This window comes from Amycolatopsis sp. NBC_01488 (assembly GCF_036227105.1).
Lineage (GTDB): Bacteria > Actinomycetota > Actinomycetes > Mycobacteriales > Pseudonocardiaceae > Amycolatopsis.
Window position 1 is genome coordinate 3089281 of record NZ_CP109434.1, and the last position, 55419, is coordinate 3144699.

Annotated in this window: 60 protein-coding genes (2 of these 60 cut by a window edge); 42 read left to right on the forward strand and 18 right to left on the reverse strand. The window is 71.3% G+C overall.

The window, feature by feature from the left end:
- The 6 genes from OG738_RS14950 to OG738_RS14975 all read left to right on the forward strand — a co-directional run.
- Window positions 1-1126 carry the 3' portion of a S8 family serine peptidase gene (locus OG738_RS14950; RefSeq protein ID WP_329054481.1) on the forward strand. Its footprint begins 512 nt before the window's first position, so 1126 of the gene's 1638 nt are visible here — the last part of the coding sequence; the start codon falls outside the window, past its left edge; the stop codon is at window positions 1124-1126.
- Window positions 1123-1698 (forward strand): RNA polymerase sigma factor, encoded by a 576-nt coding sequence (locus OG738_RS14955; protein WP_329054482.1) that lies wholly within the window; start codon window positions 1123-1125, stop codon window positions 1696-1698. Before OG738_RS14950 ends, OG738_RS14955 begins: the two co-directional genes overlap by 4 nt.
- Complete coding sequence (locus OG738_RS14960) at window positions 1695-2180, forward strand: hypothetical protein (RefSeq protein ID WP_329054483.1); 486 nt, start codon at window positions 1695-1697, stop codon at window positions 2178-2180. The genes OG738_RS14955 and OG738_RS14960 overlap by 4 nt, the downstream gene beginning before the upstream one ends.
- 328 nt (window positions 2181-2508) lie before the next feature.
- Window positions 2509-5025 (forward strand): CHAT domain-containing protein, encoded by a 2517-nt coding sequence (locus OG738_RS14965; protein WP_329054484.1) that lies wholly within the window; start codon window positions 2509-2511, stop codon window positions 5023-5025.
- 131 nt (window positions 5026-5156) lie between these two features.
- Window positions 5157-5648 (forward strand): DUF4232 domain-containing protein, encoded by a 492-nt coding sequence (locus OG738_RS14970; protein ID WP_329054485.1) that lies wholly within the window; start codon window positions 5157-5159, stop codon window positions 5646-5648.
- A 20-nt stretch (window positions 5649-5668) separates the two neighbouring features.
- Window positions 5669-6295 carry a DUF4232 domain-containing protein gene (locus OG738_RS14975; RefSeq protein ID WP_329054487.1) on the forward strand — a complete coding sequence of 209 codons (627 nt, stop codon included), beginning with the start codon at window positions 5669-5671 and terminating at the stop codon, window positions 6293-6295.
- A gap of 207 nt (window positions 6296-6502) precedes the next feature.
- Here the strand turns inward: OG738_RS14975 and OG738_RS14980 are convergent, their stop codons facing one another.
- Window positions 6503-7075, reverse strand: a complete 573-nt coding sequence (locus OG738_RS14980) for a dihydrofolate reductase family protein (protein ID WP_329054489.1) — start codon at window positions 7073-7075, stop codon at window positions 6503-6505.
- Window positions 7072-8046, reverse strand: a complete 975-nt coding sequence (locus OG738_RS14985) for a small ribosomal subunit Rsm22 family protein (protein ID WP_329054491.1) — start codon at window positions 8044-8046, stop codon at window positions 7072-7074. The genes OG738_RS14980 and OG738_RS14985 overlap by 4 nt, the downstream gene beginning before the upstream one ends.
- A 158-nt stretch (window positions 8047-8204) precedes the next feature.
- Here OG738_RS14985 and OG738_RS14990 point away from each other — a divergent pair, with 158 nt between their 5' ends.
- The 3 genes from OG738_RS14990 to OG738_RS15000 are packed head-to-tail and all read left to right on the forward strand — an operon-like array spanning window position 8205 to window position 10283.
- A complete protein-coding gene (locus OG738_RS14990; protein WP_329054492.1) occupies window positions 8205-8630 on the forward strand; it encodes a YciI family protein in 426 nt (141 codons plus the stop codon).
- Entirely contained in the window at window positions 8630-8977 is a 348-nt protein-coding gene (locus OG738_RS14995; protein ID WP_329054493.1) for a YciI family protein, read from the forward strand. Before OG738_RS14990 ends, OG738_RS14995 begins: the two co-directional genes overlap by 1 nt.
- 40 nt (window positions 8978-9017) lie before the next feature.
- Window positions 9018-10283, forward strand: a complete 1266-nt coding sequence (locus OG738_RS15000) for an RNA polymerase sigma factor (RefSeq protein ID WP_329054495.1) — start codon at window positions 9018-9020, stop codon at window positions 10281-10283.
- Here OG738_RS15000 and OG738_RS15005 read toward each other — a convergent pair.
- From OG738_RS15005 to OG738_RS15015, 3 genes are read right to left on the reverse strand one after another with little or no spacing between them, the layout of a single operon-like run.
- Entirely contained in the window at window positions 10280-10834 is a 555-nt protein-coding gene (locus tag OG738_RS15005; protein WP_329054496.1) for an HD domain-containing protein, read from the reverse strand. The genes OG738_RS15000 and OG738_RS15005 overlap by 4 nt on opposite strands.
- Window positions 10835-10844: 10 nt before the next feature.
- A complete protein-coding gene (locus OG738_RS15010) occupies window positions 10845-12530 on the reverse strand; it encodes an L-lactate permease (protein WP_329054498.1) in 1686 nt (561 codons plus the stop codon).
- Window positions 12527-13309 carry an IclR family transcriptional regulator gene (locus OG738_RS15015; RefSeq protein ID WP_329054499.1) on the reverse strand — a complete coding sequence of 261 codons (783 nt, stop codon included), beginning with the start codon at window positions 13307-13309 and terminating at the stop codon, window positions 12527-12529. Before OG738_RS15015 ends, OG738_RS15010 begins: the two co-directional genes overlap by 4 nt.
- Before the next feature lie 415 nt (window positions 13310-13724).
- Here OG738_RS15015 and OG738_RS15020 point away from each other — a divergent pair, with 415 nt between their 5' ends.
- The 12 genes from OG738_RS15020 to OG738_RS15075 all read left to right on the forward strand — a co-directional run bounded on the left by OG738_RS15020 (window position 13725) and on the right by OG738_RS15075 (window position 21130).
- Window positions 13725-14954, forward strand: a complete 1230-nt coding sequence (locus tag OG738_RS15020) for a MurT ligase domain-containing protein (protein ID WP_329054500.1) — start codon at window positions 13725-13727, stop codon at window positions 14952-14954.
- Complete coding sequence (locus OG738_RS15025; RefSeq protein WP_329054502.1) at window positions 14947-15660, forward strand: type 1 glutamine amidotransferase; 714 nt, start codon at window positions 14947-14949, stop codon at window positions 15658-15660. Before OG738_RS15020 ends, OG738_RS15025 begins: the two co-directional genes overlap by 8 nt.
- Window positions 15661-15689: 29 nt before the next feature.
- Window positions 15690-17078: a sensor histidine kinase gene (locus tag OG738_RS15030; RefSeq protein ID WP_329054503.1), complete on the forward strand. Its 1389-nt coding sequence runs from the start codon at window positions 15690-15692 to the stop codon at window positions 17076-17078.
- Window positions 17078-17758 (forward strand): response regulator transcription factor, encoded by a 681-nt coding sequence (locus tag OG738_RS15035; RefSeq protein ID WP_155547547.1) that lies wholly within the window; start codon window positions 17078-17080, stop codon window positions 17756-17758. Before OG738_RS15030 ends, OG738_RS15035 begins: the two co-directional genes overlap by 1 nt.
- A gap of 184 nt (window positions 17759-17942) precedes the next feature.
- Window positions 17943-18272, forward strand: coding sequence for a gas vesicle protein GvpO (locus OG738_RS15040; RefSeq protein WP_329054507.1), 330 nt, complete (start codon window positions 17943-17945; stop codon window positions 18270-18272).
- An 8-nt stretch (window positions 18273-18280) separates the two neighbouring features.
- Window positions 18281-18574: a gas vesicle protein gene (locus OG738_RS15045; RefSeq protein ID WP_329054508.1), complete on the forward strand. Its 294-nt coding sequence runs from the start codon at window positions 18281-18283 to the stop codon at window positions 18572-18574.
- Entirely contained in the window at window positions 18571-19293 is a 723-nt protein-coding gene (locus OG738_RS15050; RefSeq protein WP_329054509.1) for a GvpL/GvpF family gas vesicle protein, read from the forward strand. Before OG738_RS15045 ends, OG738_RS15050 begins: the two co-directional genes overlap by 4 nt.
- The gene (gvpJ, locus tag OG738_RS15055) at window positions 19286-19435 is read left to right on the forward strand and encodes a gas vesicle protein GvpJ (protein WP_329054510.1); all 150 of its coding nucleotides are present in this window, start codon (window positions 19286-19288) and stop codon (window positions 19433-19435) included. Before OG738_RS15050 ends, gvpJ (OG738_RS15055) begins: the two co-directional genes overlap by 8 nt.
- Entirely contained in the window at window positions 19432-19653 is a 222-nt protein-coding gene (locus OG738_RS15060; RefSeq protein WP_329054512.1) for a gas vesicle protein K, read from the forward strand. Before gvpJ (OG738_RS15055) ends, OG738_RS15060 begins: the two co-directional genes overlap by 4 nt.
- A complete protein-coding gene (gene gvpJ, locus OG738_RS15065) occupies window positions 19654-19971 on the forward strand; it encodes a gas vesicle protein GvpJ (RefSeq protein WP_329054513.1) in 318 nt (105 codons plus the stop codon).
- A complete protein-coding gene (locus OG738_RS15070) occupies window positions 19968-20528 on the forward strand; it encodes a GvpL/GvpF family gas vesicle protein (RefSeq protein WP_329054514.1) in 561 nt (186 codons plus the stop codon). The genes gvpJ (OG738_RS15065) and OG738_RS15070 overlap by 4 nt, the downstream gene beginning before the upstream one ends.
- Before the next feature lie 74 nt (window positions 20529-20602).
- Window positions 20603-21130, forward strand: coding sequence for an NHL repeat-containing protein (locus tag OG738_RS15075; RefSeq protein WP_329054515.1), 528 nt, complete (start codon window positions 20603-20605; stop codon window positions 21128-21130).
- Between the two features lie 16 nt (window positions 21131-21146).
- Here the strand turns inward: OG738_RS15075 and OG738_RS15080 are convergent, their stop codons facing one another.
- The 4 genes from OG738_RS15080 to OG738_RS15095 are packed head-to-tail and all read right to left on the reverse strand — an operon-like array spanning window position 21147 to window position 23495.
- Window positions 21147-21899 carry a dienelactone hydrolase family protein gene (locus OG738_RS15080; protein WP_329054516.1) on the reverse strand — a complete coding sequence of 251 codons (753 nt, stop codon included), beginning with the start codon at window positions 21897-21899 and terminating at the stop codon, window positions 21147-21149.
- A gap of 38 nt (window positions 21900-21937) precedes the next feature.
- The gene (locus OG738_RS15085) at window positions 21938-22339 is read right to left on the reverse strand and encodes a CoA-binding protein (RefSeq protein ID WP_329054517.1); all 402 of its coding nucleotides are present in this window, start codon (window positions 22337-22339) and stop codon (window positions 21938-21940) included.
- 23 nt (window positions 22340-22362) lie between these two features.
- The gene (locus tag OG738_RS15090; protein WP_329054518.1) at window positions 22363-22935 is read right to left on the reverse strand and encodes a hypothetical protein; all 573 of its coding nucleotides are present in this window, start codon (window positions 22933-22935) and stop codon (window positions 22363-22365) included.
- A 56-nt stretch (window positions 22936-22991) separates the two neighbouring features.
- Window positions 22992-23495 (reverse strand): VOC family protein, encoded by a 504-nt coding sequence (locus tag OG738_RS15095; protein WP_329054519.1) that lies wholly within the window; start codon window positions 23493-23495, stop codon window positions 22992-22994.
- Between the two features lie 140 nt (window positions 23496-23635).
- Here OG738_RS15095 and OG738_RS15100 point away from each other — a divergent pair, with 140 nt between their 5' ends.
- Entirely contained in the window at window positions 23636-24427 is a 792-nt protein-coding gene (locus OG738_RS15100; protein WP_329054521.1) for a 2-keto-4-pentenoate hydratase, read from the forward strand.
- Window positions 24424-25179 (forward strand): 2-keto-4-pentenoate hydratase, encoded by a 756-nt coding sequence (locus tag OG738_RS15105; protein ID WP_329054522.1) that lies wholly within the window; start codon window positions 24424-24426, stop codon window positions 25177-25179. Before OG738_RS15100 ends, OG738_RS15105 begins: the two co-directional genes overlap by 4 nt.
- A 78-nt stretch (window positions 25180-25257) precedes the next feature.
- Here OG738_RS15105 and OG738_RS15110 read toward each other — a convergent pair whose 3' ends face one another.
- The 4 genes from OG738_RS15110 to OG738_RS15125 all read right to left on the reverse strand — a co-directional run bounded on the left by OG738_RS15110 (window position 25258) and on the right by OG738_RS15125 (window position 30838).
- A complete protein-coding gene (locus OG738_RS15110) occupies window positions 25258-26142 on the reverse strand; it encodes an alpha/beta fold hydrolase (protein ID WP_329054523.1) in 885 nt (294 codons plus the stop codon).
- Entirely contained in the window at window positions 26142-27617 is a 1476-nt protein-coding gene (locus OG738_RS15115) for a WS/DGAT/MGAT family O-acyltransferase (RefSeq protein ID WP_329054524.1), read from the reverse strand. The genes OG738_RS15110 and OG738_RS15115 overlap by 1 nt, the downstream gene beginning before the upstream one ends.
- Before the next feature lie 424 nt (window positions 27618-28041).
- A complete protein-coding gene (locus tag OG738_RS15120) occupies window positions 28042-30006 on the reverse strand; it encodes an ABC transporter ATP-binding protein (protein WP_329056708.1) in 1965 nt (654 codons plus the stop codon).
- 364 nt (window positions 30007-30370) lie between these two features.
- Window positions 30371-30838, reverse strand: a complete 468-nt coding sequence (locus OG738_RS15125; protein ID WP_329054525.1) for a DUF1579 family protein — start codon at window positions 30836-30838, stop codon at window positions 30371-30373.
- A 49-nt stretch (window positions 30839-30887) separates the two neighbouring features.
- Here OG738_RS15125 and OG738_RS15130 point away from each other — a divergent pair, with 49 nt between their 5' ends.
- The gene (locus tag OG738_RS15130; RefSeq protein WP_329054526.1) at window positions 30888-31319 is read left to right on the forward strand and encodes a MarR family winged helix-turn-helix transcriptional regulator; all 432 of its coding nucleotides are present in this window, start codon (window positions 30888-30890) and stop codon (window positions 31317-31319) included.
- A 3-nt stretch (window positions 31320-31322) separates the two neighbouring features.
- Here the strand turns inward: OG738_RS15130 and OG738_RS15135 are convergent, their stop codons facing one another.
- Window positions 31323-31778, reverse strand: a complete 456-nt coding sequence (locus OG738_RS15135; protein ID WP_329054527.1) for a winged helix-turn-helix transcriptional regulator — start codon at window positions 31776-31778, stop codon at window positions 31323-31325.
- Between the two features lie 90 nt (window positions 31779-31868).
- Here OG738_RS15135 and OG738_RS15140 point away from each other — a divergent pair, with 90 nt between their 5' ends.
- Together OG738_RS15140 and OG738_RS15145 are read left to right on the forward strand one after the other, a co-directional pair.
- On the forward strand, window positions 31869-32456 hold the full coding sequence (locus OG738_RS15140) for a dihydrofolate reductase family protein (RefSeq protein WP_329054529.1): 588 nt from the start codon (window positions 31869-31871) through the stop codon (window positions 32454-32456).
- Window positions 32457-32480: 24 nt separating this feature from the next.
- Window positions 32481-32864 carry a PPOX class F420-dependent oxidoreductase gene (locus tag OG738_RS15145; RefSeq protein ID WP_329054531.1) on the forward strand — a complete coding sequence of 128 codons (384 nt, stop codon included), beginning with the start codon at window positions 32481-32483 and terminating at the stop codon, window positions 32862-32864.
- Window positions 32865-32866: 2 nt separating this feature from the next.
- Here the strand turns inward: OG738_RS15145 and OG738_RS15150 are convergent, their stop codons facing one another.
- Window positions 32867-33448, reverse strand: a complete 582-nt coding sequence (locus tag OG738_RS15150; RefSeq protein WP_329054532.1) for a TetR/AcrR family transcriptional regulator — start codon at window positions 33446-33448, stop codon at window positions 32867-32869.
- A gap of 74 nt (window positions 33449-33522) precedes the next feature.
- Between OG738_RS15150 and OG738_RS15155 the strand changes: the two genes are divergently transcribed.
- The 7 genes from OG738_RS15155 (at window position 33523) to OG738_RS15185 (ending at window position 43006) form a co-directional block, all read left to right on the forward strand.
- Complete coding sequence (locus OG738_RS15155; protein WP_329054534.1) at window positions 33523-35949, forward strand: beta-glucosidase H; 2427 nt, start codon at window positions 33523-33525, stop codon at window positions 35947-35949.
- 151 nt (window positions 35950-36100) lie between these two features.
- Complete coding sequence (locus tag OG738_RS15160) at window positions 36101-37003, forward strand: GNAT family N-acetyltransferase (protein WP_329054536.1); 903 nt, start codon at window positions 36101-36103, stop codon at window positions 37001-37003.
- Window positions 37004-37085: 82 nt separating this feature from the next.
- Window positions 37086-37523, forward strand: a complete 438-nt coding sequence (locus OG738_RS15165; protein ID WP_329054537.1) for a hypothetical protein — start codon at window positions 37086-37088, stop codon at window positions 37521-37523.
- A 32-nt stretch (window positions 37524-37555) separates the two neighbouring features.
- Window positions 37556-39175 (forward strand): 2,3-epoxybenzoyl-CoA dihydrolase, encoded by a 1620-nt coding sequence (gene boxC / locus OG738_RS15170; RefSeq protein ID WP_329054538.1) that lies wholly within the window; start codon window positions 37556-37558, stop codon window positions 39173-39175.
- A 5-nt stretch (window positions 39176-39180) separates the two neighbouring features.
- Window positions 39181-40602, forward strand: a complete 1422-nt coding sequence (boxB, locus tag OG738_RS15175) for a benzoyl-CoA 2,3-epoxidase subunit BoxB (protein ID WP_329054539.1) — start codon at window positions 39181-39183, stop codon at window positions 40600-40602.
- A gap of 8 nt (window positions 40603-40610) precedes the next feature.
- Window positions 40611-42155, forward strand: coding sequence for a benzoate-CoA ligase family protein (locus tag OG738_RS15180; RefSeq protein ID WP_329054540.1), 1545 nt, complete (start codon window positions 40611-40613; stop codon window positions 42153-42155).
- Window positions 42152-43006 (forward strand): amidohydrolase family protein, encoded by an 855-nt coding sequence (locus OG738_RS15185; protein WP_329054541.1) that lies wholly within the window; start codon window positions 42152-42154, stop codon window positions 43004-43006. Before OG738_RS15180 ends, OG738_RS15185 begins: the two co-directional genes overlap by 4 nt.
- A 52-nt stretch (window positions 43007-43058) precedes the next feature.
- Here the strand turns inward: OG738_RS15185 and OG738_RS15190 are convergent, their stop codons facing one another.
- Window positions 43059-43439, reverse strand: a complete 381-nt coding sequence (locus OG738_RS15190) for a VOC family protein (protein WP_329054542.1) — start codon at window positions 43437-43439, stop codon at window positions 43059-43061.
- A gap of 53 nt (window positions 43440-43492) precedes the next feature.
- Window positions 43493-43939, reverse strand: coding sequence for a MarR family winged helix-turn-helix transcriptional regulator (locus tag OG738_RS15195; RefSeq protein WP_329054543.1), 447 nt, complete (start codon window positions 43937-43939; stop codon window positions 43493-43495).
- Window positions 43940-44022: 83 nt separating this feature from the next.
- On the opposite strand from OG738_RS15195, the gene OG738_RS15200 reads away from it, so the two are divergent.
- The 4 genes from OG738_RS15200 to OG738_RS15215 are packed head-to-tail and all read left to right on the forward strand — an operon-like array spanning window position 44023 to window position 47274.
- The gene (locus tag OG738_RS15200; RefSeq protein ID WP_329054545.1) at window positions 44023-44988 is read left to right on the forward strand and encodes a ring-cleaving dioxygenase; all 966 of its coding nucleotides are present in this window, start codon (window positions 44023-44025) and stop codon (window positions 44986-44988) included.
- Complete coding sequence (locus OG738_RS15205) at window positions 44985-45587, forward strand: alpha/beta hydrolase (protein ID WP_329054546.1); 603 nt, start codon at window positions 44985-44987, stop codon at window positions 45585-45587. Before OG738_RS15200 ends, OG738_RS15205 begins: the two co-directional genes overlap by 4 nt.
- 42 nt (window positions 45588-45629) lie before the next feature.
- On the forward strand, window positions 45630-46769 hold the full coding sequence (locus tag OG738_RS15210; protein WP_329054547.1) for a dipeptidase: 1140 nt from the start codon (window positions 45630-45632) through the stop codon (window positions 46767-46769).
- Window positions 46770-46815: 46 nt separating this feature from the next.
- Complete coding sequence (locus tag OG738_RS15215; RefSeq protein WP_329054549.1) at window positions 46816-47274, forward strand: LapA family protein; 459 nt, start codon at window positions 46816-46818, stop codon at window positions 47272-47274.
- Between the two features lie 3 nt (window positions 47275-47277).
- On the opposite strand, the gene OG738_RS15220 is transcribed toward OG738_RS15215, so the two are convergent.
- Window positions 47278-48105 carry a maleylpyruvate isomerase family mycothiol-dependent enzyme gene (locus OG738_RS15220; protein WP_329054550.1) on the reverse strand — a complete coding sequence of 276 codons (828 nt, stop codon included), beginning with the start codon at window positions 48103-48105 and terminating at the stop codon, window positions 47278-47280.
- Between the two features lie 82 nt (window positions 48106-48187).
- On the opposite strand from OG738_RS15220, the gene OG738_RS15225 reads away from it, so the two are divergent.
- The 5 genes from OG738_RS15225 to ectB all read left to right on the forward strand — a co-directional run.
- Window positions 48188-48979, forward strand: a complete 792-nt coding sequence (locus OG738_RS15225; protein WP_329054552.1) for an Abi-alpha family protein — start codon at window positions 48188-48190, stop codon at window positions 48977-48979.
- Between the two features lie 4 nt (window positions 48980-48983).
- Window positions 48984-50228: a DUF445 domain-containing protein gene (locus tag OG738_RS15230; protein ID WP_329054554.1), complete on the forward strand. Its 1245-nt coding sequence runs from the start codon at window positions 48984-48986 to the stop codon at window positions 50226-50228.
- Between the two features lie 109 nt (window positions 50229-50337).
- Window positions 50338-53502, forward strand: a complete 3165-nt coding sequence (locus OG738_RS15235; protein WP_329054556.1) for a patatin-like protein — start codon at window positions 50338-50340, stop codon at window positions 53500-53502.
- Window positions 53503-53729: 227 nt separating this feature from the next.
- Window positions 53730-54239 (forward strand): diaminobutyrate acetyltransferase, encoded by a 510-nt coding sequence (gene ectA / locus OG738_RS15240; RefSeq protein WP_329054557.1) that lies wholly within the window; start codon window positions 53730-53732, stop codon window positions 54237-54239.
- A gap of 15 nt (window positions 54240-54254) precedes the next feature.
- A protein-coding gene (ectB, locus tag OG738_RS15245; protein WP_329054559.1) for a diaminobutyrate--2-oxoglutarate transaminase crosses the window boundary here: on the forward strand, window positions 54255-55419 show its 5' portion. The gene runs 89 nt beyond the window's last position; 1165 of the gene's 1254 nt are visible here — the first part of the coding sequence; its start codon is at window positions 54255-54257; the stop codon falls past the right edge of the window.

A 55419-nucleotide genomic window follows, 5' to 3' on the forward strand; every position in this document is an offset into this window, starting at 1 on the left:
GTTCGGCGGGGTGCCGTGGGAGACGAGCGGTCTGGGCGGCACGCCGTGGGAGACCAGCGGGTTCGGCGCGGGCAGCTCGTACGGGCGCACCCACGGGGCCAACCGGATCCCGGTGACGCTCGCCGCGGACCCGCCGTTCCGCACCCGCAAGCCCGCGCACCGGCGTCCGGTCGTCGCCGTGCTCGACACCGGCATCGGCCCGCACCGCTGGTTCGGCCTGCCCGACCGCAGCGGCCCGCCGCCCGCCGGCAGCGGCCTCCGGGTCGCCCCCGACATCCAGGCCGCGATCCTGCAGGCCGAGCAGGACTCCGGCACCACCCTGCCCACCCAGCTGCTCGAGGACTACTGGGACGCGCCGACCACCGGCCAGCCGCTGATCGGCGACGTCGACACCGACACCGGGCACGGCCTGTTCATCGCCGGCATCATCCGGCAGGCCTGCCCCGAAGCCGACACGCTCGCGATCCGCGTCGTGCACAGCGACGGCGTCGCGTACGAGGGCGACGTGCTGCTGGCACTGCACCTGCTGGCCGACCGCGTGCGGAACGCGCAGGCGGACAACCGGCCCGAGGACATGGTCGACATCGTCTCGCTCTCGATGGGCTACTACGTCGAAGATCCGGCGGACGTCGCGTTCACCGGCCAGTTCGGCGTGGCCATCGCGGACCTGCTCGGCCTCGGCGTGCTCGTCGTCGCGGCCGCGGGCAACGACGCCACCACGCGGCGCTTCTACCCGGCGGCCTTCGCCGACCAGCCGCTCGGCAACGGCTGCGGCCCGCAGGTGATCAGCGTCGGCGCGCTCAACCCGGACCTCGGAACGAGCAAGGCGCTGTTCTCCAACGAGGGCCCGTGGGTGCGGTGCTGGGCGACCGGCGCCGGCGTCGTCAGCACGTACCCGGACGACGTCCGCGGCAGCGCGGCCGCCGACCACGAGCTGCCCGGCCGCAACTCCTTCGACCCGGACGACTACAGCGCCGGCTTCGCGGTCTGGGACGGGACGTCGTTCGCCGCGCCGCTCGCCGCCGCCGAGATCGCCAAGGCGCTCGTCCAGTTCGAGTCGGACCTCGCCACGGTCGACCGCGAAACCGTCGTCAAGCGCGCTTGGACCGCGCTGGGCTCGCTGTGAACGTGGCCAAAACCGACCACAGCCGGGTAGCGGCACTGTTCGACGCCGCGCGGGAGGGCGACCGCGCGGCGCTGGACGAACTGGTTTCCCTCCTCACGCCGCTGCTCTGGCAGGTCGCGCGTGACCAGGGGCTGGACGCCGACCAGGCCGCCGACGTCGTGCAGACGACGTGGCTGCGCCTGCTCGGCTCGTTCGCGGAGATCCGCTCGCCGGTCGCGCTGACCGGCTGGCTGATCACCGTGACCAAGCGGGAAGCCTGGCGGACTGGGGAAAAACGCCAGGTGGAACGGCCGCTGCCGGAGCTTCCGGAGCGGCTGACCGAAGCGTCACCGGCACCCGAGGAGGGGGTGCTGCGCGACGACCAGCGCGCGCGGTTGTGGCGCGCGGTCGACACGTTGCCCGAACGCTGCCGCAGCCTGCTGCGGATCGTGGCGTTCGTGCACCGGCCGGACTACGCCGAAGTGGGCGCCCGGCTGGGAATGCCGAGGGGGAGTATCGGCCCGACCAGGGGACGTTGCCTCGCGCGCCTGCGCGAGCAGCTACTCGCCAACGGCGAAGGAGATTGGCTGTGACCACCGTCGAACCACCCGGCGCGAACGAGCCCTTGGACGAGCTCGACTTCCGGCTGCTGGCCGGACTGCGCGAGCTGTGGGAAGACGCCGACCCGATGCCCGCGACGCTGGTGGAGCAGATCCGCTTCGCGATCCAGCTGGAGGACGTCGACCTCGAGGTGATGCGGATCCGCGAACAGGAGGGCCTGGTCGGCGCGCGCAGTGCGGCCGAGCAGGGCCGCCTCATCACGTTCGACAGCGAAAGCCTGACGATCATGGTGAACGTGAGCCCCGAACCCGGGGGGACGATCCGCCTGGACGGCTGGCTGACGCCACCGGCCGAGCACCCGATCGAGGTCCGCACCGCGAACGGCCCCCTGACGACCACATCGGACGCCGAGGGCCGGTTCGCGCTGAGCGGGGTGCCGCACGGGATGGTGCAGGTGCTGGTGCGGACACTGGGCCGGTCGAGGACGGTGAGCACGCCGGCCATCGAGCTGTGAGGCCGCTCCGGCGGAACTTGGCCTTTCGCCGCTCGATCGTGTGCCGGTCGCGGGCGCGTACGCCGGGCTCGCCCCGCCTCGGTGGCCCGGCCGCGAGGGTCCGCCTTGCCCAGCCGGGCGAGGGCGGTGAGCACCCCGGCCATCGAGCTGTGACGGCGGTCGGGATCACCCCGGTTGTCGTGCCCTGAGGTGAAAATCCGCCCACCCGGCGAGAACTCCCGGACCGCCCGAGCCCGGAGGTACGATCCGGGACGTCCTTCTCGGCCGAGGGGGACGGCCCCGGCCGGAAGGGCAGCCTGTGGTCGCGTCGCCGAGGGCGGAAGACCGGGTGCGCGACCTGCATCGGCGTGCGGTCGCGGCGACCAACAACGGCCAGCCCGTGGTCGGTGGCCGGCTGATCCGGTCCGCCGCGCGGCTTCTCGGGTTGCCCGCGAAACAGCCGCCGCCGGACTGGCCCGCCTGGCCTGATCTCGCGACGCGCGTGCTCGGGACGTATGCCGCCGTCGAAACCGCGCTGGGCAACAGCACCCGCGGGCTCGCGCTGCTCGACGAAGCCGACGTCCTCGTGTCCGACGCCGGGCGCGGGATCCTGCGCCAGCAACGAGGTCTCGTCTTCATCCTGATCGGCCGGATGGACGAAGCCCTGCGGTGCTTCGACGAAGCGATCCCGCTGCTGCGGCAGGCCGGCGAGTTCGTCGTGCTCGCCCGGACGTTGCTCAACCGGGCCATGCTGCACCAGTACGCCGGGCGCGTCCGGCTCGCGCTCGCCGACCTCGACCAGTGCGAGCAGATCGGCGCCGGGCAACCCGAAGAAGAGGGCCTGGCCCGGATCTTCGCCAAAGCGGCACACGGACGCGGCCAGGCGCGCGTCCTGACCGGGGACATCCCCGGCGCGCTGCGGGACTTCGACGCGGCGAGCGGGTTCTACGCCGAACAGAGCGTCGGGATGCTGCCGGTGCTGGCCGTCGACAAGGCCCGCGCGCTGCTCGCCGCCGGGCTGCCGCAGGAAGCCGCCGCCGAGCTGGACGCGGCCCTCGAACAGTTCCCGCGGCTGCGGATGAACCAGGAGCACGCCGAAGCCGAGCTGACCCGGGCCCTGGCCGCGTTGGCGAGCGGCGACCCGTCGACCGCGCGGAGCTGGGCCGGCCGCGCCGAACGCCGCTTTCGGCGTCGGGGCAACGAAACCTGGGCCGCGGTCGCGCAGCTGACCGTGCTGCGCGCGGACTTCGCGGCCGGACGGCGGATCGCCCGCGTCGCCGCCGAAGCGACCGCGCTGGCCGGCCGGCTCACCGGGCTGGGCCTGCGCAACGACGCCGAGATCGCCGCGCTCCTCGCCGCCCGTGCGCGCATCGTCCTGGGCGACCTCGACGGCGCCCGCGCCGGCATCGCCCCGCGCGACCGTCGCGCCGCGCCGCTGGAAAACCGCCTGGTGCGACGCCTCGCGCTGGCCGAACTCGGCGCCGCCGGCGGTGATCGCCGCAGCACCTTCGCGAACGCGCGCGCCGGCCTGACGCAGCTGGAGCGCCACCGCGGCCGCTTCGGCAGCATCGACCTGCTGACCGGGACGACGTCCCTGGGCAAGGAACTCGCCGACGCCGGCCTCGCCGCCGCGCTCGCGCAGCGCTCGCCCGGCGTCGTGTTCCGGTGGCTCGACCGCTCGCGCGCGCAGGCGTTCCGGTTCCGGCCGGTGCGCCCGCCCGCGCACCCGGAGACCGTCGACGCCGTCGCCGAGCTGCGGTACCTCTCGATGCAGATCCGCGCCGGCGAGCTGTCCGGGAAGCCGGACGCGCAGGCCGCGAAGCGCTGTGCCGCACTGGAACGCGAGATCCGCGCCAAGGGCTGGCAGGCCGAGGGCACCGACGTCGACCACCCGGAAGCCAAGCTGCGCGAGGTCGGCGACGAGCTCGCCGAGACCGGCAGCGCGCTGGTCTGCTTCCTCGCCGACCACGGCGCGCTGTGCGCGCAGGTGATCGCGAACCACCGGGTCGCGCTGATCGAGCTCGGCCCGGTGTCGGCCATCGCCGAACCGGTCGCGCGGCTGCACAGCGACCTCGACGCGTTGTGCGGGCGCCAGCTGCCGTCGAAGCTCGACCAGGTCATCCGCCGTTCGGTGCGGACGCAGGTCATCGCGCTGGACTCGATCCTGCTGGCCCCGCTCGCTTCCCGGCTCGCCGACCTCGACGTCGTCGTCGTGCCGACCGGTGCGCTTTCGGCGATCCCGTGGGGGCTGCTGCCGACGGTGCGCGGCCGCCCGGTGACGGTCACGCCGTCGTCGTCGGCCTGGCTCGACGCGGGCCGTCGTCCGCGCCGGGCGGTGGGTGCGCCGCTGCTGGTCGCGGGCTCCGACCTGACCCACGCGGAGACCGAGGTCTCCCTGCTGGCGCCGCTCTACCCGGAGGCCGAGGTGCTGACCGGGCCGGACGCGACGGTCGCCGCGACGCTCAAGGCGTTCGACGGCTGCCGGCTCGCGCACTTCGCCGCGCACGGCCACCACGAGCAGGAGAACGTCCTGTTCTCGCGGCTGAACCTGGCCGACGGGCCGCTGATGGCCTACGACGTCCAGCAGCTCGCGACGGCGCCGGAGCACGTGGTGCTGTCGTCGTGCGACGTCGGCCAGGCCGTGGTCCGCGAAGGCGACGAGGTCCTCGGCTTCACCGCGGCGCTGCTCTACGGCGGCAGCCGGACGGTGGTCTCGAGCGTGGCGCGCGTCGACGACCGGACGGCAGGCGGCGTGATGCTGGCCTACCACCGCGCCCTGTCGGCGGGCACGCCCCCTGCGCGTGCCCTGGCCGACGCGGCGCAGGCGGAACCGCTGATGCCGTTCGTCTGCTTCGGCCGAAGCTGACCTTCCTTTCGACGTCCGGGGTTCGCCGGGGTTGCTTCCGGGTGATCGACCCCATCGCGGCGCATCCCCGGGTGGCCCATGGGCATCTCTTCCCCTGAGTCCGGTTGATCACGGAACGAGGGAGGACGACCATGAAGCGAACCGCGATCGCGATGACCGTCGGAGGTCTGGTGGCCGGCGGGCTGGTCCTGGCGGCCGGCGCCGCGAACGCCATGCCGAGCGACACGCCGTGCGGCGCGTCGGACGTCCGCGTGACGGTGGCGCCCGACCCGTCGAACGCGGCCGGGCACGAGGCCTACGTCCTGACCTACGCCGCCGCCTCGCGGACGACGAACTGCAAGCTCGAGGGCGCGCCGACGGCGTTGACCTTCATCGCCGGCGGCCGGCGGCTGCCGGTGACGTCGACGCTGGACAACTCCGAAGCGCTGCCGGTGAACCTGCGTGCCGGCCACCCGGCCGGGTCGCGGATCGTGCAGCGGTCGGCCGCAGCGCCCACGGCGACGCCGGACTTCGTGACGTTCGACCTGCCGACCGGCCCGTACGGCCAGCCGGTGAGCGTCGCCTGGCCCGCGGGTGCGCCCGTGAAGGGCGGCCACGTCCAGGTCACGCCGGTCGGCAACTGAACTTCGAGAGGGGAACTCAAATGAAACGCATCTTGGTGGGGATCGGCACGGTGGCGGGGGCCTTCGCGCTGGCGGCGTGCGGGACGTCGACGGCGGCCCCGGCCGCGTCCGGGGCGCCGGCGCCGGCAGCTCCGGCTGCCGCCGCGTCCGGCGCACCGGCGCCGGCCAAGGGGCCGTCCGGGGGCGGCGTGGCCACGGCGTCGTCGGCGACGCCCCGGTGCACCACGGCCGGCCTGGAGGTCATCCTGGGCAAGCCGGCCGAGAAGAACGACGCTCCCGGTCAGTACAACATCCCGTTGACCTACCGGAACACCACGAACCACACGTGCGGCCTGTACGGCGTGCCGGGCGTCGACCTGGTCGGCCCGGACGACGCGACGTTCGGCGCGGTGTACCACCTGCCGCGCGTCGAGAACGGCGTGAAGTACAACGAGGTGACCGCGGGCACGACGGCGTCGGCGACGATCACGGTGCTCAAGCCGGCCGCCGGCGAGCCGGCGTGGACGCCGGCGAAGCTGAACACGATCCCGCCGGGCCAGACGTCGGCGCTGACCGCGGACTGGCCGTCGGACCTCCCGGTGCTGCGCCAGGACGCGGCGACCCACCCGGGTTCCTACGTCAACGGCATCCTGGCCGACCCGTCCTAACACTCTCGTCGTCACTCGATCGGGTGAAGCGGGGCGCCGCGCGTCATTCCTGGCGGGGGCCCCCCTCTTCCTCGGTGCGGCGGTAACCGGCCGGCACGCCCCCCGACTGGCCGGTTACCGCTGCGGTCTTCTCTACGCACGGTGGACCGAGTGGCAGGCGGTGCGCGCCACGCCGCTGCCCGCGGTTGTCCGGACCGTGCGAATGACTCAGTTCAGGACGCGGAACGTCAGGTGCGTCGCGTTCGGCGTCTCCTCGACGCCGGTGCGCTGGAGCTTCACGTGGGCGCCGACCTCGGCGTCGAACAGCCGGACCCCGGCGCCGAACAGCAGCGGGACGACGTGCAGGCGCAGCTCGTCGACCACGCCGGCCAGGAGGTACTGGCGCAAGGTCGTGCCGCCGCCCATCAACACCACGTTGTCCGCGCCCGCAGCGGCTTTCGCCTGCCGTAGCGCGCTTTCCGGGCCGTCGGTGACGAAGGTGAACGTCGTCGGGCCCTTCACCACCGGTTCGTGCGGCCGGTTCGTCACGACGAAGACGGGCTTCTTGAAGGTGCCGTCGTCGCCCCAGGGTTCGACGCCGACGTCGAACATCGTGCGGCCGACGACGAACGCTCCGGTGCCGTCGAAGAGCCGGGCCGCGACGCCGGCGTCCGCGTCGGTGCCTCCGAACAGCCAGTCGTGCAACAGGTCGCCGTCCTTGCCGAGGCGGTGCTCGGCGCTGGTGTCCGGCCCGGCGACGATCCCGTCGGCCGACATGCTGATCTCCGCGATGACCGTCACCAGCCGTCACCCCATTCCGCGTCGCGGGCCGCGCGATAGCGCGGGCCCTGTTTCTTCGAGACGGCGACGCCGGGCTTGAGCCCGTCCGTCGCCGTGCAGAGGTCGAGCGCGACCCAGCCCTTGTGCTTCTTCGGGTGCCGGATGATCCGCGCGTCCGGCCGCTCCGGCGTGGACCGCGACGCGACGACGTAGGCGAACTTCTCGTCCTCGAAGCCGAGCGTCCCGGCCTTGAGCCGCCGGTGCAGGGCCGACCGCGGCAGCCGCGCGGAGAAGTGGCACCAGTCCTCGCCGGGCACGATCGGGCAGCCGCCGTCGTGCGGGCACGGCGCCACCACGTGCAGGCCCAGCTCGACCAGCTGGGCGCGGGCGGCGCGGATCCGTTCGTAGCCCGCGGGAGTGCCGGGCTCGATCAGCGCGACGGCCGCCGCTTTCGCGCCCAGCCAGCGCACGACGTCGGCGCGGGTGGCATCCGGCAGCTCGCCGAGGACGTAGGAGAGCGTCACGAGGTCGGCGTCCGGCGCGGGCGCGGCCGGGTCGACGAACCCGCGCCGCCACTCGGCGTCCCGGACCGCCGCGTTCCCAGCCCGCGCCGCCAGCCGCTTGCCCAGCCCGATCGCGCCTGCGACCTGCTCCAGCACCGTGCAGCGAGTGAGCGACGGCCAGACGGCGGCAGCGGCCCAGACGGCGGCACCGGTGCCCCCGCCGACGTCGACCTGCGTACGCGGCTCGAAGCCGGGAGCGCGCGAAGCGGCTTCGGCGAGCACAGCGTGTACGGCGGCGTAGGTGGCCGGCATGCGGTAGCCGGCGTACGCGGCTACGTCGGCTTCGGAGGTCAGGATGGGCGAGGTCGCGGCGTCGCCTTGGCGGTAGCGCGTGCTGAGCCGGTCGACGGACTGCGTGAGCCGCTGGAGGGGATGCCGGGCCAGCTCGTCGTCGAGCGCGGAGAAGAGGTCGTCGGGGAGTACCGCCACGAGCGTCGATTCTCCCCTGTCCGGATTGCCCCGTCCGACCCGCCCGGAGCTGCCGGTTTCCGGCGCGACCAGATTCGCGACAAGATTCGTGGCGGACGCTGTCGATCCGGGGCGTGGCCGTTCGACGCGTGGGCAAGAGCGAACGAAGGGAGACCGTTGTGCGGTTCATGGTGATCGTCAAGGCGAACGAAGAGTCCGAGGCGGGCCACGGCCCGAGCGCCGAGCTGCTGGCCGAGATGGGGAAGTTCAACGAAGAACTGGTCAAGGCCGGCGTGCTGCTCGCCGGTGAAGGCCTCACGCCGAGTTCGCAGGGCGTGCGTGTCGTGTTCTCCGGGAGCGAAGACCCCAAGGTCGTCGACGGTCCGTTCGCCGAGACCAAGGAGCTCGTCGGCGGCTTCTGGATCCTGCAGTGCCGTGACCGCGACGAGTGCGTCGAGTGGATCAAGCGGATGCCGAACCCGGACGGCCAGGTCGGCGTCGTCGAGATCCGGCGCGTCGCCGAGGCGTCCGACTTCGAGAACATGACGCCCGAGGTCGCCGAGCTCGAGGGCCGGCTGCGCGCGCAGAGCGCCGGGGAAGCCTGATGCGCTACCTGGTGATGGTGAAGGGCTCCGAGGATTTCGAGGCCGGGGTCGGGCCCAGCGCCCAAGAGCTGGAAACGATGGCGAAGTTCAACGAGGAGCTGGCGAACGACGGCCGGATCGTGTTCGCCGAGGGGCTCACCCCGAGCTCGGAGGCGGTGCGCGTCGTCTTCGAAGGCACCGCCGAACCGAAGGTCATCGACGGGCCCTTCGCCGAGACGAAGGAGCTCGTCGCCGGGGTCTGGCTGCTCAACGGCGAATCGCTCGACGACGTCGTCGCGCTCATGAAGCGCGCGCCGAACCCCGAAGCAAAGGGCGGCGTCATCGAGATCCGCCCGATCGGCGAGTAGCTGGGTTGCACCGCGCCCGATCACCCTGTCTGATGGCCGGGTGACGGTTGCGGACACCCGGAGCACGGTAGAAGCGGTGTGGCGGATCGAGTCGCCGCGGCTCATCGCGGGGCTGGCCCGCATGGCCCGCGGCGACGTCGGTCTCGCCGAAGAGCTGGCGCAGGACGCGCTCGTCGCGGCGCTCGAGCAGTGGCCGGGCTCGGGCGTGCCACGCAACCCCGGCGCGTGGCTGATGACCATCGCCAAGCGCCGCGCGGTCGACCAGTTCCGCCGCAACGAGCGGTACGCCGAGAAGCTCGAGGAAGTCGGCCGCGACCAGCGGCTCGGCGAGGGCGTGCTGCCCGACTTCGACGCCGCCCTCGACGACCACATCGAGGACGACCTGCTGCGCCTGCTGTTCGTCGCCTGCCACCCGGTGCTGAACACGCAGGCCCGCGTCGCGCTGACGCTGCGGATGCTCGGCGGCCTGACCACCGACGAGATCGCCCGCGCCTTCCTGGTCCGCGAATCGACGATCGCGCAGCGGATCGTGCGGGCGAAGAAGGCCCTCGCGGCGGCGAAGGTGCCGTTCGAGGTGCCGGAGGGCGAGGAGCGCGCCGCCCGGCTGTCATCCGTGCTCGAGGTCATCTACCTGGTGTTCAACGAGGGCTACTCGGCCACCCGCGGCGACGACTGGATGCGCCCGGCGCTCTGCGAAGAGGCGATGCGCCTCGGCCGCGTCCTCGCCGGGCTGATGCCGGGCGAGTCCGAAGTCCACGGCCTGGTCGCGCTGATGGAACTGCAGTCGTCGCGCTCGAAGGCCCGCATCGGCCCGAACGGCGAACCGGTGCTCCTGCTCGACCAGGACCGCGCCCGCTGGGACCGCCTGCTGATCCAGCACGGCCTGGCGGCGCTGGCCCTGTCGGAGCAGATCGCCGACGGCGCGTACGGCCCGTATTCCGCCCAGGCGGCGATCGCGGCGTGCCACGCCCGCGCCCGGACGGCCGGCGAGACGGACTGGGTGCGCATCGCGGCGTTGTACGAAGGCCTCGGCAAGCTCCAGCCGTCCCCGGTGATCGAGCTGAACCGCGGGGTCGCGGTGGCGATGGCGGCCGGCCCGGCGGCGGGGCTGGAGGTGGTCGACGCGGTGGCCGACGACCCGGCGCTGAAGGACTACCACCTGCTTCCGAGCGTCCGCGGCGACCTGCTGCAGAAGCTGGGCCGGCTCGACGAGGCCGAACAGGAGTTCAGACGGGCGGCGGAGATGACGGAGAACGCCCGCGAACGCGCGTTGCTGCTCGACCGCGCGACGGCGGTGGGCCGTTAGCGGTCCCGCCAGGCCATCGGTGACAGCGTCAACGCCGCTTCCGCGACCTTCTTCGCGGTCTCGGTGGCAAGCCCCTTCCGAGCCGACTCGATCCACTCGTCGACGCGCTGCACCCCGACGTCTCGGTATTCCAGCGCCTGCAACAGCATCTCCAGCTTGTCGGCATCCTTGGCGCACAACGCTTCCGCCGTCTCACGGGTCTCGTACTCGTCGACCGCGTCCCGCACGAGCGAGCGCGAGCGGTCCGGGAGGGCGGCGGTCTGGTCGGCCGTGATCTTCCGCGGTTCCGGTTTCTTCAGGTAGTCGACGGCCGTCAGGGGAAGATCACCCGTCCGGGTCTCCTGCGTGTCGTGCCAGACGGCCAGGAACGCCGCCCGCTCCGGCGACGCCCCTTCCTCCGCCGCGATGAGCGCGGCCAGCTGGGCGGCCCGCAGGCTGTGCTCGCCGACCGACTCCGGGTCCCGGACGCCGGCGTGCCACCACCCCGACCGCCGGACGCGCTTGAGCAGGCCCAGCTCGTAGCCGAAGGACGCGAAACCGTCTGAACTCATGCCGCCCAGCCTAGGGCGACGGGATCATCGCCGTCAGGATCGTGGCCTGCAGCAGGGAGATCACGCCGACCACCGCGGTCAGCAGCAGCGACCAGAGGAACGTCTGCCGCAGCAGGGATCCCTCCTTGCCGCTCTGCCCGATCGCCGTCGCGCCGATCGACAGGTTCTGCGGCGAGATCATCTTGCCCATCACGCCGCCCGACGTGTTCGTCGCGCCGGCCAGGATCGGGTTGAGGTTCAGCTGCTGGGCCGAGATCACCTGCATCGGGCCGAACAGGCTGTTCGTCGACGCGTCCGACCCCGTCAGGAAGACGCCCAGCCAGCCGATGTAGGCCGAGAACAGCGGGAAGACCGCGCCCGTCGTCGCCAGGGCCAAGCCCAGCGTCTGCGTCGCGCCGGAGTAGTTCATCACGAACGCGATCGCGAGGATCATGAAGATCGTCGCGAGCGCCCAGCGCATCTGGAACAGCGTGCTCCGGTACGTCTTCGCCAGCAGCCCCGGCCGCGCGCCCATTGCGAACCCGGCGAGCACCGCCGCGACGAGCGCGACCGTGCCCGGCGAGAAGAGGAAGTCGACGGTGAACGTCGCCGCGTACGGCGCGTTCTTCGCGGTGATCGGCGGGTGCTGGATCACGTGGTTGTGCAGCCCCGGCCACGCGAAGACCCAGTCGGCCTCGTGCAGCAGCTTCGTCAGGTCCAGCCAGGTGGGCAGGTTCTTGAAGATCGTGCCGATCCGCGACAGGAAGATGGCGAGGATCAGGATGATGTAGGGCATCCACGCGTAGAGCGCGCCGCGCCCGGCCTGCGCGGCTCCGAGGCTCTTCGCCGCGGCTTCTTCGCCGTCGAAGCGCCACACCGACGCGGGCTGCCAGAACCGCGTCAGGACCCACAACGCGGCCATCGCGGTGAGCGCGGCGAGGACGTCGACCAGGCTGGCGCTGATGTAGTTGGACGCGGCGAACTGCATGGCCGCGAACGCGAGCCCGGCGGTCAGCACCGCCGGCCACACCTCGAGCATGCGCTTCCAGCCGGCCAGCACCACGACGAGGAAGGCGGGGATGATCAGCGCAAGCACGGGAACCTGACGCCCGACCATCGCCGAGAACAGCTCGGTCGCCTGGTCCTGCTTGACGTGCATGATCGGCGCGGTCAGCCTGCCGAGCACGATCAGCGGGTTGCCGAGCCCGCCGAACGCGACCGGCGCGGTGTTCGCCAGCAGCGCCAGCACGACGGCCTTCACCGGCGGGAACCCGAGCGCGGCCAGCATCGCCGCGGTGATCGCGATCGGCGACCCGCCGCCCGCGACGCCTTCGAGCAGCGCGCCGAAGCCGAACGCGATGAGCAGCGCCTGCAGCCGCCGGTCCTCGCTGAACCCGGCGAGCACGCGCTTGATCGCGTCGAACCGGCCGGTGGCGACCGTGACGTTGTGGAAGTACACGGCGTGGAACGCGATCCAGGCCACCGACCAGACGCCGAAGAGCACGCCCATCGCGGCGGAGTCGAACGCCAGCGCGGCCGGCATCCGGTACAGCAGCAGGGCCACGCCGAGCGCGGTGACCAGCGCGAGCGCGGCCGAAAGGTGCGCGGAGAAGCGGACCACGCCGAGCGCGACGAGCAGCACGATGATCGGGAGCGCGGCGAGCAGCGCGGAGACCCAGAGGCCGCCCGCCGGCTGGTAGTCCTGGAGCCAGGTCATCCCCGCTGCCCGCGGACGTATCCGAGCCGCAGCGAAAGCGCGGCGGCGGTCCCGGCCACGGAGGCACCCAGTTCGTCGAGCCGCCGCAGCACGCGCGGCGCCGGCCCGGCGATGCTGATGGCGGCGATCGGCCGTCCCGAGTGATCGCGCACGGCCGCGGCGACGCACCCGACGTCCGGCTCGTTTTCGACCTCGTCGATGGCCCAGCCGCGACGGCTGGTGCGCGCGAGCTCGTCGAGCAGGCGAAGCGGGTCGTTGATCGTCTTGAGCGTCAAGGAGTCCAGTTTCATGCGGCGGACGCGTTCGGCCCGGTCGGCCTCGGGCAGCGCGGCGAGCCACGCCTTCCCGAGGGACGTCGCGTGCTGCGGCCGCCGCGTGCCGAGCCGGCAGGCGAGGGTGACGGCACTGGCACTGCGTTCGGTGGCGACGTAGACCATGGTGTCGTTGTCGGGCACGGCGAGGTAGGTGGTCTCCCCGGACCGTTCGGCGAGCGACGCGAGGTACCGCGGCGCACACCGGTGCAGATCGGTGGCGGCCATGGCCCGCGCGCCGAGCTCGACGAGTCTCGTGCCGAGCCGGACCCGCCCGGTGACCTGGTCGGCTTCGAGGTATTCGAGGCTCTTCAGGGTGCCGACGATGCGGTAGGCGGCACTGCGGGAAAGCCCCAGTTGCCGAGCGATCGCATTGGTGGAAATCTCCTGGTGCCGACCCACGTGCTCCAGCACCGCGAGCCCGCGTTCGAGAGTTCCGCTGTTCTCCAGCCCGCGCTCCGGTCCCACGCTGCCCTCCGTTGGACGTTCCCCGGTTTCCGCTCAGCGGTACGCATTTCCGCTGGGTGGGGTTGGACGGTAACACCTCCGATGTATGTGCGGAAGATCTTGGAATACTTCGGAACAAAGCCGGTAGTTGTGCATGCTAATTGGTACAACCTCCGATGGTTAACTTTCCTGCCTATGGCGGTTGTGGAGCCGTTGCCAGGGTCGTTCGACAAGTTCGACAGAGGCGCCGTTCAGATTCGTGAATGGGTCGTGAAGGGCGTAGAGGCGGGTCTTGAATGACTCGTTCGGAACCTCCGGCGACCTGGGCGAGCCATTCGAGACGGCGCTACGGGCCTCGCCGGGTCTGCTCGGCGCTCGGGTGGGCCGAGTCACGGACTCAGCGAAATCACAGCGCCCGCCAAGCACCATCCAGCCAGTGTCCGCCCGAAGCCCTCTCCGTACCCGTGCGTCCGTCGCCGCCGGGCGCGTCAGCGCCTGGCTCTCCCGCAGCGCCGGCCTCGGTCAAGGCGGTGTCATCGGTGGGCGGGTGATGCTCGCGCTCGATCCGCGCGCGCTCAAGCGGCTGGGGCGGGACCGGACCGTCGTGCTCGTCACCGGCACCAACGGCAAGACCACCACCGCCCTGATGATCACGCGCGCCCTCGAAGCCCTCGCCGAGGTCGCCGCCAACAGCGACGGCGCCAACATGCCCGACGGCGTCCTCGCCGCACTGGCCGCGCGGCCCGACGCGCCCTACGCCGTTCTCGAAGTCGACGAGACCTACCTGCCCTGGGTCGCCGAGCAGGTGAACCCCGCGGTGCTCGTCCTGCTCAACCTCAGCCGCGACCAGCTCGACCGCGTCGGCGAGGTGCGCTCGACCGAACGCGATCTGCGCGCCGCGATCGCCGCACATCCCGAAACCACGATTGTCGCCAATAGTGACGACGTTCTCGTCACCTCCGCGGCCACCGATGCGTCGAAGGTCGTGTGGGTCGGCACCGGCCGCCGCTGGACCGGGGACTCGACCGCCTGCCCGCGCTGCGACGGCCTGATCAAGCACGAAAAAGACCACTGGAGCTGCGCCTGCGGCCTCGCCCGCCCCGAGCCGGCCTGGACCCTCGACGGGGACCTCGTCAGCACGCCCGGGGGTCGGCAAGTCGACCTCGACCTCCGGCTGCCCGGCGACGCGAACCGCGCCAACGCCGCGTTCGCGCTCGCCGCCGCGCACCGGCTCGGCGTGCCGCCGCACACCGCCGCCGCGCGGCTGCGGACCATCACCGACATCGGCGGCCGCTACCGCACGGTCCGCCGGTCGCGGCACTTCGTGCGGCTCATGCTGGCCAAGAACCCGGCCGGCTGGGTCGAAACCCTGCGGGTGCTGGACGAGGACACCCCGGTCGTCGTCGCCGTCAACGCCCAGGAGGCCGACGGCCGCGACCTGTCCTGGCTCTGGGACGTGCACTTCGAACGGCTGCGCGGCCGGCAGGTCGTGGTCACCGGCGAGCGCGGCGCCGACCTCTCCGTGCGGCTCTGCTACGCCGAGGTCGCGCACTGGGCCGAGCCCGACCCGGTCGCCGCGATCGACGCGCTGCCGCCCGGCGCCGTCGAGCTGGTCGCCAACTACACCGCGTTCCGCGACCTCGTGAGCAGGCTGCCCGGTGACTGACTCGATCGTCCAGATCGGCCTCCTGCTGCCCGAGGTGCTCGGCACCTACGGCGATTCCGGCAACGCGCAGGTCCTCTGCCAGCGGCTGCGCTGGCGCGGGTTCGACGCCGAGGTCGTGCCGGTCGCGCTCGGCGAGCCGGTACCGTCCACTTTGGACCTCTACCTGCTCGGCGGCGGCGAGGACGGCGCACAGGCACTGGCCGCGGCCCACCTCCGGAAGTACCGGCGGGCGCTGACGCCGCAGGCGGTGGTCTTCGGCGTCTGCGCCGGCCTGCAGGTGCTCGGCACCCGCTTCCGCGGCCTCGACGGCGTCGACCACGACGGTCTCGGCCTGCTCGACGTCGCCACCGAAGCCGGCGCGCGGCGCGCGGTCTCCGAACTCGTCGCGACGTCGTCCGGGCTGCTGGACGACGCCCCGCTCACCGGGTTCGAGAACCACCTCGGCGTCAGCAAGCTCGGCTCCGGCAGCGAGTCGCTCGGGCACGTCGTGCGCGGTACCGGCAACGGCGACGGCACCGAAGGCGCGGTGACCGACCACATCGTCGGCACCTACCTGCACGGCCCGGCGCTCGCCCGCAACCCCGCGCTGGCGGACCTGCTGCTCACCTGGACGGTCGGGCACCCCCTGCCGCCGCTGGAGCTGCCCGAGGTCGACCGCCTGCGCGTGGAGCGGCTCACCGCCACCCGCCGGCGGCGGACTTCGTAGTGGCCGCACTCCGTGGTTACGCTGAGTTGGTGAAACTGGGCAGGGTGATCGCCGCGACCGGCGTGCGCATGCGAACCACCGCGGTGGCCGTCTTCGCGCTCGCGCTGGCCATCGCGGCCGCGCTCGCGGTGGTCGTGGTGCTGCTGGAAGAGTCGCTGGACCGCAGCGTCACCGAAAGTGCCCGCAGTACCGGCCGGCAGGTCGCCATCCAGCTCGTCCGCGAGGGCGCGCGCGACCTCAGCGCGTCCGACGTCGCCAGCACTGGCGACACCGAGGCCGTCACCCAGGTGCTCAACGCGCGGGGCGTGCCGATCGCGAGCGACCCGGCGATCGTCGGGCACCCGCCGCTGACCGCCGCCCGCCCGGCCGTGGGCCAGGAGACCATCGAGACCCTCCCGCTCGGGCTCAACGGCGACAGCGCCGACTACCGCGTCGTGTCGCAGGAGGTGAACGGGCCGGGCGGGCCGTACACGGTGGTTTCCGCTCGGTCGTTGGAGCCGGTGACCGAGGCCTCGACCCGGCTGACGCTCCTGCTCGGGCTGATCGCGATCCCGCTGCTGGCGATCGCCGGGCTCGCGGTCTACCGCGCGGTCGGCTCGGCGCTGCGGCCGGTCGAGCGGATGCGCCGGACCGTCGCCGAGATCTCGACGCGCGACCTCACCGCCCGCGTCCCGCTGCCGCCGGGCGGTGACGAGGTGCACCGGCTGGCCGTGACGCTCAACGAGATGCTCCGGCGGCTCGCGTCGGCGCAGGCCGCGCAACGCCGGTTCGTCGCGGACGCCAGTCACGAGCTGCGCTCGCCGCTGTCCACGATCAGCACCGCGCTCGACGTCTCCGGGCGGCACCCGGAGAGCACCGAGGATCTGGTGCCGGTGATCGCCAGGGAGACCGCGCGGCTGCGCGAGCTCGTCGACGACCTGCTGATGCTCGCCCGCACCGACGACGCGACCGACCGGCCGTCGCGCACCGAGGTCGATCTCGACGACATCGTCCGCGCCGAAGCGGAGCGGGTCCGCGCCGAGTGCGCGCTGGACGTCGAGGTCCGGGCCGGGCCGGCGAAGGTGCGCGGCAGCGAGGCCCAGCTGCGGCGGGCGGTGCGGAACCTGGTCGACAACGCGCGCGGGCACGCGCGCTCGCACATCCGCGTCGCCAGCTCGGTGCGCGGCGATCTCGCCGTCGTCGAGGTGAGCGACGACGGCCCGGGCGTCGGGGAAGGCGACCGCGAGCGGATCTTCGAGCGGTTCGTCCGGCTCGACGCGTCGCGGCAGCGCGGGCACGGCGGCACCGGGCTGGGCCTGCCGATCGTGGCGGGCATCGCGGCCCGCCACGGCGGCCGGGCGCGCTGCGCCGCGTCGGAGGAGCCGGGCGCGCGGTTCGTGCTGGAGCTGCCGGTGCTCGAACTGCCGGAGGAGGAGTAGTGCGCCTGCTGATCGTGGAGGACGAGCGCGAGTTCGCGGAGACGCTGCGGCGCGGCCTGGTCGCCGAGGGGTTCACCGTTGACGTCGCGCACACCGGACGCGAGGGGCTCTGGCGGGCGACCGAGCAGGAGTACGACGTCGTCGTGCTCGACATCATGCTGCCCGAGCTGTCGGGCTACGAGGTGCTCAAGCGCCTGCGCGCGGCCGAGAACTGGACGCCGGTGCTGATGCTCACCGCGAAGGACGGCGAGTACGACGAGGCCGACGCGTTCGACCTCGGTGCCGACGACTACCTGTCGAAGCCGTTCTCCTTCGTCGTCCTCATCGCCCGGCTGCGCGCGCTGCTGCGCCGGGGCGCGCCGGCCCGTCCGGCCGTGCTGGAGGCGGGCGACCTGCGGCTCGACCCGTCCGCCCGGACCGTCCACAGAGGACAACAGCGGATCGAGCTGACCGCGCGCGAGTTCGGGCTGCTGGAGTTCCTGCTGCGGCGGCCGGGCACCGCGCTGACGAAGAACGAGATCCTCGGCCACGTCTGGGACGCGCACTACGACGGCGACGAGAACGTCGTCGAGGTGTACATCGGGTACCTGCGGCGCAAGATCGACGTCCCGTTCGGCACCCGCACCATCGAGACGGTCCGGGGCGTCGGGTACCGGCTCGTGGACGTTACTCGATCGTAATCTTCCGCGCGGAATCGGTGAATTGGTTCCGCTGGGCGTCCCGGTACTGGTCCGTTCGTCGCCGCGGATTGCCGCAGATCGCCCAGCCGTTCCCGCGAATCGGTGAAAAATACCGTGCCGTAGCTCATCTGCGGGCGGTTGTGCCCGTTGCTACGGTGGGCACCCACCCGAGACCAGGAAAGCGATGACGGAATCGCCAGAACCGTTCCTTGCGCAAAACAACAATCTACCGGAAGACTCCGGGAAATCCGTTTCCCGGCTTCGCGCCGCCGACGCCATCCGGGAAGCGACGACCCAGTTCGGCGTGGTCACGGGGCTGGCCCTGCACGCCGTGACCGGGCTCCGGACCCGCGCCGACGGCGGCTGGTCCGTGCTCGTCGACGTCGTCGAGCTGGCCCGGATCCCGGACTCCACCAGCGTGCTGGCCACCTACCGGGTGGACCTCGACGCCGCGGGCGAGCTCACCGCGTGCGAGCGGCTGCGACGGTTCACCCGCGGCGCCACCGATTCCTGAAAGGGAGTGTGACACGATTGGCCGCTTCGTCCGATTCATTGGCGGACATTCTGGAACGCGTGCTCGACAAGGGCGTCGTGATAGCCGGTGACATCGGCGTCAGCGTCGTCGACGTCGAATTGCTGACGCTGCGGATCCGGCTGTTCATCGCTTCGGCGCAGACCGCCCGGGAAATGGGGATGGACTGGTGGACGAACGACCCGTTCTTCTCGCCGAACGCCCAGCGTGAAGAGCTGGCGGCCCGCGTCGCCGAACTGGAGGCCCGGCTGCCGGCGCCGAGCGGGACGGGGGAACAGCGGTGAGCGAGTGGCTGTGCGCGTACGCGATCACGCGCAACCGTCCGTCCACTTTGGACATCGGCGCGCCGCGGCTGATCGGCTACCGCGACCTCGGGGTCGTCGTCTCCGAAGTGACTCCCGAGCGCTTCGACCGGATCGACACGCTCGACCCGGTCGACGGCACGCTCGCCGAGCTGGCCCGCGAACACGACGCCGTCGTGCGCGCGGTGTTCCGGCACGAACCCGTGCTGCCGCTGCGGTTCGGCACGGTCCTCGACGGCGAAGACGCCGCGCGCCGGCTGTTGGAGGCCGCCTACGACCAGGCCCGCGACTGCCTCGACGAAGTGGCCGGGCACCGCGAGTGGGGCGTCCGGGTGCGGCACGCCGAGCCCACGACGGCCCGCCCGGACGCGGCGGGCCTGACGGGCACGCAGTACCTCGTCCGCCGGCGGGAACGGCTGAAGGCGATCCAGCGCGGCCGCGAAGACGTCGTCAAGGTGGCCTCGGGGCTGGCAACCGCGCTGCGCGGGCACGCCGCCGACAGCATGGAGCGGGCCCGGCCGCACGGCGTGCTGGCCAACACGGCCTACCTGGTCGCGAAGGGGCAGGAAGCGGCGTTCCACGCGGAGTTCGAGTGGTTCGCCCGCGAGCTGCGCCAGGCCGGCGCGACGGTCGAGACGTCCGGCCCGTGGCCGCCGTACTCGTTCACCGACGTCGAGCTCGGGGTGACGGCGGATGGCTGACGCCGTCGAGTCCGTCGCCGACCTGCTCGACCGGGTGGTGCACCGGGGTGCCGTCGTGACCGGCGACGTGATCATCTCGCTCGCCGGCATCGACCTGGTGCGGCTCGACCTGCGGCGGCTGCTGCTCGGGCTCGAAGAGTGAGCGAGCCCGTCCGGATCCCCGCCGACGCGGGACGCGGGCTCGGCCACCTGGTCGTCACCGTGCTCGACATCCTCCGCGAAGTGCTCGAACGCCAAGCCCTGCGGCGCCTCGACGCCGGATCCCTCACCCCCGCCCAGGTCGAAGACCTCGGCCAGGCCCTGATCGCGCTGGAGCTGCGGTTCGCCGAGATCCGCGCGGCCCTCGACGAAAGGATCTAAGTGACCAGACCGGGACAGACCGGCGGCGGACTCGCCGACACGCTCGACATCCTGCTCGACAAGGGTCTCGTGATCGACGCTTCGGTGCGGGTGTCGGTGATCGGGATCGAGCTGCTGGCGATCGAGGCGCGGATCGTGATCGCCAGCGTCGACACCTACATCCGCTACCTGGAAGCGATGCAGCGCCTGCAGAACACGACCGTGCCCGGGCAGATCTCGCAGGGGCTGGGGCAGACGACCGGGCTGATCCCGCCCCCGCCACCCACGCCCGCGGTGGCGGTGCCGGTGGAGCCGGCCGTCCCGGTCGACCAGCCGTGACGCTGCAGCTCTACGGCGTCGTGCGGGCCGGGCACCCGAGGGCACCGCGGACGGTGTGCTGGGACGACCTGGCGATGGTCGTCGGCGATCCCGAGCCCGACCCGGCGGTGCACCTGGCGGTGGTCTCCGCGCTCGTCGAGGGCGGCCCGGTGCTGCCGGTCCGGTTCGGCACCGTGGCCGACGACGAGGACGCCGTCCGCACCGAGGTGCTGGCTCCGGCCGCCGGCGAGTACCGCGCCGATCTCGACCGGCTCGACGGGCTGGCCGAGGTGCACGTCTGCCTGCGGTTCACCGAGCCCGGCTCGCCGTGGCGCTCCGCGCGGTCCGACGTGCTGCTGAGCGAGGTCGCCGAGCGCGCCCGCGATTCCGTGGCGCTGCCCGCCGGGGAGAGCGCCGACGAGCGGTGGGCGTTCCTGGTCGGGCTGGGCGACCTGCTCGTCGTCCGCGACGCGGTCACCGGGCTCACCCGCGGCGGCGGCGTCCAGGCCGACTGGGTCGGGCCGCTGCCCGCGTACAGCTTCCTGGAGCGGCGGACCTGCACGCGGTGGAGCTGGTGAGCGACGGCGGAACAGTCGCTGAACACTCCTTTCGGGACTGGCCGCGGTGGCTCGCGGTCGGCGATCCTGGCCGCGTGGGCACCAGTGAAGTCGCGGCGCTCCCGCGCGCGTTCGGCGGGCCCGGCTCCGGGCCGGGCCAGTTCCGCGCGCCGTCGGGCATCGCCGTCGACGTGCGCGGACGCGTGTGGGTGGCCGACACCGGCAACGACCGAGTGCAGGCGTTCACCCGCGACGGCGCGCTCGTGCGCGTGCTCGCCGGCCGGCTCAAGGCGCCGGAAGGGGTCGCGGTCGACGCGGCGGGCAACGTCTACGTCGCCGACACCGGCAACCGGCGTGTGGTGCAGTTCTCGTGGTGGGGCGGGTTCGTGCGCGAGTTCGGCGACCTGGTCCGGCCGCGCGGCGTCGCGCTGGACCGGGCCGGGCGGCTGCTGGTCGACGACACCGGCCGCGTAGCGCGGTTCGACACCCGCACAGGCACGGCGCTGTCCGACACGGCCGAGCCGATCAGCTCACCGCGTGACGTCGCCGACGACGGCCTCGGCGGAGTCTGGGTCGCCGAAACCGGCAACCACCGCATCGTCCACTTCGGAGCGTCCGCCTAGGGAGGCCGGCCGAGCCTCAGCTGCCGGCCAGAGCGCGGGCGAGGAGAGGCAGCAGGCGGTCCCAGTGAAGCAGCAGCGCGGCGGGGTCGAAGGCGTCGGTGTCGGACATCGTGAAGCCGTGGAAGGTACCGGGGTAGATCTCGGACGTGTAGTCGACACCCGCCGCGTCCAGGGTCTGGTTGAGCTCGTCGAGAGCGGCCGGCGTCACGTCGGTTTCGGCGTGGCCGAAGTGGGCCCGGGCGGTGAGCCGGTGCAAGGCGTCTGGCCCGGCAGCGCCCACCGGGGCGTGAAACGCGGCGAGGGCGGCCACCTGCCCCGGGTGGGCCGCGGCGGTGCGCGTCGCCAGAAGGCCGCCGATGCAGTAGCCGGTCACCGCGACCGGTCCGGCGCCGACCTCGGGTTGCGCGGTGAGGAACCGGAGGTAGGCATCGGCGTCACGCAGCACGCGTTCGGTGGTGTGCGCCTCGATCAAGGGCATCAGCCGGGCGAAGATCGCGGGCCTGGCTTCCTCCCCGATGTACTCGGGGAGGTCGATCACCGGGGCCGGGCCGTTCCGGTAGAAGATGTTGGGGACGAGCACGTAGTACCCGTGACCGGCCAGTTCCCGGGCCATGTCCCGCAGCACGGGCCGGATACCGAAGCCGTCCGGGTACATCAGCACTCCTGGGTGCCGCCCGTCGTCGTCGGGGAAGGCGGCGAAGGCGTCGGCCTCGCCGTCCGCGGTGGGAATCTGCAGCGTCTTGGTGAGCGATGTCGTCCCGGTGTTCATCGCCCCACAGGATAGGGCCGCGGGAGGAACAGCACCGCCTAGTTTTTCGAGATCGCGGCCGTCGCGCGGACGACGGCGGTGCAGCGGTTCTCGACGTACTCGAGCCCGCCTTCTTCGGCGATGCGGCGCGCTTCGGCGGAGACGATGCCCTGCTGCAGCCACAGCGCCTTCGCACCGATCTCGACGGCTTCGCGGGCGATGCCCGGCGCCTCGGCGGACGGCCGAAAGACATCCACGACATCGACCGGCTCCGGGATGTCCTTCAGCGACCGGTAGACCTTCTGGCCGAGCAGCTCGGTGGCGCTCGGGTGCACCGGGATGATCCGGAAGCCGTGTGCCTGCAGGACCGCCGGGACGCCGTGCGCGGCCTTGGCCGGGTCCCGGCTCAGGCCGACGACGGCGATGGTCTTCGCGCTCTCGAGGATCTCTTCTGCCTTCATGTGGGGGGAACGCCCGCCGGGCCTCAAAGCTTCCAGAGCCGCAGGCCACGGACGCGGTAGACCGGCCAGATCACATGCCACGGCTTGCGGCGGGCGAAGGTCGCGGCGCAGGTGAGGATGTTGCGAGCGGACGTCGTCGCGACCTCGTGCCGGTCCTCCCAAACCGCGCCCTTGGCCCCGATCGCGATGCGGAACACCGTCAGCAGGCCGCGGCCCTGGAGGTCGTACTTCGCACCGGTGTCCCCGGAGCCGGGAGCCAGTTCGGCGATCTCGGCGCCGAACGCGCGGGCCGCCTGCGGCGCCACCTCGGCCGGAACCACGCCGACACTGCGCATGATCGCCTTGCCGTGCAGACGCCGCGCGTAACGGTGCAGGAGCGAGCGCTCCCACCACGGCAGCAGGCGCTGGTGCGCCAGCAGCGCGGCGCACTCGCCGTGCCCGATCGCGAAGATGCTCGTCAGCTCGTCGTAGGCGCCGTTCGTCGCCGGCTCGTTGAGGTGCAGCCGCACTTCGAACCGCGTGCGCGCGGTGAGCTCGTCGAGCTGTTCGCGGTGGTCGAGCCGCGCCTTCGCGCGAGAGAGCGTCCAATCGGACATGGGACCTCCAGGCGTCGCGCACAGGCTAAACGGCGCGCGGCGCCCGGAACACGCTTTCAGCCGATCTTCTCGCCGTACATCTTGCCGAGCGGGTCGGAGATCAGCTCGACGCGGGCACCGTCCGGATCGGACAGGTAGATGGACGTCTTGCTCTCCAGCAGGTACCGCACGCCGGCCTCGTCGAGCTTGTCCTTGATCGCGCTCCACCGATCGGGCGTGACGGACAGGGCCAGGTGGTGCAGTCCACCGAGGACTTCCGCGTACGGGCCGAGGTCCAGGCCGGGCAGGTCGAAGAAGGCGACCGCGTTGCCGTTGCCGACGTCGAAGAAGAAGTGGCTGGAGCCGGGGTAGTCGCGGTTCTCGATCAGCTCGGTGAGCGGGAAGCCGAGGATGTCCTGGTAGAACTCGATGGTCCGCTCGACATCGCTGGAGATCAGCGCGGTGTGGTGGATGCCGCGCCCGTTCGTGGCCGGTCGTTCGGCGGCCGGGCGCAGGTGGCGCTCGCGCAGCTCGTCGCGGATTTCGGCGAGCTTGGCGACCTCGGCCTGGGTCGGTGCCATGTCCCTCACGTCCCTTCCTGGTGGTGGCGACAACGCTACGCGCCATTTATCTCGCGCGCAAGAGATTGTCTGGCGAGAGTTCCGCTGGACGGAACATCGAGGCTTGTGCGCGAGGGTGCCCGCACGGCAGAGTCGCCGGAGTGGACGTCAGCAAGGTGCAGGAGGCCGCCGCCGTACTGGCGCGGGCCTATGCGACGCGCGAACCGATCGAGCCGCTGATCAAGACCTACCCGGACGCGGGGGTCGAGGACGCGTACCGGATCCAGCAGGAGCAGGTGCGGCAGTGGGTCGAGGGCGGGGACGCCGTCCGCGGGCACAAGGTCGGGCTCGCGTCCGCCGCGATGCAGCGGCAGATGGGGGTCGACCAGCCCGACTACGGGCACCTCACCGGCAGCATGTTCCACCTCGAGCACCAGCCGATCCCGACGTCGGCGTTCCTGCAGCCGCGGATCGAGCCGGAGATCGCCTTCGTGCTCGGCTCGGCCCTGCGCGGCCCCGGCGTCACGGTCGCCGACGCGGTGCGCGCGGTCGACTTCGTGCTGCCGTCGCTGGAGATCGTCGACTCGCGGATCCAGGACTGGAAGATCTCGCTGTTCGACACGATCGCCGACAACGCGTCGTCGGGTGGGGTGGTGCTGGGCAGCAGCCCGACCGCGCTGCGCGACGCGGACCTGCGGCTGGCCGGCTGCGTGCTCTACCAGAACGGTTCGGTGGCGGCGACGGGCGCGGGCGGCGCGGTGCTCGGCTCGCCGCTGAACTCGCTGGTCTGGCTGGCGAACACGGTCGGCCCGCTCGGCGTCACGCTCGAACCCGGACACGTCGTGCTGCCGGGGTCGATGACCCGGGCGATCCCGGTGTCGCCGGGCGACACGGTCGTCGCGACCATCGCCGGCCTCGGCAGCGTCACCGCGGTGTTTTCGGAGGAATCGTGAACGTGCGTGAGGCAGCCGCCGCGCTGCTGGGAACGGTTTCGGAGCGGTCCCCGCTCTCGGAGGAGTGGCCCGGGCTGGACGTCGACACGGCGTACGCGATCCAGGACGAGGCCCTCCGCCTGCGGCGGGCCCGCGGCGAGACGCTGGTCGGGCTGAAGCTGGGCCTGACGTCCCGGGCGAAGCAGCAGCGGATGGGCATCGATTCGCCGTTGCTGGCCTGGCTGACGGACGCGATGGTGCTGCCCGCGGGAGTTCCCGTGCCGCCGTTGATCCACCCGCGCGCCGAGCCGGAACTGGTCTTCGTGCTGGGTGCGCGGCTGGCGGGCCCCGGCGTCACCGCGGCTACGGCGCTCGCGGCGGTCGACCGCGTGTACGGCGGCATCGAGGTCATCGACAGCCGGTACACGGACTACCGCTTCACGCTCCCGGACGCCGTCGCGGACAACGGCTCGTCGGCGTACTTCGGCGTGGGTCCGGTGGGCCTGCCGCCGTCGGCTTTGGATCTGTCGCTGGAAGCGGCGCTGCTGGAGGTCGACGGCCAGATCGTCGACACAGCGACGGGCGCGGCGGTCCAGGGCCACCCGGCCGAAGCCCTGGCACTGGCGGCGAACGCCCTGGCCGCGCGCGGCTTGGCCCTGGAGCCGGGCTGGCTGGTCCTGACCGGCGGCATGACGGACGCAGTCCCGCTCCGCCCCGGCTCCCGCGTCGCGGCCCACTTCTCCCACCTGGGCTCGATCACCCTCTCGTCCTGACCGCGTGATGCCCCTTCAATCACGCGAGATGCGCGTCCAATCACGCGAGATGCGCGTCCAATCACGCGAGTTACGCGCTCAATCACGCGAGATCGGAGTTTCCGCACGGGCCGCGATGCGCCTGATGCCCTTGACCACCCGCGGCCAGACCGCGCGGGGCAGGTCGTGGCCCATGCCGGGGACGACGTCGAGGTCCGCGCCCGGGATGGCGCGGGCCGTCGCTCGGCCGCCGGAGACGTGGACCAGCGGGTCGCGGGCGCCGTGGACCACCAGCGCGGGCACCCGCACCTTGCGCAGCTTCGGCGCGCGGTCGCGCTCGGCCATGATCGCCGCGAGCTGACGCAGCGTGCCGCCCGGGTGGACGCCGCGGTCGAACGTGCGCTCGGCGCGCTCCCGCATGCGCGGCTCGTCGAACGGGTAGCCCGGCGAGCCGATCAGCCGGAACGTCCGGACGAGCATCTCGACGTAGGCCGCGCGAGTGCGTGGCGGTGCGCTGAGCAGCATCGACATCGCCCTGCCGCTCGGCCGCCCGACCAGCCGCCCGCCGGTGCTGGACATGATCGACGTCAGCGACAGCACCCGCTCGGGGTGCCGGATGGCCAGGGTCTGCGCGATCATCCCGCCCATCGACGCGCCGGCGACGTGCGCGGCCGGGATGCCCAGCGCGTCCAGCAGCCCGGCGGCGTCGGCGGCCATGTCCGCGAGCGAGTACGGCGCGCGGTGCAGCAGGTAAGCCTGCGCGAGGTTGGCGTCGCCGCGCATGCGGCTCGACCGTCCCGAGTCGCGGTTGTCGAACCGGATGACGTGAAACCCTTGTGCGGCAAGGGTTTCACAGAACTCTTCGTCCCACCAGATCATCGGCGCGCCGAGCCCCATGACGAGCAGCAGCGGCCGCCCGCCCGCTTCGCCGAACGTCTCGTGGCACAGCTCGACGCCGCCGACCTGCGCGACGCGCTCCGCCATCAGGCCTCCCGGGTGTGCTCGGCGGCCAGCTTGGTGAGCTCGGCCAGCGCGTCGTGCAGGTGGTCGATCAGGTCCCAGACGTCCGGGATCAGCTCGCGGCAGGCGACCAACCCGAAGTCCAGCTTGCCGTCGTAGGACATCACGGTGATGTTCAGGCCGCCACTCGCGTCGGTGATCGCGGACACCGGGTAGTTCGCGAGCAGCCGCGCGCCCGCGAGGTACAGCGGGCTCTGCGACCCGGGGACGTTCGACACGACGAGGTTCACGACGGGCGCGGTCGCGCCGAGGAAGCGCATGGTGGCGCGGGCGGCGAGCCCGCCGAGCGCGGCCGGGAGCATCCCGCTGAAGTCGACCAGCCACGACGCCGGCAACGGCTGGTAACGCTGTTTCGCGGCGACCATCGCGCTGGTGACCTCGGCCAGCCGCGCGGCGGGGTCGGCGAGGTGCGTCGGCAGCGGCGCGAGCATGACGGAGACCTGGTTGCCGGCGTCCTTCGCCTGCTCGGGCGTCCGGACCGACAGCGGGACGAGCGTGACGAGCGGCTGGTCGGGCAGCGCGTCGTGGTCGACGAGCCAGCGGCGCATCACGCTCGCGCACAACGCCATCACCACGTCGTTCACCGTGACGCCGAAGGCGTTCTTGACGTGCTTGACCTCGTCGAGGGGCAGCGAACCGTACGCGAACCGGCGGTGCGGGCTGATCGGACCGTTGAACGGCGTGGCCGGCGCGACGAGCCGCGGCCGGTCGGCCTCGTGACGGCCGGAGCCCTGACGGGTGACGCGGTCGAGCACGCTGCCGGCCTTCGCGAGCAGCCCGACGCCGGGGTAGCGGCCGAGGCCCGGCACTTCGTCGACGTGCTGCAGCAGTTTCGGTACCTGCAGCGCGGCTTTGACGGGGTGCAGCGCGAGCTTCCGCACGCCGTTGAGGGCGAGGGCGACCGGGGGCGGGATGGGCTCCTTCTGCGGTTTCTTCGGCGGTTCGGTGCTCTTCGGCTCGGCGGTGGTGTCCATCAGGACGCCGATGAGCTCGGCTCCGGAGACGCCGTCGATCGCGCTGTGGTGGACCTTCGTGTAGACGGCTTTGCTGCCGTCTTGCAGGCCGTGGATGAGATAGGCCTCCCAGAGCGGCCGCCGCCGGTCGAGCGGCCGCGCGGTGAGCCGCGCGATCTGTTCGGCGAGCTGCCGTTCGTCGCCCGGCGCGGGCAGGGCGATCTCGCGGACGTGGTACTCGAGGTCGAACTCGGGATCGTCGATCCAGTAGGGGTGGTCGAGCCCGAGCGGCACGGACAGCAGCCGCCAGCGCAGCGGTTTCGCGAGGTGCAGCCGCGAGCCGATGAGTTCGCGCAGGCCGTCGAGGGTGAGCTTGCGCTCCGGAGTGGTCGACGGGTCGAGGATCGAGAGGCCGCCGACGTGCCCGGTCGTGGTGGTCGACTCGGCGTTGAGGAACTGCACGTCCAGGGCGGTGAGCTGACGCATCGGGCCTCCTCGGGCTCGGCAGGCCAGTCTGCCCCGCGCGGGTCGGCGGGGTAAATCCGCTGGCCGGGTGCGCGGCGCCACCCGCTCACGGGGGATCCCGCTCACCCGCACCGGTGATCCGGCGGCGGTGGCGAGACTGCCGGGGTCAGGACGATTCAGCCACGGAGTCTTCGACGGCGGCCGCGCATCGGCGGCAGGGTGGGTGGGGCGGCGCGTGGTCGCTGGCCGCGCCAGGGGAGCGTGGATTGGGACGTATGGCTGCGGGTGGGCAGTGGGTGGGGGCGGGTGTTCGACGGGTGCGTGTCGGGGGCGATGTGGGCCGGGGTGCGTGGTCGGTTGTGGCGCTGGCGGCGGGAGCGCAGTAGGGGGCCCGCCTGCGACTAGGGCGATGCTGCCGAGTCCACATTGGACGGCCAGTGGGCCTTCACTGCGACCTACCCGGTGTTCCCCCTGTGGGGCGTGGCGCTGCTCGTGGCGACGGCAGGCTATCGCGCGACGACGCCGTGTCCGGTGTGCCTGTGACGCGCGGCGCGGGCACGTCCGCGAACGCGCGCGCCTGGATTTCGTACAGCTCGTGGTACGTCCCGCCCGCGCGGATCAGCTCTTCGTGGGTGCCCTGCTCGATCAGCCTGCCCTTCTCCAGCACCAAGATCCGGTCCGCCGAGCGGATGTTGGCCAACCGGTGCGTCACCAGGACCGTCGTGCGGCGGCCGCGGTGGGACGTGCTCGCGTGCTGGAGGCCGGCGAACACCCGGGCCTCCGCGCGGGCGTCGAGCGCCGCTGTGGGTTCGTCGGCCACCAGGACCGACGCGTCGCGGTAGATGCCGCGGGCGATGCCCATGCGCTGCCACTGGCCGCCGGAGAGGTCCTGGCCCTCGTCGAACTTCTTCGACAGCATGGTCTTCTCCTTGGCGGGCAACGACTCGATCACCTCGTCCGCACCCGAGTAGCCCACCGCGTCGCGCCACGCCCGGCCGCCGGGGTCGGTGCGGCCGAGGCGGCCCACCGTGATGTTGTTCGCCGCCGTCATCGGCCATTCCGCGGGTTCCTGCGCGATGACCGCGATGTTCGCGTGCACCGACGCGGGGTCGGCGTGCGCGAGGTCGACGTCGTCCCAGCGCACCACGCCTTCGTCCGGCGGGTAGAGCCCGGTCAGCAGCTTGCCGAGGGTGGTCTTGCCCGACCCGTTCTCGCCGACGAGCGCCACCACCTCGCCACGCCGGATCGTCAGCGAGATGTCCCGCAGCGCGGGCTTTTCCTGGCCGGGGTAGGTGAAGGTGACGCCCTCCAGGCGGATCTCGGCCGGGTCGGCGGGCGCGGACACGGCCGTCGGCGGCGGCTGCCGCTTCACCGACTCGACGAGCAGCTGGTGGTAGAACCCGATGTAGAACGAGTCCTCGTACAGCGAGTTGACCGCGCGCATGGTGTTGGACAGCGCCGTCGACGCCGTGCGCATCGCCAGCACCGCCGTGCCGGCCAGCGCCAGCTCCATCCCGCCGGAGTAGAGCAGCCAGCCGAGCACCAGGTACGCGACGGCGGTGCCGAACCCGGCCGCCGCCCGGCCGGTGGTGCGCACCAGGTTGCTGCGGTGCGCGAGCCGGACCTCTTCCCGCATCAGGCTTCGCGAGATGCGCCGGTACTCGCCGAGCAACGGCTCCTGCAGCGTCAGCGCGTGCCGTTCGAGGGCCATCGACCGCCAGGTGGCGACCTCCTCGACGACCGACTTGCGGATGTTGCGCCCGACCGTGTCGAGGAAGTGCCGGTAGTTCAGCTTCGCGATGCGGGCGGCGGCCCAGCCGTCGGCCGCCGCGGCAAGCAGCAGCACCGGCGCCAGCCACGGGTTGAGCAGGCCCGCGGTGAGCATCGCCGCCGCCAGCGAGATCGCCGACGACGTCAGGTCGGCCACCCGGCGGAGGCTGGTCTCGATCGAGCGGACGCCGAACCGTGCGCCCTGCCTGGCCAGCTCCCGGAAGTCCGCGTCCTCGAAGGCGATCAGCCCGACGCGCACGACTGCCGCCGTCACCGCGTCGTCCGCCGTCGCGGTGACGCGCGGCCGCAGCGCGCCTTCGACGGCCGCCACCGCCGCGTCGAGCAACGCGCGCGCCGCGTACGAGCCCATGACGACCGCGATCGCCGGCAGCGACTGCAGCACCCGCTCCGGCGTCGGGCCCTGTTCGAGCAGCGCGGTGAAGACGTTCGCCGTGGCGAGCAGCCCGAACGCCGTGACGCAGCCCGATACGACGTGGACGAGGCCGGCCAGCAGCGTCAGCCGCGGCGACGTCCGCCAGGCCAGCCGGAGCACGACGGCGATCGCGGCCGGCAGCGCGCGCACGGCCTGGCCGAACCCGGCGTTGACGACGCGTTCGTCGACGCGCGCCCATTCGGGCATCTTCACGTTCTCGACCCCGATCAGCGGGGGCGAGTCCTGGGGCGGTTCGGCAGGTCTGCGCACGCTTTCATCTCTACTCCGGGGGTCCGACAGTTTTGGATCTCCGCACCGCCGGAGGGCCCGGTGGACGGGCGTCGAAGCTAGGCCGTTCGGGTGAAAGTAATCGTTTTCTCTGGGCCTCCGACAGCATCGGGGACACACTCGCTGCAAGGCGCGAAAACCAGCAAGACCGAATAACTAATAACTGTTGCGTAATTGACCCAGCGCTGGATCGCCGGTGTCGGCGGGTCCGCGAATGTGGTGGCAGAGACCGGAAACAGGTGACGTCCTCGTGCCAGGGGGGAGGGGCGTCGCCTGTTTCCTCCTACCCCTTTTCCCGCGTGTACCGCGCACGCAGAAATGGGCTGAATTCGCGGTCTTCGCCCATCTTGACGTCGATTTCGTGCGTCAGGGTGTCGCCGTCCGGCGTGAGGTGGTGCCGGGCCACCCCCCGAGCGGTCTTCTTCTCCAGGACGAGCGTGCCGCCGGCCCAGTCGCCGCGAGCCGGCGACTCGGGCGGGAAGCCGTAGCTGTCGAAGCCGTACCAGAGCGTTTCGCCGGTCCGCGGGTCGACGGTGAAGACGTTGTGCCCCAGGAACTCCGAATCGTCTTCGCGGCGCTGCCGGTAGTGCTGGATCAGCGCGAAACCGTTGAGCGCCAAGCGGTATTCGCAGCGAGCGTGCGCGGTCGAGGCCGGTGCCCACGGCGCAGCGGCGAGATCTTCGGTGCCGGCCCAGTCGCCGGCGAAGGCCTTCAGGGCGTCGTGTGCGGGCCCGAGGGCGGGCATGTCCATGGTTGTCTCCATTTCGACAGGTACCTGTCGATGTGCGAGACTAGCACGCATGCGGTCCCTTCGAGCCGAGACGTTCACCCAGGTGATCGACGCCGTCTTCGCCTGCAACGGCGGTTTCTTGGCCGCGGGCGACGCGCTGACGGAGCCGGTCGGCCTGACGGCGGCGCAGTGGCAGGTCCTCGGCTTCCTCGAGGACGGCCCGGCGACCGCCGCGGAGGTGGCACGCCGCCGAGGGCTGCGCCGGCAGAGCGTGCAGGAGACGGTGAACCGCTTGCTGCGCAACGGAATGCTCGACCGCCTGCCGAACCCGGCCGACGCGCGGGCGCCGCTGCTGTCGTTGACGCGGCGGGCGAAGGGGGCGATGCGCGAGCTGGGGGCGGCGCAGGCCGCCTGGGCGGAGAACGTGGCGGAATCGGTGTCCCAGGAGGATCTGGAGACGACGTTGCGGACGTTGCGACGGCTGCGCGAGATCCTCGCTTGAGGCTTACTTCGCCACGCCGGGACCGGGGAGCGGGTCGATGTCGCGGGCGTGCATCGACTCGCCGCAGTGGGTGCAGCGCAGGTCGACGGTGGTGATCTCGCCGCACGCGTGGTGCCGGTAGAGCACCGGCGGGCCGGCCTCTTCCGCGAGCCACTTGTCACCCCAGCGGGTCATGACCATCAGCATGTCCACCAGCTCGGTGCCCTTTTCGGTGAGGAGGTACTCGTAGCGCGGCCGCCGGTCGTACGGGCGTCGTTCGACGATGCCCTGGTCGACGAGGTGGTGCAGGCGCTCGGTGAGGACCTTGCGCGAGATGCCGAGATCGGCCTGGATCTGCTCGAAGCGGCTGATCCCGACCCACACGTCCCGCAGGATCAGCGGGGACCACGGCTCGCCGATGACGTCGAGGGTGCGCGCGATCGAGCACGCGGCCAGGTCGCTGAAGTTCGTGCGCTGCATGAGGCCACTTTAGCACTCGGGGTTCCCTTAAGGAACTTGGACTGCTACGGTTCTGGAGTCTCCTCAAGGAATGCAGGAAGGATCGCAGCGATGAGCAAGGTCTTCAGCGCCCACGCGGTGTCGGTGGACGGGTACATCACCGGCCGCGACGCCGGCCCGGGGCACGGTCTCGGCGACGGCGGGACCCTCTTCGACTGGTACACCGACGGTGACACGCAGAGCCGGGTGTTCGACTTCTTCAAGCTCAGCGAACCGAGCGCCCGCGTGTTCGACGGCCTCGCCGGTCGCGTCGGCGCGGTCGTGGCCGGCCGCACCACCTATGAGGATTCGGATCACTTCGGCGGCGGCAGCCCGCACCCGGGCGCCCCGCTCTTCCTGGTCAGCCACCGCCCGGCGCCTGAGCTGACCGACCGGCAGACCCTGGTGGGCGACATCAAGGAAGCCATCGAGGCCGCGCGTGAAGCCGCGGGCGGGAAGGACGTCGGCCTCATGGGCGGCGGCGTCCTGACCGCGGCGCTGGCGGCGGGGCTCGTCGACGAGATCGTCCTCCACCAGGTGCCGATCCTGCTCGGCGCCGGCCGGCCGTTCTTCCGGGAGCTGCCTTCGCACGTACGGTTGCGGCTCGTCGAAGCCGTTCCCGCGCCCGGTGTCACCCACCTCCACTACGCAGTCGCCTGACCCCTCGACCCGAAGGAGATCACCATGCTCAACGCCGACGTCCGTCGAATCGTCGCCACCACCGCGATCGGCCACCTCGCCACCCTGCTGCCCGACGGCGCGCCGCACTCCGTCCCGGTGTGGGTCGACCCGCAGGGCGACCACATCGCGATCATGACCGGACCGGACTCGGTCAAGGCCCGCAACCTCCGCCGCGACCCGCGGGTGGCGCTCTCCCTGACCCCGGTGGACAACCCGTTCGAGCCCGTGGTCATCCGCGGTCGCGTGGTCGAATGGATCGACGGGGACGCCGGCTGGGAGATCGTCGACCGGATCGCGACCAAGTACATCGGCCAGCCGTATTCGCGGGAGCAGGTGCGGGTGGTCGGGCTGATCGAGGTCGACCGGCAGAGCGTCGGAATGGGCTGACGTCAGTCCGGCTTGATGCCCAGCAGCGTGAGGAACGTGCGGAACCCGGCCGGCATGTCGACCTCCTCCGGGTCGAGGAGCCACTGCAGCTGCAGGCCGTCCAGGACCGCGATCGCGATCGGCGCCAGCTGCTCCGGCGTCGCACCCGGCGGCAGTTCGTCGCGGTGGCGTTCGAGCATCTGGGCCATGCCCGCCCGGACCCGCTCGTACCGGTCGTGGAAGTACTCGCGCGCCGGGTGGTCCTCCGTGACGCTGTCCGCCGACAGCACCGTGTAGGTCTGGACGATCCCCGGCCGGGTTGCGTTGTAGTCGACCAGGTCGGCCAGCTGGTTGACCGTCATCGCCGACTCGTCGCCCGGCGGGGCGTGCCCGAAGTGCAGCAGGTCCCACTCGTCGCGGGTCTCCAGCACCGCCGTCAGCAAGTCCTCCTTCGTGGGGAAGTAGTGCATCAGCCCTTGCTGCGTCAGCCCGACGCGGTCGGCCACCGCCGCCAGCGAAGTACCGCGATAGCCGCGTTCGGCGATCACTTCGAACGCCGCTCGGACGATGCTCGCGCGGCGGTCGGCGCCCCTGGCCCGGGTCATGATCCCGAGCCTACGGGACGAGCCGTCACGGAAGCGTAACGTTCACTACTCGCCGCCAGGTAGAGTAGTGCGCCATGAGCTTCGACGTCGACGCGCTGCTGGCCGAGCTCGACCTGGACACCAAGGCGAACCTGCTCGCCGGTCAGGACGTCTGGAGCCTGCCCGCGCTCCCGCGGATCGGACTCCGGTCGCTGGTGCTCTCCGACGGCCCGGTCGGCGTCCGCGGCGTCCGGTGGAGCCCGGACGACCCCTCGGTGACGCTCCCCAGCCCGTCGGCCCTCGCCGCGAGCTGGGACCCGCGCCTGGCCGTGCGCGCCGGCCGGCTGCTCGCGCAGGAGGCCCGCCGCAAGGGCGTGCACGTCCTGCTCGCCCCGACGGTCAACCTCCAGCGCTCGCCGCTGGGCGGCCGCCACTTCGAGTGCTACTCGGAAGATCCCCTCCTCACCGGGATGATCGGCGCCGGCTTCGTCACCGGCGTGCAGGACGGCGGGGTCGCCGTCACGGTCAAGCACTTCGTCGCCAACGACTTCGAGACCGAGCGCTTCACCGCCGACGTCCACGTCGGCGAACGCGCCTTGCGCGAGCTCTACCTCGCGCCGTTCGAGCTCATCGTCCGGCGGGCGAAGCCGTGGGGGATCATGGCCGCCTACAACAGCGTCAACGGCGTCACGATGACCCAGCACGCCGAACTGCTCAACGGCGTGCTGCGCGACGAATGGGGCTTCGACGGCTTCGTCGTCTCCGACTGGCTGGCCGCGCGCGACACCGTCGCCTCCGCCAACGGCGGCCTCGACGTCGCGATGCCCGGCCCCCGCACGGTCTTCGGCGAACAGCTCGCGGAAGCCGTGCGCGGCGGCGAAGTCGACGAAGAGGTCGTCGACGACATGGTCCGCCGCGTGCTCCTGCTGGCCCACCGGACCGGCGCGCTCGGCAGCGGCCCCGCTCCTCTTCAGTCCGATGTGGACGGTGAAGGGGTCGCGCGCGAGATCGCGCACCGGTCGTTCGTGCTGCTCAACAACGAAACCGGCCTGCTGCCCCTGCGCGAACCGCGGAGCATCGCCCTGATCGGCGCGCTCGCCGCCGACCCCAAGATCCTCGGCGGCGGCAGCGCCACCGTGTTCCCCGATCACATCGTCTCCCCTCTCGACGGCCTCCGGAAGGCCGTTCCCCCGGGCACCGACCTCGCGTTCGCCATCGGTGCCGATCCGCGGACGACGCTACCGCCGGCCACCGACAATTTCCGGCTCCGCGCGACCGCCAAGGCGGCAGACGGCACCCGATTGGCTGAATTTCCGCTCAGGGAAGCCAAGATCACCTGGATCGGCGAGCTGCCGAGCGGACTCGACCTGGCCACGCTCGCGTCCGTCGAAATCGCGGGCACGTACCTGCCGGAGCGAAGCGGCACCCACACGTTCGCCGTCACGGGCCCCGGCGACCTCCGCCTCACCGTCGCCGGCCAGACCCTCTTCGACGGCGTCAACCTGCCCGAAGGCGGGGACGTCTTCACATCGATCATGCAGGTGATCGAGCAGCGCCGGGAGGTCGAGCTGACGGCGGGCGAGCTCGTCGACGTCAGCCTGACGTACTGGATCCCGTCGGAGATGGCGGAGTTCGCGCGCGGCACCTTCGCCTGGGTCACCTTCGCGCTCGGCCACCGCGGCCCGGTCCTCGACCCCGACGCCGCGCTCGACGAAGCCGTTGCCCTGGCGGGGAAGTCCGACGTCGCGGTCGTCGTGGTCGGCACCACCGCCGAGGTCGAAAGCGAAGGCTTCGACCGGACTTCCCTCACCCTGCCCGGACGGCAGGACGAACTGGTCACCAGGGTCGCGGAGGCCAACCCGAACACCGTGGTCGTCGTCAACGCCGGTTCGCCGGTGGAGCTGCCGTGGCGCGACGACGTCGCCGCGGTGCTGCTCACCTGGTTCCCCGGCCAGGCGGGCGGCGACGCCCTTGCCGACGTCCTGTTCGGCCTCGAAGAACCCGGCGGTCGCCTGCCGACGACCTGGCCGGCGAAGCTCGAAGACGCGCCGGTCACCGACGTGACACCGGAAGAAGGCGTTCTCGAGTACGGCGAAGGCGTGTACATCGGCTACAGCGCCTACGCCGGCACAGAGACGCAACCCGCGTACTGGTTCGGCCACGGCCAGGGCTACACGACCTGGGTGTACGAAGAGCTGGACGTCTTCCCGGACGACGAAGGCGGCGCGCGCGTCCGAGTCCGCGTACGCAACTCAGGGCGGCGAAGGGGGCGAGAGATCGTCCAGATCTATCTGGCCCCGACCGAGCGCGGCGACCGGCCGCCGCGCTGGCTCGCCGGGTTCGCGAGCGTCGAAGCCGGGCCCGGCGAAGCCGTCGAGACCGACATCCCCATCCGGCCGCGGTCGGCGGAAGTCTGGCGCGACGGCTGGCAGCACATCGCCGGCGAGTACGTCCTGGAGGCTTCGCACTCCTACGCGCAGCCGCGGCTGAGCACGCGCGTCGTCCTCCAGAAAATCCGTTGACGCGCGGCGCGCGAGTCCCTAACTTCACGCAGGCACCCATGATCAGCGAAAGGAGGTGGGTCCGATGATCACGCAACCGATCACGCGCTCCCACCTCGGAACGAGGGTGCCGGGTATCTGACCGGGAGCGCGTACTCCTGGAAGGATTTCCATGACCGAACTGGTCGTGCGCCCGCTCGAAGCGGGCGAAGAAACACTGTTCACCTCCCTGCCCGACCGCGGACTCGTCGGTCGCAAGCTGCTGGGCAACGACTTCGCCGAGATGGCCGCCAAGGGCGAGTACCGGCCCGAGTGGGTCTGGCTCGCGCTGCGCGACGACGTCGTCGTGGCGCGGGCCGCGTGGTGGGGGACCCCCAAGGACGACGAGCCGATCGCGCTCGACTGGTTCGACTTCACCGACTTCGATGCGGGCGTCGAGCTGCTGAAGCGGGTGCCGCTGCGCGCGGAGTACTCCCTGACCACGCCGCCTGCCTGGCAGGACGACCCGGACGTCGCGCACGAGGTCACCATCCGCGTCGAGGCGGCCGAGAAGGCGGGCTACCGCAAGCTCGTCGAGCGCTACCGGTTCTGCTGGACGCCCGGAAACGGCCTGCCGGCCCGAACCGGCAGGCTCGTCTACCTGCCGGAACCGGACGACGACGTGATCCTCGAGGTCTTCAAGCGGGTGCACGTCGGCAGCCTCGACGCGCACGTGCGGAAGACGATCGAAGAGCACGGGCTCGACGCGGCCGCGCGCGAAGACCTCGACCTCATGCTGTGGATGCCGGCGCCGCGGGACTGGTGGCGGCTCGCGTACACGCTCGAAGGCGACCTCGTCGGGCTCACGCTGCCGAGCCGCAACGCGTACGACCCGGTGGTCGGCTACGTCGCCGTCGTGCCGGAGCACCGCGGCCACGGCTACTCGTACGACCTGGTGGTCGAGGCCACGCACGACCTCGTCGGCTACGGCGCCGAGAAGATCGTCGCGGGCACCGACGTCGGCAACGTCCCGATGGCCAAGGCGTTCGCGAAGGCGGGCTACCCGGTGACTCAGCACCGCATCGACCTCGTGTGACGCCGTCGGCGGCCGCGTCTTGCCCGGCGCGGCCGCCGCGCGGTACCGTCGCTAGAGCGATCTATCAAATCAGGGGGATGTGATGGACGTTCTGCAGGAAAAGGGGCTGACCCCGCTTCGCGCGATCCTGGGCTTCTCGCTGGTCAGCACCACGCTGCACTACACCCACAACGTCGTGCGGGCGGCGGACTACCCGCAGATCCCCGGGATCTCCGTGCTCGCCGCGCAGATCATCGTGGCGTTCGGCTGGGTGCTGTTCACGGCGTTCGGCTGGCTCGGTCACCGGGAGTACGTGCGCAAGAGCTACCCGCGGGCGCTGGCGTTCCTGCTGGTCTACTCGCTCTCCGGGCTGGCCAGCGCGGGACACTTCCTCGTCGGCGTGCCGCGGATCCCGGCGTTCTGGTTCGCCACGATCTTCACCGACTCGGCGGCCGCGCTCGCCCTCTGGGTCTTCCTCACGTGGGCCTGGGCGACCCTCAACCGGGTGACCTCGCGAGATCAAGTTTCTACACAACATTGACGTTCGTCGGAACTGTGTAGACACTCGGGTGAGTGACCACCACCACACCGGTGACCTTCGACCGCCGTCCGGACGAGTACCGCCACTGGCGCCTCCACGTCGACGGGGAGGTGGCGTGGCTGGAAATGGACGTCGACGAGCAGGGCGGCCTCGTCGAGGGCTACGAGCTCAAGCTCAACTCCTACGACCTCGGCGTCGACATCGAGCTGTACGACGCCACCCAGCGGCTGCGGTTCGAGCACCCCGAGGTGCGCGTGGTGGTGGTGACCAGCGCGAAGGACAAGGTGTTCTGCGCCGGTGCGAACATCCGGATGCTCGCCGCGTCCGAGCACCACTGGAAGGTCAACTTCTGCAAGTTCACCAACGAGACGCGCAACGGCATGGAGGACGCCACCGAGCACTCCGGCCAGACGTACGTCGCCGCGGTGAACGGCACCTGCGCGGGCGGCGGCTACGAGATCGCGCTGGCCTGCGACAAGATCCTGCTGATCGACGACAACTCCTCGACCGTCGCGCTGCCGGAAGTACCGCTGCTCGGCGTGCTGCCCGGTACCGGCGGGCTCACCCGGGTCGTCGACAAGCGGCGCGTGCGCCGGGACCTCGCCGACGTCTTCGCGACGCGCCCCGACGGCGTCAAGGGCAAGACGGCCGTCGACTGGCGGCTGGTCGACGAACTGGTGCCGCGCCAAGGGTTCCGCGAGGCCGTGGCGAAGCGGGCGCGCGAGATCGCCCGCGAGTCCGGCCGCACCGGCGAGGGCGGCATCGAGCTGACCCCGCTGGAACATCGCCATGTCGACATCGAAGTGCGCAAGGACCAGGCGACCATCACGATCAAGGGACCCGAGAACGACCCCGGTGACCTGCACGAAGAAGGCGCGAACGGCTGGTTCCTCGCGATGACCCGCGAGCTGGACGACGCCATCCTGCGGCTGCGCACCAACGAGGTCGAAGCCGGCACGTGGATCCTGAAGACCGTGGGCGACCCGGAGAAGGTCCTCGCCCACGAGCAGACGGTCCTCGGCGGGAAGGACTGGCTGGCCAACGAGATCACGCACTACTTCAAGCGCACGCTCAAGCGCCTCGACGTCACCAGCCGCAGCCTGGTCGCGCTCATCGAGCCCGGCAGCTGCTTCGCCGGGTCGCTGCTGGAGATCGCGCTGGCCGCGGACCGGCAGTACATCCTCGACGGCCCGCCGATCGACGACGAAGATTCCGACGAACGCGCCACGATCAGGCTGTCCGAAGCCAACTTCGGCGCGTTCCCGATGGGCAACGGCCTGACCCGCCTGCAGACGCGGTTCTACGGCGACGACGACCACCTCGCGTGGCTCGCGCGCGAAAAGGACCACGAGCTGAGTGCGGCCGAAGCCGTCGAACTCGGCCTGGTCACCGACGCGCCGGACGACCTCGACTGGGAGGACGAGATCCGGATCGCGCTCGAAGGCCGCGCGTCGCTGTCCCCGGACGCGCTCACCGGGATGGAGGCCAACCACCGGTTCGTGGGTCCCGAGACCATCGAGACCAAGATCTTCGGCCGGCTGGCGGCTTGGCAGAACTGGATTTTCACCCGGCCGAACGCGTCCGGGCCGGAAGGCGCGCTGCGCCGATACGGTACGGGTCAGAAGGCCGTCTTCGACAGGAAGCGGGTCTAGCGCAGATGCCCGAGAAGATCGACTACGACGCGAAGATCCCCAACAACGTCAACCTCTCCGAGGACCGGCGGCTGCAGCGTGCCCTGGAGGGCTGGCAGCCGAAGTTCATGCACTGGTGGGGCGAGATGGGCCCGACGCTGGAGACGCAGGGCGTCTACCTGCGCACCGCGGTCAGCGTCGGCCGGGAGGGGTGGGCGCACTTCGACCACGTCAACGTCCCGGACTACCGCTGGGGCATCTTCCTCGCCGAGCGCGACCCGGACCGGCGGATCGCCTTCGGGGAGCACAAGGGCGAAGAGGTGTGGCAGCAGGTGCCCGGCGAGTACCGCGCCGACCTGCAGCGGCTGATCGTCATCCAGGGCGACACCGAACCCGCGTCCGTCGAGCAGCAGAAACTCCTCGGGCTCACCGCGCCGAGCCTCTACGACCTGCGGAACCTGTTCCAGGTCAACGTCGAAGAGGGCAGGCACCTGTGGGCGATGGTGTACCTCCTGCACGCCTACTTCGGGCGCGAAGGCCGTGACGAGGCCGAAGGGCTGCTGCTGCGCAACTCGGGTAGTCCCGACGCGCCCCGCATCCTCGGTGCGTTCAACGAGGAAACCGCCGACTGGCTGGCCTTCTACATGTTCACCTACTTCACCGACCGCGACGGGAAGTACCAGCTCGGCACGCTCAAGGAGTCCTCCTTCGACCCGCTCTCGCGCACCTGCGAGTTCATGCTGAAGGAGGAGGCGCACCACATGATGGTGGGCACCACCGGCGTCGACCGCGTGGTGACCCGCAGCGCCGAGCTGATCCGCGAGCACGACACGCTCGACATCGGCCCGCACGGCGGGATCCCGCTGACCCTGATCCAGAAGTACATCAACTTCCACTACACCGTCTCGCTCGACCTGTTCGGCAGCGAGACGTCGACCAACGCGGCGAACTACTACACCGCCGGGCTCAAGGGCCGCTGGCAGGAGACCCGCCGCAAGGACGACCACAAGCTCACCGACGATGCCCGCACGCTGGAGAAGCCGGCCGAAGACGGCACCTGGACGTCGGAGGAGCTGCAGGCGATCCTGTTGCTGAACCTCGACCTGCGCAGCGAGTACGTGGCCGACTGCCAGACCGGGGTGAAGCGCTGGAACAAGATCCTCGCCGACGCCGGGATCGATCACACGTTCCGCCTGCCGCACCCTGGATTCAACCGGGAAGTCGGCATAAACTCCGGCCACCACGTCACTCCCGACGGCACCATCGTCGACGAGGCGACCTGGCAGGCCGGCAAGAGCAAGTGGCTGCCGACCACGGAGGACCTGACGTTCGTCCGCTCGCTGATGCACCCGGTGTACGAGCGGGGGAAGATCGCGAGCTGGGTGGCGCCGCCGCGGCAGGGCATCAACGGGAAGCCCTTCGACTACGAGTACGTCTACCTCACGTAGGAGGTCTGGTGGCGACAGGGTTCAATGCCGCGGAGTACCTGCTTTCGGCCGGGCACCCGGACGCGACCGCGGTCGTGTCGCCCCGGCGTTCGCTGACCTACGCCGAGCTGGCGGCCGAGTCCCGGCGCGTCGCGGGCGGGCTCGTCGAACTCGGCGTGCGGCCCGAAGAGCGCGTCATGTTCTGCATGGTCGACGACGTCGAGCTGCTCACCGGCATCCTCGGCGCGATGCTGGCCGGCGCGGTCGCCGTGCCGGTGTCCACCATGGTCACCGGCCTCGAGCTGGGCAAGATGCTGGCCGACTCACGGGCCCGCCTGCTGTGCGTGTCCGGCGAGTTCGCCGAGCAGGCGGTGACCGCGCTCGGGCTCGCGCCCGAGGTCACCGACGTCCTGCTCGACCGGTCGGACGCGGCGGGATTCGGCGTCCGGACGCACGAGTGGTCGTCACTGGCCGGAACGTTCCGAAGTGGACAGACGTGGGAGGACTCGCCCGCGCTGTGGCTGTACACGTCCGGGACGACCGGGCAGCCGAAGGGCGCGATGCACCGGCACGCCAGCATCCGCGCGGTGTGCGAGACGTACGCGCGTGGCGTGCTGGGGACGACTCCGGTGGACCGGTTCCTGTCGGTGCCGAAGCTCTTCTTCGCCTACGGGCTGGGGAATTCGTGCTTCTTCCCGCTCGGGGCGGGCGGGACGACGTTGCTCGAGCCTTCGCGTCCGACGCCGGCGTTGTTCGCCAGACGGGCTCGTGAGGAGCAGCCGTCGTTGTTCTTCGCCGTCCCGACGTTCTACGCGGCCCTGCTCGCGAGCGACGTCCCGGACGACTCGTTTTCCTCGGTGCGGCATGCGGTTTCGGCCGGGGAGCCGCTGCCCGCGTCGTTGTTCGAACGGTTCCGCGCCCGCTTCGGGCTGGAGATCCTCGACGGCATCGGGTCGACCGAGGCACTGCACATCTTCCTGTCGAACCGGCCCGGCGCCGTGCGGCCGGGCAGCACCGGCGTCCCGGTGCCGGGGTACGACGTCCAGCTCCGCGACGAGGCCGGGGCGGTGATCGACGCCGTCGGCAAGCCGGGCGAGCTGTTCGTGGCCGGGCCGTCGACGGCGACCGGCTACTGGGCCCGGTACGACGCGACGAAGCTCGTCTTCCAGGGCGAGTGGCTGCGCACCGGCGACAGTTACGTGCGGAACGAGGACGGCACTTTTTCCTGCCTGGGCCGGTTCGGCGACATGCTGAAGGCGGGCGGGATCTGGGTGTCACCGTCCGAAGTGGAGGAACGGCTGCGGCAGCACCCGGCGGTGGCGGAGGTCGCGGTCGTCGCCGCGCCGGACGCCGACGGGCTCGACAAGCCGGTGGCATGCGTGGTGGCCGCGCCCGGCTTCGCGGTGGACCCGGACGAGCTGATCGAGTTCTGCCGCGAAGGGCTCGCGGCGTTCAAGCGCCCGCGCGGCGTGGTGGAACTGGCGGAGCTGCCGAAGACGGCGACGGGCAAGATCCGCCGGAACGTCATCCGCGAGCAGGTCCGGGACGTCCTGCGGGTGGTGCCCAGCACGTGATCGACGGCTACTTCGTGGTGGACGCGCACGTCCACACGCCGCGCCTGCCGACGCTCAAGCCCGCGTGGACGCAGTGGGCGCACGACTTCGCGGGCTCGTACCCGTGGCGTTCGGTGTACTCCGCTTCGGGCGAGGTGGTCCCGTCGGCGATGGACGAGCTGATGGAGTCCGAGGGCGTCGACCGGGTGCTGCTGTTCTGCGAGTACAGCCCACGGGCGACCGGGATTCAGCCGATCGAGGACAACCTGCCTTTGGTGCGGCACAATCCTTCCCGGTTCCGGCTGGTGGCGAACGTGAACCCGTACCTGCACCATCCGGCCGCGTCGGAGGTCGAGCGGCAGCTGGACCTGGGTGCGGTGGCGGTGAAGATCCACCCGGTGCACGGCGCGTTTTCCCCGGCGGACAAGGAGCTGTACCCGGTCTACCAGCTGTGCCTTGAGCGTGGCGTGCCGGTGATCCTCCATTCGGGAACGTCGAGCTTCCCGGGTTCCCGCACCAGTTTCGGGAATCCGGAGCTGATGTCCGACGTGGTCGAGGACTTCCCTGCGCTGCAGTTCGTCTTCGCCCACGGCGGCCGTGGGTGGTGGTACGACGTGGCGGCTTTCCTCGCGTTGGCGAGGGAGAACGTCTGGCTGGACCTGGCCGGGCTGCCGCCGAAGAAGCTGCCGGAGTACTACCAGCGGTTCGATTTGGCGCGGTTGGCGGGAAAGTTCGTGTTCGGGACGGACTGGCCCGGCGTGCCTTCGGTGGCGGCGAACGTCCGGACGTTGATCGGGCTCGGGCTGCAGGAGGACGTCTTGAGCGGAGTGTTGTCGGGGAATGCGATCAAGCTGATGCCGTCGCTCGCCTAGGGGGTCGTGAGTGAGAAACAGGGTTAGAACACTGTTTCTCACTCACGACGGGTCAGGTGAGCATCTCGTGCAGGCAGAGGACGTTGCCTTCCGAGTCGGTGAACCACGCGGCCCGCTCGCTCCCCAGCTCGGCGATGTGGTCGACGGTCTTCAGCCCCTCCATCTCGAAGTCCTGGAACCGCACCCCGCGGCCCTCCAAAGCCGACACCTCCGACCGGAGATTCGTGACTTCGAAGCTCAACGCCGTGTTCTCGCTCTGCGTGCCCGCCGGCATCAGGCGAAGCCCGATGGCACCCGCGCCCGCCGCGAAGTACTGCGTTCCGTCTTCGCCCGTCCCCGTCTGCTTCAAGCCGAGGAAGTCCGCGTAGAAGTGGCCGGCGCGTTCGCTGTCGGTCACCGGGAGCATCGTCGTGATGGTCGATTCGGTCAGCATGGCTTCCATGGTGAGCCGTCACGCGCGCCGCGGTGACCACGACTTTTTCAGTGTCAGGCGTTGAACGCGCGCAGTGTCCGCATGGCTTCCGCGAGTGCTGCCGCGTCGTCACCCAGCGGGGTCAGCACGATGCGGCGGAGGATCTCCGCCGCCGCTGTCCGGGCCTTGTTCGCCATGTCGAGGCCGTGGTCGGTCAGGGCCGCGAACGTCACGCGGCGGTCGTCCCGGCTCGGGACGCGGCAGATCAGGTCCGCCGCCACCAGGCGGTCGGCCACCTTCGTGAAGCCGCCGCTCGACAGCGCCGCCTCGGTCGCCAGCTTGGTCATCGGCATCCGGTGGTCGGGCGAGCGGACCAGCCGCAGCAGGATGTCGAACGACGCCGGCGCGAGCCCGAGGCGGTCGGCGATCTCGCCCAGCAGCTTGTCCTGCGTGGCCAGGTAGCCCTCGATGACCAGGCCCCACCACGTGACGATCTCGTCGTCGTCGGTCTTCGGATCCACCGGCTCAGCCTACCGGAAAGTCTGCACGGAATATATCTTGCGCGCGAGAGGTTCTGCGGTTACCTTGAATCCAGGAGGCAACCATGGCGATCAAGACGTCCGGCCTGCACCACGTCACCGCGATCGGCGGCGACCCGCAGCGCAACGCCGACTTCTACCTGCGGACCTTGGGCCTGCGGCTGGTGAAGACCACCGTGAACTTCGACGACCCGGGCACCTACCACCTCTACTACGGCGACAGCGCCGGCAAGCCGGGCTCGCTGATGACCTTCTTCCCGTGGCCCGACGCGCCGAGCGGCCGCCACGGCACCGGCCAGGCGACGACCACGTCGTTCTCCATTCCCGAATCCTCGATCGGCTGGTGGAAGCAGCACCTCGCCGCGAACCGCATCGAGACCGGCGAAATCCGCAACGCCGATGACGAGGACACGCTCACCTTCCGTGACCCCGACGGCCTGAAGCTCGCCCTCGTCGCGCACCCGCAGGGCGACCCGCGCGACCCGTGGGACACCGAGCTGGTCCCGGCCGAGCACGCCATCCGCGGCCTGCACTCGGTGACGCTGTCGGTGACCAAGGAGGACGCCACCGCCGGCATGCTCACCGACGGCCTCGGCCTCAGCTTCGCCACCCAGGACAGCAACCGCCTGCGGTTCGCCGCCGGTGCAGGTGGGCCGGGCGCGCTGGTCGACGTCCTCGTGACGCCGGACGCGCCGCGCGGGCTGGTCGCCGCGGGCACCGTGCACCACGTCGCCTGGCGCGCGCCGGACGAACCGACCCAGAAGGCCTGGCGCGAAGAGCTCGTCGACCAGGGCGTGCACGTTACTTCGATCCTGGACCGCCAGTACTTCCGCTCGATCTACTTCCGCGAGCCGGGCGCCACGCTCCTCGAAGTCGCGACCGACGAACCCGGCTTCGCCATCGACGAGCCGCTGCTGGAGCTGGGCCGCGCGCTCAAGCTGCCGCCGTGGCTGGAGCCGCGCCGCGAAGAGATCCAGCACATGCTGCCGAAGCTGAACCTCCCCGCCGAGAACAACCCGGCGCTGTCATGATGCTGGAGCACGTGTACCTCGAGGGTTCGCCGGACGCGCCGCTGCTGCTCCTGCTGCACGGCACCGGCGGCAGCCCCGACGACCTGCTCGGCCTGGCGCGCGAGCTGAGTCCCGACTCCGCGGTGCTGGCCCCGGCCGGCCCGGTGTCGGAGTACGGCGCCGCGCGCTGGTTCCGGCGGCTCGCCGAGGGCGTGTTCGACCACGAAGACGTCGTCAAGCGCGCCGACCAGCTCGCGGACTTCGTCGTCGAGGCAAGGGAGAAGTACGGGCTGGGCGACCGGCGGCTGGTCGCCGTCGGCTTCTCGAACGGCGCCAACATCGCGGCCGCCGTGACGCTGTTGCGGCCGGACGTCCTCCGCGAAGCCGCGCTGTTCGCGGCGATGTCCCCGGTCCCGGAGCCGCCGGAGCTGGACCTTTCCACCACGAAAGTCTTCCTGGCCAACGGCGAACGCGACCCGATGGCGCCACTGGCGTCCACGGAGGAGCTGATCCGGCTGCTGCGCGAGCGCGGTGCCGACGTCGTCACGCAGCGCCACCCCGGCGGGCACCTGATCACGCCGGACGGCGTCCGTGCGGCCGCGAAGTGGATCATGACCTGACGTTTGTACGGAGCGTATATCGGCTCGTCCTACGATCGGGCGATGACTAACGAGGCACTACAGCGTGCTGTGAAACTGCTGGACGCCGCCATCCTCGCCGACGGGCACAACGACCTGCCGTGGGAGCTGCGGCAGCACGGCGGCCCGAACCCGGTCGAGGCGGCCGCGTCGCTCGACCTGACCGTCCGGCAGCCCGCCCTGCACACCGACTTCCCGAAGCTCGCCGACGGGAAGCTCGGGATGCAGTTCTGGTCGGTGTACGTGCCCTGTGAGTTCGAGGGCCACAGCGCCGTGACCGCGGTGCTGGAGCAGATCGAGGTCGTCCACCAGCTGGCCGAGCGCTACCCCGATCGCCTGCGGCTGGTCGACACCGCCGACGAGGCCGAGGCCGCGTTCGCCGACGGCCGGATCGCGTCGCTGCTCGGCGCCGAAGGCGGGCACAGCATCGCGGAGTCGCTCGGCGTGCTGCGGATCCTGCGCCGCCTCGGCGTCCGCTACATGACGCTGACGCACAACTACAACACCACCTGGGCCGACTCGGGCACCGACGAGCCGGCCCACGGCGGGCTCACCGAGTTCGGCCGCGACGTCGTGCGCGAGATGAACAAGATCGGCATGATGGTCGACCTGTCGCACGTCGCGCCGTCGACGATGCGCGCCGCGATCGAGGTCAGCTCGGCGCCGGTGATCTTCAGCCACTCCTCGTGCCTCGCGGTGAACGACCACCCGCGCAACATCCCGGACGACGTCCTCGCGCTGCTGCCCGGCAACGGCGGCGTCGCGATGACGACGTTCGTGCCCGCGTTCATCTCGCCGAAGGTCACCGCGTGGGACCACGAGCTGAAGGCGGCCATGGAGGCCGCCGGCCAGGACTACCGGAACCTGGGGCAGCGCGGGCAGTTCGCGAAGGACTGGGACGGCCCGGTCAAGCCGAAGGCCACCGTCGACGACGTCGTCGCGCACGTCGAGCACGCCCGCGAGGTCGCCGGGATCGACCACATCGGCCTCGGCGGCGACTACGACGGCGTCGGCTCGCTGCCGGAGGGACTGGAGGACACGTCCAAGTACCCGGTGTTGTTCGCGGCCCTGCTCGAGCGCGGGTGGAGTGAGGAAGACTGCGCGAAGCTGGCCGGGAAGAACACGCTCCGCGTGCTGCGGGAGGTCGACGGCTTCGCCCGTTAGGGGGGTTGACCCAGCGCTCCCGGCGCGCCGGACGGACACTGGCTTCATGACGCACGCGCGCGGGGGCGCGGCCGACCGCCCCACCGGCCCGACGAACCACGAACTGCCCGGAAGCGACGGCCCCGGCCGCCACGAGCTGGGCGGGACCGAGGTGCCCGAGGGCGCTCTCGAGCCCGCCGAGCTGCGGGCCGGCGACGTCCGGCCCGGCGCCGAGGAGGTCACGCCGGTCCGCCCGGCACCCAGCAGGCCCGCGGCCAGGAAGCCGCGGCCGACGCGGATCAGCGGCACCTGGGTCGCGGTCATCGCCGGCCTGGTCGTGCTGATCGTGCTGCTGATCTTCATCCTGCAGAACCTGGACTCGGTGACCGTGCACTTCTTCGGTGCGGACGGCAGCCTGCCGCTGGCCATCGCCATGCTGTTCTCGGCCATCGGCGGCGCGGTGCTGGTCGCGCTGATCGGTGGGGCCCGGATCCTGCAGCTGCGGAAGCAGGCGCGCCGCCGCTGAGCCTCAGACGATGATCGACGTCATCGTCAGCACCTGCGCGCAAACGTTTTCGTCCCCGGTCGTCCGGACGCGGCCGACGTCGGCGGAGTTCCTCGTGCAGAGCCGCCAGAACGTGTCCAGGTCCGTCGTCACGGTGGCCAGCGGGGTGCGCGACGGCGGTGCGCCGCGGTCCAGGACCCAGCCGTCACGCTCACGGCGTGCGTGCCACTTGCCGCCGCCCTTGCCGGTCACCGTGTAGCCGACCTGCTTGCCGACGCGCGCGTCGACGTCGCGCAGGGTGTGCGGCAGCGCGCGGACGAACGTGTCGGCGATCGGCTCGGCGTACTCGGCCTCCAGCGGCGTGTGCTCCAGCGCTTCGCGGATCTGCACGTGGTGGATCCAGAACTCCGAATAGTCGCGGGCCGCGTCGAGCCAGCGCGGGGCCGGCTCGTCGCCCGCCCAGCTCACCGGCTCGCCGAGCGTGTCGAGGTCCAGCTTCGCCCAGTACTCGGTCGTCTGGCCCATGAACTCGTACATCATCGTCAGCAGCACGTCCGTCGAGAGACGGCGGCACGCGACGACCCATTCCCCGTTGATCCGGTCGACGAAGCGCGGGAAGGACTCACCCGCGCGGGGGGCTTCGGACGTGTGCCCGTCGCGGCTTCGGGACAGCCGGCCGACCTTGTCGCCCAGCAGGTGGGCGGCGACGTCCTTGACCGACCAGCCCGCGCACATCGTCGGACGCTCCCAGTCTTCGTCGGTCAGCGCGCCGAGCAGCGTCATCAGCGCCTGTTCCTCTTTCGAGAAGTACGGGAGGACGTCGATCGGCGGGCCCCAGCGCGTCGAACTCATGGTGCACATAATGCCGGTCATCACACCGCTGTTCGGCCTACCCGCAGGTAGCATCAGCGCGGAAGCAGAGGGGAGTCCACCGGTGAACGCAGAGCGACCGAACGGCCGGGGCACCGGCGACGAGGTGGCCGACCTGGCGCGGCGCGCCGGGCAGCTGGCGGGCTGGGCCGCGCGGACCGGGTTCGCGCTCGGCCGCAAGCTCCCCGGCGTCGAGACCGCCGAACGCGGCGTGCGGCAGGTCGAGCGCCAGCTGCTGGCCGAGCTGCGCCGCCGCCTCGACGAGGTCGACGACCCGTACCACGCGGCGCTGACCGCCGCGTCCGCCATGAACCGCCCGGTGGTGCCCGGGAAGGTCGAAGCCAGCGTGACGCTCGTGCCCGCGCGCGACAACCACGCCGAGCCGCTGCGCGCCGCGATGGCCGAGCTGCTCAACCACTCCATCGGCTTCGGCCGCGAACGGGCCCGCGAGTACTTCTACGCGATCATCCTGCGCCAGCTGACGCCGGACGAGGCACGCATCCTGTCCGCGCTGTCGGACGGCTCGCCGTTCCCCGCGGTCGACGTCGTCGAGCGCACCGGCCTCGGCGGCGCGGGCCGGGTCGCGCTGCGCAACGCCTCGACCGTCGGCAAGGCGGCCGGGGTGTCGCTGCCCGACCAGGTGCCCGGCTACGTCACGCGGCTGATCGGGCTGGGCCTGGTCGACCTCGACGAAGAGGTGCCGTCGCTGGAGACGCAGTACGAGATCCTGCTGACCGACGAAACCGTGCGCGACGCGGAGAAGCACGTCAAACGCGCGAAGTACGTCCGGCGGACGATCCACATCTCGCGCCTGGGGGCGCAGTTCTGGCAGGCCTGCGACCCGAGTTTCGCCTAGCCGGATGGGGGCCTTCCTCAGCGGCATCGTCGCCGACTTCGCGCAGCACTGGCCCCTTTACGTCTCGATCCCGATCGTCGCCGCGCTGATCGGCTACGGGACCAAGCTCGTCGCGATCCGGATGATGTTCCAGCCGGTGGAGTTCCTCGGCGTCAAGCCGTTCTTCGGCTGGCAGGGCATCGTGCCCAAGCGCGCGGCCCGGATGGCGAGCATCGCCTGCGACACGATGACCGAGCAGCTGATCGAGCCGGCCGAGGTCGTCGCCAGGCTCGACGCTTCCCGGATCGCCCAGGAAATCGAGAAACCGCTGCTCGCGGGCGTCGAGGACATCGTCCGCGAGGTGGCCGGGCACTACCAGCCGGGCCTGTGGGAGTCGCTGCCGGTGCGGGTGCAGCAGCTGGTCATCGAGCGCGTCCAGCACGAGTCGCCGCGGATGGTCGCGGCCGTGCTCGACCTGATCAAGTCCGATGTGGACAGTGTGTTCGACCTCAAGGGCATGGTGGTCACCAGCCTGGTCAAGGACAAGCGGCTGCTGAACCGCATCTTCCAGGAGGCGGGTGCCAAGGAGTTCAAGTTCATCGCGCGGTCGGGTCTCGTGTTCGGCGGGGCGATCGGCGTGATCCAGATGGTGGCCTGGATCCTGTTCAAGTTCCCGCTCATCATGCCGCTGTTCGGTCTGTTCACGGGCTGGTTCACCGACTGGCTGGCGCTGCGGATGATCTTCTACCCGATCGAGCCGCGACGTTATTTCGGCGTGCAGTGGCAGGGTCTGTTCCTCAAGCGCCGCGCGGAGGTCGCGGAGGCGTACGGGTCGTTGATCGCCAAGGAGATCATCACCCCGCACAACGTCATCGAGGCGATCCTGCACGGACCGCTGTCCGACCGCGTGCTGGCGCTGATCCAGCGTCAGCTCGACCTCGAGCTGGGCCGCCGGGTCAGCGTCGCGAAGCCGTTGCTGGTGTTCGCGGTGGGCAGCCGGAAGTACCAGGACATGAAGCTGGCGATCGCCGAGCAGATCATGAACCGCCTCCCGGAGACGATGCGCTACATCGAGGACTACGCGACCGACGCGATGGACATCCGCAACGTGCTGGTGTCCAAGATGAAGCAGCTGTCCCCGCACGAGTTCGAGCGCCTGCTGCGCCCGGCTTTCGAGCAGGACGAATGGATCCTGATCGCGACGGGCGCGGTGCTGGGCTTCGCGGTCGGTGAAGGACAGGTCCTGTTGCTGGAGCACCTGGCTGCCTGAGTCCGGGCGGGCGAGCAAGTCCACCCGAAAGGCCGTACGCCCGTACGTATCCAGCCGCTCGCCGCGCGCCTCTACTGTGCGTCAGGGATGACGACGGGCGGGGGAGCCCATGGCCGACACGACAGCACCCGGGACCGCCGACGCACTGCCCCGGCAGGAGATCCGGCTCGCGATGACCATGGTCGGCGGCGCCAGCCTCGCCGTCTGGATGGGCGGCATCGCGACCGAGACGTCGCAGCTGCTGCGTGAGTCACGGGGCAGCGCACCCGCCGGCAGCTACCGCGCGCTGACCGAGCTGCTCCGGGCGGACGTCTCCGTCGACGTCCTGACGGGGACGAGCGCCGGGGGCATCAACGCCGCCTGCCTCGGGCTCGCGGAGGCGTTCGACTCCACCCCGGAAGTCCTGCGCGACACCTGGATCTCCACCGGCTCGCTGGACAACCTGACCCGCGACCCCGCCGAGCCCGAGCCGCGGTCGCTGCTCGACGGCGACCGCGTCCTGCTCGGCGGGATCCGGGACGCGCTCGCGCGGATCGTGCGGGCCGGGCGGCTGCCGGCGGCGGACGCGCCCGACCTCACCGTGCTGCTCACCGGGACCATGATCGACGGCGAGAGCACGCGCTACGAGGACGCGCTGGGCAACCTGGTCCGGGACACCGAGCACCGCATGCTCTTCCGGTTCCACGGTGACCAGTGGCGGTCGGCGAAGGTGATCGGGCCGCTCGCCCTCGCGGCCCGGTCCACCGCGTCCTACCCCGGCGCGTTCGAGCTGTCGCGGGTGCCGATCGGCGCCGGGCAGGCGGACGACGAGCACCCCGACATGAGCGCGTACACCGCGATCGGCCGCACCCACTGGGTGACCGACGGCGGGGTGCTGCTCAACAAGCCGCTTCGCCCGGCCCTGCAGGAGATCTTCGCCCGGCCCGCCGCGTCCGACGTCCGGCGGCTGCTGTTGTACGTCGTGCCGACCGGGGAACGGGAGGCCGCCGCGGAACCCTGTGACGCGCAGGCGGTTCCCCTGCTGACCAACACGATGGGCAAGGTCGTCGCCGCGGTGATGAGCCAGACCATCAGCTCCGAGCTCGACGAGCTTTCCCGGCACAACGCGGGTGTCGTGCGGGCGCGGGACACCCGGGTCATCCTGGCCGGGCTGGGACTGCGGGGCGGCGCGGAGTCGTTGATCGACCCGCGGCTGTCGCGGGCCTACCTCGAGCGGCGGACGGCGGCGGACGCGGCCGAGCTGGTCGAGCTGGCCGCCCGCCGGTACGCGCAGTCCCGTGTGGACAGTCCGGAGCTGCAGTGGTTCACGGGCAGGTCGTCCTCCTTGCACGAGACGGCGGCGAAGGGGCTGATGGGCGAGATCCCGGCCGATCCGCCGGCGACCCGGATGTCCTTGGACGCGCTCGTGCCGTACCGCACCTCGGCCCTCGCCGACGCCGTCGCGACGGGGCTGCAGCTGATCAACGCGGGTTTCGGCCTCGGCCCGGACGCGGCCGACGCGGCGACGCTCAACCAGGCCAGGGCCGGGCTGCACGAAGCGCGGGCGGCGGCCGCCCGCGGCCAGAAGCTGGACCAGTGGGTCTTCGCGCAGGCGGCACCCGAACCGGACACGACCCTCGACGAGTGGGTCACCAAGCTCGCCCGGGACTGGGCGGCACTCGGCCGGACGAAGGGCCTCACCGGCGCCTGGTCCGCCGTCGTCGCGGCGCTGCGCACCACGGCATCCGCCCTGCGACGCCGGGCCGAGGCGCGTGCGAAGGACAGCGACGTCGTGGCGACGCTGCTGGACTGGCTCGCCCTCGAAGGCGAAACCGACGGCGAGGTCGTGCAGGCGCGGTTGCTCGCGTTGCACGTCGCCGGCCGCGGGCTGCTGGCGGAGGCGCCCTCCGTCGACCAGCGAGCCGACCTCGTGCAGGTCAGCGCCGACTCGCGGACGTTGCTCGACATGGACCGGCGGCGCTCGTGGGACAAGCTGACCGGGATGCAGGCCGGCTACTTCGGCGCGTTCTACAAGGCTTCCTGGCGCGCGAACGACTGGATGTGGGGCCGGATCGACGGCGCGGGCTGGCTCACGCAGGTGCTCCTCGACCCGGTCCGGCTGCGGAACCTCGCCGACCTCGCCGGGCGGGACCCGTTCCGGGCGCAGGTGAAGGCCACTTTCGAGCGGATCGGCTGGTGCCCGCCGCGCGCGGAGGACAACCTCGGCGACGAGGACATCAAGGTGCTCACCAGCCGCCTCGACGACGAGCTGGCGTTCCTCGGGCTCGACTCGCGGCTGGAGCCGGTCGACGAGGAGCCGGTCGTGGTGCCGCCCAGCATGCCGGTGACCGCGCTCGTCCTGGCGAGGGCGCGGCAGCTGGAGATCGCCCGCGCCGAGCTGCCGGTCGTGTGCCGCCACGCGGACGACGACGTCGTCAAGGAGAAGGCGAGCGGCAAGAAGTCGAAGGTCTTCCGCGGACTGGCCAAGCCGGACCCGCGCGGCGGTGCTCCGGTGCTCCCGCTGGACGGCGACGACGAGACGCAGCAGGTCTTCCAGGCGTGCGGGGTCTCCGGCGAACGGATTTCGGACGAGCAGGGCACGCCGCTGCTGGTCAAGACCATGATCAAGCTGGCCGCGGCCGGCGTCAACGCGGCGGCCGCGACCGTGCCGCCGTCGACGCCGAGGGCGGCGAAGTCGGTGGTCACCGCCGTCCGGGCGACCGCCCGCAGCACCTGGCGGATCACCAAGGGCTCGATGGTGCTCAAGACACCGGGAACCGTCGTCGCCGCGGCGCTGGCCCTGATCGCCGGCCTGCTGATGGGTGGCAACGGCAGCGCGGTGGTGGGGCTCATCGGCCTGCCCGTGCTGGCCGGCGGGGTCGTGTTCGTCGTCATCAACGTGCTGCTGATGGCGAAGAAGTCACCGCTGGCCTGGCTCTACGTGCTCGGCCTGCTCGCGGTGCTCGGCCTGGTGCTCGCCCCGTTCCTGCCGGTGCTCGCGCGGCCCTTCTTCGGCTGGCTGGGCTCCGTGGTCGCCGGCTGGGGCCGCGGCGACGCGCCGGTCTGGTGGGTCGTCTTCGTGGTCGTCCTGCTGCTGCCGTGGGTGGTGCCGCCGCTGGGGGCGCTGTGGCGGCGGGTCCGCCGTGGTGAGCGACGGGCGGAGCTGTCGAGCGGGGAACCGGCCAGGGCGGTGCCGAAAGCCGAGCCGGTCGTCCTGGCGACCCCGGCCACCGTGGCCGTCCCGGACGCACCGGCGCCGGACCCCGCGGTACCGGACCCGGCCGCCGCGCCGTGAGCCGGGTTTCCGGCCCGTCGCCTTGCGATCACGGGCCCGAAGGTTCATCGTGCCGGTAGGTGGCGAGCCACGGGCGCGCGACCCAGGCGCGCGTATGCCCAAGGCCCGGCCACCTCAAACATGTTTGTGGGACTGCTCACCGGGTACTCCGCGTCGCCGCAGGTCATTGCGGGGGTCGTGAGCTGCATCGCTGGCACGCGGAAAATTCTCTGTTACGTTTCCTGAGTATGTCCGTAACGCACTTGATCGAATCCCCGACCAAGGCGGACGGCGCGGAGCTGTGGAGAATCGCGCGCGATTCCGCCAAGCTCGATCTCAACTCGCCGTACGCATACATGCTGTGGTGCCGCGATTTCGCCGAGTCCTCGGTCGTCGCGCGTGAAGACGGCAAGGCGGTCGGGTTCGTCATCGCCTACCGCAGGCCGGACGAGCCGGAGGCGGCGCTCGTCTGGCAGGTCGCGGTCGACGCGTCCCAGCGCGGGAAGGGCCTGGCCGGAGCGCTGCTCGACGAGCTGTACACGCGCCTGGTCGACCAGGGGGTGCGTTACCTCGAGACCACCATCACCCCGGACAACGAGGCGTCCATCCGGCTGTTCACGTCGTTCGCGAAGCGCTGGAACGCCGCGATGGAAACCCGTGTGCTGTTCGATGGCGAGGAATTCCCCGAAGCCGGGCACCTCCCCGAAGAGCTTTACCGCATCGGTCCGCTCACAGCACGCAAAGACCCGGGCGAGTAGGAGAAAAGAAACGTCATGAGCATCTTCGAAGAGCTCGAATCCGAGGTCCGCAGCTACAGCCGTGGGTGGCCGGTCGTGTTCGACCGCGCCCAGGGCAGCTGGCTGTACGACGAGAGCGGAAAGCCCTATCTGGACTTCTTCGCCGGCGCCGGCGCGCTGAACTACGGGCACAACAACCCGAAGCTCAAGCAGGCGCTGATCGACTACATCCAGCGCGACGGCGTCACCCACGCGCTCGACATGTTCACCGTGGCCAAGCGCGACTTCCTGCAGACCTTCCGCGACAAGATCCTCGACCCGCGCGGGTACGGCTACAAGGTCGTCTTCCCCGGGCCGGGCGGCGCGAACGCCGTCGAAGCCGCGCTGAAGCTGGCGCGCAAGGTGACCGGCAAGGAGTCGGTCATCAACTTCACCAACGCCTTCCACGGCATGACGCTGGGTGCGCTGTCGGTCACCGGCAACTCGATGAAGCGCGGTGGCGCCGGCGTCCCGCTGGTGCACGCCACCCCGATGCCGTACGACAAGTACTTCGACGGCGCGATGCCGGACTTCCTGTACTTCGAGAAGCTGCTCGAAGACTCCGGCAGCGGGCTCAACGAGCCGGCCGCGGTGATCGTCGAGGGCGTGCAGGGCGAAGGCGGCATCAACGCGGCGCGCCTGGAGTGGCTGAAGGGTCTCGACGACCTCTGCAAGCGCCACCACATCCTGCTCATCCTCGACGACGTCCAGATGGGCTGCGGCCGCACCGGGCCGTTCTTCAGCTTCGAGGACGCCGGGATCCACCCGGACATCGTCTGCCTGTCGAAGTCCATCGGCGGCTACGGCATCCCGATGGCGCTCACGCTGATCAAGCCGGAGCTCGACGTCTGGGAGCCGGGCGAGCACAACGGCACCTTCCGCGGCATCAGCCCGGCATTCGTCACCGCCAAGGAAGCCATCGACGTCTACTGGAGCGACGACGAGCTCGAGAAGTCGACCAAGGCGAAGGGCGAGCGCATCGCCGCCGCGTTCTCCGGCATCGTCGAGGCCTACCCCGACGCGAAGCTGCTCGCCAAGGGCCGCGGCCTCGCGCGCGGCATCGAGTTCCAGGACGGCGACCTGGCCGGCCGCGTGTGCGCGGAAGCGTTTGCCCGCGGCCTGCTGATGGAAACCTCGGGTCCCGACGGCGAAGTCATGAAGC

Excerpts from the sequence above, each read along its gene's own strand:
- OG738_RS14970 (WP_329054485.1), top strand. The coding sequence starts at position 5,157 with ATGAAGCGAACCGCGATCGCGATGACCGTCGGAGGTCTGGTGGCCGGC.
- OG738_RS14975 (WP_329054487.1), top strand. The coding sequence starts at position 5,669 with ATGAAACGCATCTTGGTGGGGATCGGCACGGTGGCGGGGGCCTTCGCG.
- OG738_RS14995 (WP_329054493.1), top strand. The coding sequence starts at position 8,630 with ATGCGCTACCTGGTGATGGTGAAGGGCTCCGAGGATTTCGAGGCCGGG.
- OG738_RS15005 (WP_329054496.1), bottom strand. The coding sequence starts at position 10,834 with ATGAGTTCAGACGGTTTCGCGTCCTTCGGCTACGAGCTGGGCCTGCTC.
- OG738_RS15010 (WP_329054498.1), bottom strand. The coding sequence starts at position 12,530 with ATGACCTGGCTCCAGGACTACCAGCCGGCGGGCGGCCTCTGGGTCTCC.
- OG738_RS15040 (WP_329054507.1), top strand. The coding sequence starts at position 17,943 with ATGACGGAATCGCCAGAACCGTTCCTTGCGCAAAACAACAATCTACCG.
- gvpJ (WP_329054510.1), top strand. The coding sequence starts at position 19,286 with ATGGCTGACGCCGTCGAGTCCGTCGCCGACCTGCTCGACCGGGTGGTG.
- OG738_RS15080 (WP_329054516.1), bottom strand. The coding sequence starts at position 21,899 with ATGAACACCGGGACGACATCGCTCACCAAGACGCTGCAGATTCCCACC.
- OG738_RS15085 (WP_329054517.1), bottom strand. The coding sequence starts at position 22,339 with ATGAAGGCAGAAGAGATCCTCGAGAGCGCGAAGACCATCGCCGTCGTC.
- OG738_RS15090 (WP_329054518.1), bottom strand. The coding sequence starts at position 22,935 with ATGTCCGATTGGACGCTCTCTCGCGCGAAGGCGCGGCTCGACCACCGC.
- OG738_RS15095 (WP_329054519.1), bottom strand. The coding sequence starts at position 23,495 with ATGGCACCGACCCAGGCCGAGGTCGCCAAGCTCGCCGAAATCCGCGAC.
- OG738_RS15110 (WP_329054523.1), bottom strand. The coding sequence starts at position 26,142 with ATGGCGGAGCGCGTCGCGCAGGTCGGCGGCGTCGAGCTGTGCCACGAG.
- OG738_RS15115 (WP_329054524.1), bottom strand. The coding sequence starts at position 27,617 with ATGCGTCAGCTCACCGCCCTGGACGTGCAGTTCCTCAACGCCGAGTCG.
- OG738_RS15120 (WP_329056708.1), bottom strand. The coding sequence starts at position 30,006 with ATGCCCGAATGGGCGCGCGTCGACGAACGCGTCGTCAACGCCGGGTTC.
- OG738_RS15125 (WP_329054525.1), bottom strand. The coding sequence starts at position 30,838 with ATGGACATGCCCGCCCTCGGGCCCGCACACGACGCCCTGAAGGCCTTC.
- OG738_RS15130 (WP_329054526.1), top strand. The coding sequence starts at position 30,888 with ATGCGGTCCCTTCGAGCCGAGACGTTCACCCAGGTGATCGACGCCGTC.
- OG738_RS15135 (WP_329054527.1), bottom strand. The coding sequence starts at position 31,778 with ATGCAGCGCACGAACTTCAGCGACCTGGCCGCGTGCTCGATCGCGCGC.
- OG738_RS15140 (WP_329054529.1), top strand. The coding sequence starts at position 31,869 with ATGAGCAAGGTCTTCAGCGCCCACGCGGTGTCGGTGGACGGGTACATC.
- OG738_RS15145 (WP_329054531.1), top strand. The coding sequence starts at position 32,481 with ATGCTCAACGCCGACGTCCGTCGAATCGTCGCCACCACCGCGATCGGC.
- OG738_RS15150 (WP_329054532.1), bottom strand. The coding sequence starts at position 33,448 with ATGACCCGGGCCAGGGGCGCCGACCGCCGCGCGAGCATCGTCCGAGCG.
- OG738_RS15155 (WP_329054534.1), top strand. The coding sequence starts at position 33,523 with ATGAGCTTCGACGTCGACGCGCTGCTGGCCGAGCTCGACCTGGACACC.
- OG738_RS15160 (WP_329054536.1), top strand. The coding sequence starts at position 36,101 with ATGACCGAACTGGTCGTGCGCCCGCTCGAAGCGGGCGAAGAAACACTG.
- OG738_RS15165 (WP_329054537.1), top strand. The coding sequence starts at position 37,086 with ATGGACGTTCTGCAGGAAAAGGGGCTGACCCCGCTTCGCGCGATCCTG.
- boxB (WP_329054539.1), top strand. The coding sequence starts at position 39,181 with ATGCCCGAGAAGATCGACTACGACGCGAAGATCCCCAACAACGTCAAC.
- OG738_RS15190 (WP_329054542.1), bottom strand. The coding sequence starts at position 43,439 with ATGCTGACCGAATCGACCATCACGACGATGCTCCCGGTGACCGACAGC.
- OG738_RS15200 (WP_329054545.1), top strand. The coding sequence starts at position 44,023 with ATGGCGATCAAGACGTCCGGCCTGCACCACGTCACCGCGATCGGCGGC.
- OG738_RS15205 (WP_329054546.1), top strand. The coding sequence starts at position 44,985 with ATGATGCTGGAGCACGTGTACCTCGAGGGTTCGCCGGACGCGCCGCTG.
- OG738_RS15210 (WP_329054547.1), top strand. The coding sequence starts at position 45,630 with ATGACTAACGAGGCACTACAGCGTGCTGTGAAACTGCTGGACGCCGCC.
- OG738_RS15215 (WP_329054549.1), top strand. The coding sequence starts at position 46,816 with ATGACGCACGCGCGCGGGGGCGCGGCCGACCGCCCCACCGGCCCGACG.
- OG738_RS15220 (WP_329054550.1), bottom strand. The coding sequence starts at position 48,105 with ATGAGTTCGACGCGCTGGGGCCCGCCGATCGACGTCCTCCCGTACTTC.
- OG738_RS15230 (WP_329054554.1), top strand. The coding sequence starts at position 48,984 with ATGGGGGCCTTCCTCAGCGGCATCGTCGCCGACTTCGCGCAGCACTGG.
- OG738_RS15235 (WP_329054556.1), top strand. The coding sequence starts at position 50,338 with ATGGCCGACACGACAGCACCCGGGACCGCCGACGCACTGCCCCGGCAG.
- ectA (WP_329054557.1), top strand. The coding sequence starts at position 53,730 with ATGTCCGTAACGCACTTGATCGAATCCCCGACCAAGGCGGACGGCGCG.